General features: G+C 38.7%; 49 protein-coding genes and 1 pseudogene. 30 read left to right on the top strand and 20 right to left on the bottom strand.

The annotated features are described in order from the left end of the window. The first annotated feature begins 622 nt into the window (after window positions 1–622). From GQR56_RS14730 to GQR56_RS14720, 3 genes are read left to right on the top strand one after another with little or no spacing between them, the layout of a single operon-like run. Entirely contained in the window at window positions 623–1,108 is a 486-nt protein-coding gene (locus GQR56_RS14730) for a MarR family transcriptional regulator (protein ID WP_024610974.1), read from the top strand. Next, a complete protein-coding gene (locus GQR56_RS14725; protein WP_024610975.1) occupies window positions 1,098–2,162 on the top strand; it encodes an HlyD family secretion protein in 1,065 nt (354 codons plus the stop codon). Before GQR56_RS14730 ends, GQR56_RS14725 begins: the two co-directional genes overlap by 11 nt. Before the next feature lie 10 nt (window positions 2,163–2,172). Next, a complete protein-coding gene (locus GQR56_RS14720; protein ID WP_024610976.1) occupies window positions 2,173–3,222 on the top strand; it encodes a DUF2955 domain-containing protein in 1,050 nt (349 codons plus the stop codon). Window positions 3,223–3,287: 65 nt separating this feature from the next. Here GQR56_RS14720 and arfB read toward each other — a convergent pair whose 3' ends face one another. Further along, window positions 3,288–3,701, bottom strand: a complete 414-nt coding sequence (gene arfB, locus GQR56_RS14715) for an alternative ribosome rescue aminoacyl-tRNA hydrolase ArfB (RefSeq protein WP_024610977.1) — start codon at window positions 3,699–3,701, stop codon at window positions 3,288–3,290. A gap of 192 nt (window positions 3,702–3,893) precedes the next feature. Here arfB and GQR56_RS14710 point away from each other — a divergent pair, with 192 nt between their 5' ends. Continuing rightward, window positions 3,894–4,463 carry a hypothetical protein gene (locus GQR56_RS14710; RefSeq protein WP_024610978.1) on the top strand — a complete coding sequence of 190 codons (570 nt, stop codon included), beginning with the start codon at window positions 3,894–3,896 and terminating at the stop codon, window positions 4,461–4,463. An 86-nt stretch (window positions 4,464–4,549) separates the two neighbouring features. On the opposite strand, the gene GQR56_RS14705 is transcribed toward GQR56_RS14710, so the two are convergent. After that, the gene (locus GQR56_RS14705) at window positions 4,550–5,161 is read right to left on the bottom strand and encodes a uracil-DNA glycosylase family protein (RefSeq protein WP_166112815.1); all 612 of its coding nucleotides are present in this window, start codon (window positions 5,159–5,161) and stop codon (window positions 4,550–4,552) included. A gap of 150 nt (window positions 5,162–5,311) precedes the next feature. Next, complete coding sequence (locus GQR56_RS14700; RefSeq protein WP_166112812.1) at window positions 5,312–5,668, bottom strand: VOC family protein; 357 nt, start codon at window positions 5,666–5,668, stop codon at window positions 5,312–5,314. A gap of 302 nt (window positions 5,669–5,970) precedes the next feature. On the opposite strand from GQR56_RS14700, the gene GQR56_RS14695 reads away from it, so the two are divergent. Genes GQR56_RS14695 through GQR56_RS14685 form a run of 3 tightly spaced genes read left to right on the top strand, consistent with a single transcriptional unit; the run spans window position 5,971 to window position 8,149 of the window. Further along, window positions 5,971–6,219 carry a hypothetical protein gene (locus GQR56_RS14695; RefSeq protein WP_231613257.1) on the top strand — a complete coding sequence of 83 codons (249 nt, stop codon included), beginning with the start codon at window positions 5,971–5,973 and terminating at the stop codon, window positions 6,217–6,219. Further along, entirely contained in the window at window positions 6,216–7,817 is a 1,602-nt protein-coding gene (locus GQR56_RS14690) for a PepSY-associated TM helix domain-containing protein (protein ID WP_024611059.1), read from the top strand. The genes GQR56_RS14695 and GQR56_RS14690 overlap by 4 nt, the downstream gene beginning before the upstream one ends. After that, window positions 7,814–8,149, top strand: a complete 336-nt coding sequence (locus GQR56_RS14685; protein WP_024611060.1) for a DUF3325 domain-containing protein — start codon at window positions 7,814–7,816, stop codon at window positions 8,147–8,149. The genes GQR56_RS14690 and GQR56_RS14685 overlap by 4 nt, the downstream gene beginning before the upstream one ends. A 207-nt stretch (window positions 8,150–8,356) precedes the next feature. On the opposite strand, the gene GQR56_RS14680 is transcribed toward GQR56_RS14685, so the two are convergent. Further along, a complete protein-coding gene (locus GQR56_RS14680) occupies window positions 8,357–8,878 on the bottom strand; it encodes a lipocalin family protein (RefSeq protein WP_166112809.1) in 522 nt (173 codons plus the stop codon). Between the two features lie 130 nt (window positions 8,879–9,008). Here GQR56_RS14680 and GQR56_RS14675 point away from each other — a divergent pair, with 130 nt between their 5' ends. The 4 genes from GQR56_RS14675 (at window position 9,009) to GQR56_RS14660 (ending at window position 11,287) form a co-directional block, all read left to right on the top strand. Next, window positions 9,009–9,464, top strand: a complete 456-nt coding sequence (locus GQR56_RS14675) for a YaiI/YqxD family protein (protein WP_165727905.1) — start codon at window positions 9,009–9,011, stop codon at window positions 9,462–9,464. Window position 9,465: 1 nt separating this feature from the next. Then, window positions 9,466–10,026 carry a hypothetical protein gene (locus tag GQR56_RS14670; RefSeq protein ID WP_166112806.1) on the top strand — a complete coding sequence of 187 codons (561 nt, stop codon included), beginning with the start codon at window positions 9,466–9,468 and terminating at the stop codon, window positions 10,024–10,026. Between the two features lie 98 nt (window positions 10,027–10,124). After that, window positions 10,125–10,682 carry a sugar O-acetyltransferase gene (locus GQR56_RS14665; RefSeq protein WP_024613121.1) on the top strand — a complete coding sequence of 186 codons (558 nt, stop codon included), beginning with the start codon at window positions 10,125–10,127 and terminating at the stop codon, window positions 10,680–10,682. Between the two features lie 209 nt (window positions 10,683–10,891). Further along, on the top strand, window positions 10,892–11,287 hold the full coding sequence (locus GQR56_RS14660; protein ID WP_166112803.1) for an ACT domain-containing protein: 396 nt from the start codon (window positions 10,892–10,894) through the stop codon (window positions 11,285–11,287). A 147-nt stretch (window positions 11,288–11,434) separates the two neighbouring features. Here the strand turns inward: GQR56_RS14660 and GQR56_RS14655 are convergent, their stop codons facing one another. Continuing rightward, window positions 11,435–12,316, bottom strand: a complete 882-nt coding sequence (locus GQR56_RS14655; RefSeq protein WP_166112800.1) for a LysR family transcriptional regulator — start codon at window positions 12,314–12,316, stop codon at window positions 11,435–11,437. 151 nt (window positions 12,317–12,467) lie between these two features. Between GQR56_RS14655 and GQR56_RS14650 the strand changes: the two genes are divergently transcribed. Continuing rightward, window positions 12,468–13,073 carry a short chain dehydrogenase gene (locus tag GQR56_RS14650; RefSeq protein ID WP_166112795.1) on the top strand — a complete coding sequence of 202 codons (606 nt, stop codon included), beginning with the start codon at window positions 12,468–12,470 and terminating at the stop codon, window positions 13,071–13,073. A gap of 99 nt (window positions 13,074–13,172) precedes the next feature. Further along, entirely contained in the window at window positions 13,173–13,343 is a 171-nt protein-coding gene (locus GQR56_RS14645) for a hypothetical protein (RefSeq protein ID WP_158001083.1), read from the top strand. Between the two features lie 5 nt (window positions 13,344–13,348). On the opposite strand, the gene GQR56_RS14640 is transcribed toward GQR56_RS14645, so the two are convergent. The 5 genes from GQR56_RS14640 to GQR56_RS14620 form a co-directional block, all read right to left on the bottom strand. Continuing rightward, complete coding sequence (locus GQR56_RS14640) at window positions 13,349–14,005, bottom strand: class I SAM-dependent methyltransferase (RefSeq protein WP_166112792.1); 657 nt, start codon at window positions 14,003–14,005, stop codon at window positions 13,349–13,351. A gap of 18 nt (window positions 14,006–14,023) precedes the next feature. Continuing rightward, complete coding sequence (locus GQR56_RS14635) at window positions 14,024–17,674, bottom strand: AAA family ATPase (protein ID WP_166112789.1); 3,651 nt, start codon at window positions 17,672–17,674, stop codon at window positions 14,024–14,026. After that, window positions 17,671–18,918, bottom strand: a complete 1,248-nt coding sequence (locus GQR56_RS14630) for an exonuclease SbcCD subunit D C-terminal domain-containing protein (RefSeq protein ID WP_166112786.1) — start codon at window positions 18,916–18,918, stop codon at window positions 17,671–17,673. The genes GQR56_RS14635 and GQR56_RS14630 overlap by 4 nt, the downstream gene beginning before the upstream one ends. Window positions 18,919–18,997: 79 nt before the next feature. Further along, complete coding sequence (locus tag GQR56_RS14625; RefSeq protein ID WP_166112783.1) at window positions 18,998–19,234, bottom strand: hypothetical protein; 237 nt, start codon at window positions 19,232–19,234, stop codon at window positions 18,998–19,000. 134 nt (window positions 19,235–19,368) lie between these two features. After that, on the bottom strand, window positions 19,369–19,605 hold the full coding sequence (locus GQR56_RS14620) for a hypothetical protein (RefSeq protein WP_166112780.1): 237 nt from the start codon (window positions 19,603–19,605) through the stop codon (window positions 19,369–19,371). A 323-nt stretch (window positions 19,606–19,928) separates the two neighbouring features. On the opposite strand from GQR56_RS14620, the gene GQR56_RS14615 reads away from it, so the two are divergent. The 4 genes from GQR56_RS14615 to GQR56_RS14600 all read left to right on the top strand — a co-directional run bounded on the left by GQR56_RS14615 (window position 19,929) and on the right by GQR56_RS14600 (window position 24,691). Then, complete coding sequence (locus GQR56_RS14615; RefSeq protein WP_166112777.1) at window positions 19,929–22,376, top strand: M1 family metallopeptidase; 2,448 nt, start codon at window positions 19,929–19,931, stop codon at window positions 22,374–22,376. Further along, entirely contained in the window at window positions 22,376–22,864 is a 489-nt protein-coding gene (locus GQR56_RS14610) for a DUF6702 family protein (protein WP_166112774.1), read from the top strand. The genes GQR56_RS14615 and GQR56_RS14610 overlap by 1 nt, the downstream gene beginning before the upstream one ends. A 338-nt stretch (window positions 22,865–23,202) precedes the next feature. Further along, the gene (locus GQR56_RS14605) at window positions 23,203–23,820 is read left to right on the top strand and encodes an HAD-IA family hydrolase (protein ID WP_024613113.1); all 618 of its coding nucleotides are present in this window, start codon (window positions 23,203–23,205) and stop codon (window positions 23,818–23,820) included. A 145-nt stretch (window positions 23,821–23,965) separates the two neighbouring features. Beyond that, a complete protein-coding gene (locus GQR56_RS14600; protein WP_024613112.1) occupies window positions 23,966–24,691 on the top strand; it encodes a YebC/PmpR family DNA-binding transcriptional regulator in 726 nt (241 codons plus the stop codon). A 218-nt stretch (window positions 24,692–24,909) separates the two neighbouring features. On the opposite strand, the gene GQR56_RS14595 is transcribed toward GQR56_RS14600, so the two are convergent. Further along, a complete protein-coding gene (locus GQR56_RS14595; protein WP_166112771.1) occupies window positions 24,910–27,099 on the bottom strand; it encodes a malate synthase G in 2,190 nt (729 codons plus the stop codon). A gap of 241 nt (window positions 27,100–27,340) precedes the next feature. Here GQR56_RS14595 and GQR56_RS14590 point away from each other — a divergent pair, with 241 nt between their 5' ends. Continuing rightward, window positions 27,341–28,942, top strand: a complete 1,602-nt coding sequence (locus tag GQR56_RS14590; protein WP_166112768.1) for an isocitrate lyase — start codon at window positions 27,341–27,343, stop codon at window positions 28,940–28,942. 560 nt (window positions 28,943–29,502) lie between these two features. Here the strand turns inward: GQR56_RS14590 and GQR56_RS14585 are convergent. The 6 genes from GQR56_RS14585 to GQR56_RS14560 form a co-directional block, all read right to left on the bottom strand. Next, window positions 29,503–31,521, bottom strand: a complete 2,019-nt coding sequence (locus GQR56_RS14585; protein ID WP_166112766.1) for a S9 family peptidase — start codon at window positions 31,519–31,521, stop codon at window positions 29,503–29,505. Between the two features lie 152 nt (window positions 31,522–31,673). Continuing rightward, window positions 31,674–32,408 (bottom strand): 5-oxoprolinase subunit PxpA, encoded by a 735-nt coding sequence (locus GQR56_RS14580; RefSeq protein ID WP_166112763.1) that lies wholly within the window; start codon window positions 32,406–32,408, stop codon window positions 31,674–31,676. 1 nt (window position 32,409) lies between these two features. Then, entirely contained in the window at window positions 32,410–34,221 is a 1,812-nt protein-coding gene (locus tag GQR56_RS14575; RefSeq protein ID WP_166112760.1) for a glycoside hydrolase family 3 protein, read from the bottom strand. 171 nt (window positions 34,222–34,392) lie between these two features. After that, window positions 34,393–35,178, bottom strand: coding sequence for a heme ABC transporter ATP-binding protein (locus tag GQR56_RS14570; RefSeq protein ID WP_166112757.1), 786 nt, complete (start codon window positions 35,176–35,178; stop codon window positions 34,393–34,395). Then, window positions 35,178–36,233 (bottom strand): iron ABC transporter permease, encoded by a 1,056-nt coding sequence (locus GQR56_RS14565; protein ID WP_166112754.1) that lies wholly within the window; start codon window positions 36,231–36,233, stop codon window positions 35,178–35,180. The genes GQR56_RS14570 and GQR56_RS14565 overlap by 1 nt, the downstream gene beginning before the upstream one ends. A 5-nt stretch (window positions 36,234–36,238) precedes the next feature. Continuing rightward, window positions 36,239–37,153, bottom strand: a complete 915-nt coding sequence (locus GQR56_RS14560) for an ABC transporter substrate-binding protein (RefSeq protein ID WP_166112751.1) — start codon at window positions 37,151–37,153, stop codon at window positions 36,239–36,241. A 67-nt stretch (window positions 37,154–37,220) separates the two neighbouring features. On the opposite strand from GQR56_RS14560, the gene GQR56_RS14555 reads away from it, so the two are divergent. From GQR56_RS14555 to GQR56_RS14515, 9 genes are all read left to right on the top strand, one after another. Then, on the top strand, window positions 37,221–38,009 hold the full coding sequence (locus GQR56_RS14555; RefSeq protein WP_166112748.1) for an energy transducer TonB: 789 nt from the start codon (window positions 37,221–37,223) through the stop codon (window positions 38,007–38,009). A gap of 14 nt (window positions 38,010–38,023) precedes the next feature. Then, window positions 38,024–38,575: a MotA/TolQ/ExbB proton channel family protein gene (locus tag GQR56_RS14550; protein ID WP_166112745.1), complete on the top strand. Its 552-nt coding sequence runs from the start codon at window positions 38,024–38,026 to the stop codon at window positions 38,573–38,575. Beyond that, the gene (locus GQR56_RS14545) at window positions 38,568–38,981 is read left to right on the top strand and encodes a biopolymer transporter ExbD (RefSeq protein ID WP_166112742.1); all 414 of its coding nucleotides are present in this window, start codon (window positions 38,568–38,570) and stop codon (window positions 38,979–38,981) included. Before GQR56_RS14550 ends, GQR56_RS14545 begins: the two co-directional genes overlap by 8 nt. Window positions 38,982–39,119: 138 nt before the next feature. Beyond that, window positions 39,120–41,213 (top strand): TonB-dependent receptor, encoded by a 2,094-nt coding sequence (locus tag GQR56_RS14540; protein WP_166112739.1) that lies wholly within the window; start codon window positions 39,120–39,122, stop codon window positions 41,211–41,213. A gap of 48 nt (window positions 41,214–41,261) precedes the next feature. Then, window positions 41,262–42,317, top strand: coding sequence for a ChuX/HutX family heme-like substrate-binding protein (locus tag GQR56_RS14535; RefSeq protein WP_166112736.1), 1,056 nt, complete (start codon window positions 41,262–41,264; stop codon window positions 42,315–42,317). Window positions 42,318–43,049: 732 nt separating this feature from the next. Next, window positions 43,050–46,904: a S8 family serine peptidase gene (locus GQR56_RS14530; RefSeq protein ID WP_166112733.1), complete on the top strand. Its 3,855-nt coding sequence runs from the start codon at window positions 43,050–43,052 to the stop codon at window positions 46,902–46,904. 380 nt (window positions 46,905–47,284) lie between these two features. Continuing rightward, on the top strand, window positions 47,285–48,784 hold the full coding sequence (locus tag GQR56_RS14525; protein ID WP_240920940.1) for a sensor domain-containing diguanylate cyclase: 1,500 nt from the start codon (window positions 47,285–47,287) through the stop codon (window positions 48,782–48,784). A gap of 252 nt (window positions 48,785–49,036) precedes the next feature. After that, window positions 49,037–49,246 carry a cold-shock protein gene (locus GQR56_RS14520; RefSeq protein WP_002959120.1) on the top strand — a complete coding sequence of 70 codons (210 nt, stop codon included), beginning with the start codon at window positions 49,037–49,039 and terminating at the stop codon, window positions 49,244–49,246. Between the two features lie 150 nt (window positions 49,247–49,396). Further along, window positions 49,397–50,116: a transporter substrate-binding domain-containing protein gene (locus GQR56_RS14515; protein ID WP_197112145.1), complete on the top strand. Its 720-nt coding sequence runs from the start codon at window positions 49,397–49,399 to the stop codon at window positions 50,114–50,116. 1 nt (window position 50,117) lies between these two features. Here GQR56_RS14515 and GQR56_RS14510 read toward each other — a convergent pair whose 3' ends face one another. Then, complete coding sequence (locus GQR56_RS14510) at window positions 50,118–50,798, bottom strand: transporter substrate-binding domain-containing protein (protein WP_166112730.1); 681 nt, start codon at window positions 50,796–50,798, stop codon at window positions 50,118–50,120. A gap of 55 nt (window positions 50,799–50,853) precedes the next feature. Here GQR56_RS14510 and GQR56_RS14505 point away from each other — a divergent pair. Then, a pseudogene (locus tag GQR56_RS14505) lies at window positions 50,854–52,413 on the top strand (IS3 family transposase). Window positions 52,414–52,846: 433 nt separating this feature from the next. Here the strand turns inward: GQR56_RS14505 and GQR56_RS14500 are convergent. Next, on the bottom strand, window positions 52,847–54,073 hold the full coding sequence (locus GQR56_RS14500) for a NupC/NupG family nucleoside CNT transporter (protein ID WP_024613088.1): 1,227 nt from the start codon (window positions 54,071–54,073) through the stop codon (window positions 52,847–52,849). 17 nt (window positions 54,074–54,090) lie between these two features. Beyond that, window positions 54,091–54,723, bottom strand: coding sequence for a uridine kinase (gene udk / locus GQR56_RS14495; RefSeq protein WP_007583533.1), 633 nt, complete (start codon window positions 54,721–54,723; stop codon window positions 54,091–54,093). A 192-nt stretch (window positions 54,724–54,915) separates the two neighbouring features. Between udk and GQR56_RS14490 the strand changes: the two genes are divergently transcribed. Together GQR56_RS14490 and deoD are read left to right on the top strand one after the other, a co-directional pair. Next, window positions 54,916–56,148: a phosphopentomutase gene (locus GQR56_RS14490; RefSeq protein ID WP_166112728.1), complete on the top strand. Its 1,233-nt coding sequence runs from the start codon at window positions 54,916–54,918 to the stop codon at window positions 56,146–56,148. Further along, window positions 56,148–56,849 carry a purine-nucleoside phosphorylase gene (deoD, locus tag GQR56_RS14485; protein WP_008166941.1) on the top strand — a complete coding sequence of 234 codons (702 nt, stop codon included), beginning with the start codon at window positions 56,148–56,150 and terminating at the stop codon, window positions 56,847–56,849. Before GQR56_RS14490 ends, deoD begins: the two co-directional genes overlap by 1 nt. Window positions 56,850–57,671: the final 822 nt, after the last annotated feature.

Below are 57,671 nucleotides of genomic sequence, written 5' to 3'. Positions count from 1 at the left end.
TTTTGTTGAATGCGGTGTTTGTTTTAATGTAGGTGAGGTTTTATACCTCGCTTTTACTAGATTGTTATCATCACTGAGAAGTGATTAATTGTGTTTAATCTGCGCCTCGGTGTTTAGTGATTGAGGTTAGATGAGCGCGATGTAAAATCGCACCTACGGTTTTGTTAAGAGCGGTGTTTGTTTTGATGTAGGTGAGGTTTTATACCTCGCTTTAAATAGATTGTTATCACCACTGAGAAGTGATTAATTGTGTTAAATCTGCGCCTTGGTGTTTAGTGATTGAGGTTACATGAGCGCGATGTAAAATCGTACCTATGGTTTTGTTGAGTGCGGTTTTTGCATTGATGTAGGTGAGGTTTTATACCTCGCTTTAAATAGATTGTTATCACCACTGAGAAGTGATTAATTGTGTTAAATCTGCGCCTCGGTGCTTAGTGGTTAAGGTTACATGAGCGCGATGTAAAATCGCACCTACGGTTTTGTTGAGTTCGGCTTTTGTCTTGATTCCCTTCGCTTTATTGTACTTTTTACTGCCTACCTTTAATTCATTTTTAACTTATATATTTACGCTGCTTATTAAGTAGTGATATTATAGTTAGCTTGCTAACTAAATGAGAGAGCTATGGTCAAAAATATTCCCTTTCACGAAACACTCGACTTAACCATTATTGGCACTATGGGGCGAGTACATCGTGTATGTCGTGAGGCGATTACTATTGCTGTAGAGCCTTTAGGATTAACACAATCACGTTGGATGGTGTTAGTGCATATAAATATGAATGGCGAGGGACTAACTCAATTAGAGTTGGCCCATAGCTTAGGTATAGAAATGCCTTCGTTAACTCGTACACTCAAACAGTTAGAAGAACAGTCGCTCATTACTCGTCGTATAGACGAGCATGATAAGCGTAGTAAAAAACTCTATTTTACTAAACAAGGCTTCGCCGTTTTACATTCATTAACCGAGACAATTACCCATATTAAAGCTCAGTTATACAGTGGTTTTACTGACGAGCAATTAGACGCGATGGCTTATGGTTTAGTTAAAATGGAAAAGAACGCACAAAATTGTATTAAATCTCAAATTAAGGCTAAAAATGACACCTGATCAAAAGTTTGCGCGCTATGTAAGACTTTCCCTTGTGGGATTTGTTTTAGTATTTATTTACTATTTAATGGCTGATATTTTTTTACCTGTAACGCCACAGGCGCGCGTGTACCATCCTGTTGTACAAATTGCTCCACAAATTAGCGGTCGAGTAACCAGAGTGTTGGTAAGTAATAACCAACCTGTAAAGGCTGGCGATGTGTTGTTTAATATTGACCAAGGACCTTATAAGTTAGCATTTGAACAATCGCAACTTGCGCTGGACGATGCCAAATTACAAAATAAACGCCTTGATACCAATGTTAAAGCACTTGAGGCACAAATAAGTGCGGCTAATGCAAAACAACATGAGCAAAAGCTATTAAAAAGCAGAGGTGAAAAGCTCTACAAGCAAAACTCTATATCGGAGCAAGAGCTTGAAAGCATTCGTGCTAATTATGAGGCAAGTAAAGCAAACGTAGCTGCATTTGAGGCGCAATTAGCTGAAGCCATATTAGCGCGTGGTGAATCAGGTGAGCAAAACTTGGCAATGCGACATGCAGCAAACCAATTAGCCCAAGCTAACCTTAACTTATCGTACACACAGGTACTTGCATTAAGCGATGGCATTGTTACTAACTTACAATTACTTGATGGCGCATACGCTGTAACAGGCCAACCTTTACTCGCTATTGTGGCAAAAAAAGCTGATTTAGTAGCTGATTTTAGAGAAAAGTCGTTACTGCATATGAAGCCTGGCAGCTTAGCTAAGGTTGTATTTGATAGCCGCCCTGGTGAAGTTTACGACGCGCAAATTACAGCTTTTGAAGCCGGTGTAAGTAATGGGCAGTTAAGTGCAAATGGACTACTTAGTACAACCGAAACCAGCAACCGCTGGGTACGTGATGCACAACGCCAGCGTATTCATTTAAAGCTAATAAACGATACAAGTTTAATTGCTAATATGCCAAGTGGTGCCCGCGCAACGGTGCAATTATTGCCAGAGTCGACAGTTGGGCAATGGTTAGGCGCTGCGCAAATTAGGTTTATTAGTTTGTTACACTACATTTATTAATGGAGAGTATATGACTCAAGTTGTTAGCCAAGGGCCGCAATTAGACTCTAATGGCCTTCGCCAAGCACTTCGCATTGCCGGTGGGTGCACAGTAGGCTTTGCTATTAGTAAATTAATGAACTGGCCAAATGGTATATTTTTTACTGTTTACCCTATGTTGTTACTTGGCATGGTGCCTACTTTAAGCCGAGGTGTAATTAATCAATTTATAGCATCAGCGGCGTTTAGCGCATTTATAGTGCTTGTAATGCAGGGGCTTTTTTCGCATTTACCAGTCGTAATGACGTTATTAGTGTTTGGTGTTTTTTGTATTTTATTTCATAAAATGAGCAGTGGCAGTGCCTTTTTATTTGGTGCTTTAGGGGTGGTTAGCCTTTCAATTCAGCTGCACTTTTCGAGCTATGTTGATCAGGGCAGCAGTATTTACCCTCTTATTTTAACAAATGGTTTGGCTATTATTTTAACGGTTATTATTGCTGCGCTAATGCATGGGCTGTTTCCTGAGGTAACAGCAAGACCAGCTCGGGTAATGCCTGCAAAAGCAAAAGAAAGTATTCGTCATGAAGTACTGCTTTGCTCTAGTGTTGCTACGCTTTCGTTTGTGGTTTTTCAGGTTTTAGACTTACAAGATTCTATTTCTGCACAAGCAGCATCGGTGCTTATTTTATTTTCTTTATGTTGGAAAGCTGCCGGAATGGCTGGTTGGCAACGTGCCATTGGAACGCTTATTGGGTGTAATGCCGCACTTTTATCGCAATTGTTTTTGTATAGCCACACTGATTTTTTACTTTTTCCGGTGGTTATTTTATGGATATTATCGTTTGTATTTGCACGATTTCATATTTTAGGCGGCGGAATTCCAGGTATTGGTTTTGGCGTGTTAACTACATTTGGTATTTTATTTGGTAACTCTTTAGGCCCTGGGCAGGATTTAATTTATAGTGCTTTGTACCGTTTTAGTTCGGTATCGGTGGCTATTATTCTAAGCTTATGTGCTGTGTATGTTATGCATCATTTACTTAATCGCTTTAGCGTAACACGGCATCATACCTACGATTAGGTTATATCGTTTAACAATAAAAAGGCTGCAACTGCAGCCTTTTTTACGTTTAAACAATATGTAAGCTACAACTTTACACTACCGCGCAACGCTTTGTTTTGGCCGTGTTTTGTTTTTTTATCCATGCGTTTACGCTGCGAATTACGGCTTGGTTTTGTGGCTCTACGGGCTTTGTTTACCTTTGTGGCGCTTAAAATTAGGTCTTTTAAGCGTTTAAGTGCATCGTCGCGATTAAGCTCTTGTGTACGATGACTTTGCGCTTTAATTATTAAAACACCATCTTTAGTAATTCGCGTGTCGTTTAGCGCAAGTAAACGTTCTTTATAAAAATCAGGAAGCTTAGAGCGGTTAATGTCAAAACGTAAATGAATAGCACTTGCTACTTTGTTAACATTTTGACCACCGGCACCCTGCGAGCGAATTGCTGTAAGCTCTAGCTCCCACTCATCTATAGTGACAGTATTTGAAATTGTTAACATTGTGTTCAGCTCTAGTTGTCAAAAATGCATTATATCATCTGTACATTGACTTGTGGTGAATCAACTTAAATCTTAGGATTTTAACAACGCCCCATAATTTGTACTGTAAAACTGACTAATACATTTTTTTGTATTGGCAAGTGCCGTTAATTAGTTTCTAATTGGCACAACTTTAATATTAGGAAACGCTCAATGAAAAAAATACTTGTATCACTTAGCTTATTAGCAATGAGTTTCTCAAGCCTTGCAGAAGATATTAACGAAGGTCAACTTCAAAGCTACATGAAAGCATTACCAGCGGTATCAAGTTGGGCAAGCAGCCAAGAATCATTAAAAGATTTAGATTTAGCAAGTATGCTAGGTGGCTCTGCAGATCAAACTGTTGGCGAACAAAGCTCTTTAGCTAATAGCGCACTTAGCATGATTAAAGATCAAGATTTATACAAAAGCTTTGAAGGTGTTACTAGCCAATACGGTTTTACACCAGAGCAGCTAGTTACTGTTGGTACTGAAGTATCTATGGCGTACATAGAAAACTTAAAATCAGGTTTATCTACTGAAAATCAAGAAACAGCAACTAAAGTAATGAGTGGTTTAAGCAGCATGAAAAGCGCTAAAGATACAAGTGCTAGCTCGTTGATGGGTTCTTTTGGTAAAGCGTCAAGCGCCGTTGAATCAAGCGAACCAGTTGTTAGTGAAAGTAACCTTGCACTTGTGAGCGAGTATATGCCACAACTACAAAAGTTATTTGCACTACTATAAGCCTAATCGTTATTAGTTAACGCTTAAAGTATTTAAAGGTGGCATATGCCACCTTTTTTAATGCCTAAATTTTAGCTTTACTGTGGCTATAGTTGTTTTACTTCAATGGTACTAGGGCTCTTATTTAAAACATGGGCTACGCGTTGGCTAAGCTCTGGCAGTACGTCTTGTTCAAACCATGAATTTTTTTTAAGCCAAATATTATTACGCGGGCTTGGGTGCGGCAGTACCAAATAGTGTGGCCAATACTCACGCCACGATTTTACTAACTCAGTTAATGGTAACTTTTTTGTTTGTGGTAAGTGGTAGGCTTGTGCGTATTTACCTAAAATTATAGTTAGTTCGATGTTTGGTAATGCAGCTAATAATTGTTCACGCCAAGCGGGTGCGCACTCTTTACGTGGTGGTAAATCGCCTGACTTCCCTTTTCCAGGATAACAAAATCCCATAGGTAAAATGGCGATATTATTGGCGTTGTAAAACTCACTACTTGTAAGCCCTAGCCAATCACGTAAGCGATTACCGCTTGCATCGTTAAACGGTATACCCGTTTCATGTACTTTAGTGCCAGGTGCTTGACCTGCAATTAAAATACGTGCATTTGGGTTAAATTGTATTACAGGGCGAGCGCCTAAAGGTAAGTGAGGTTCGCAGATCACGCATTTACTAACTTGCTCTATTAATTGGCTCGTATTCATTTACTTTTGACCTTAAATGCTTAAAAAACACTCTTTTTGGCTGTTTATGCTTAATGAGTTGGTAAAAAATCGGTTTATTTTATCTAAAACAGCGATTAGTTAGTAAAATCCTGATCTTTAAGCCTCAATTCCCTACAGCCCTTATAGTTCCTAGTGTTCTTTCGCCCATACCGCAAATTCGTTACCACTTGGTTCTGCAAAGTGAAACCGACAACCGCCAGGAAACTCAAAAATAGGTTTTAATATTACTCCGCCAAATGCCTCTACTTTTTTAAAGGTTGCGTGTATGTCGTCGCTATAAAAAATAAGTAATGCTGCCCCGTGCTGAGTTAGTGATTTTAATGGAGCCTGAAAAATCCCACCATCTAACCCCTGCCCGCTAAACGCCGTGTACTCTGGACCATAGTCGGTAAATTGCCAATTAAATACATGGCTAAAAAAAACTTTTGTAGCCACTAAGTCGCATGCCGCAAATTCTACATAATTTAGTTTTTCGTGATCGCTCATCGTTATATTTGCCCTGTATTTTATATATTGAGTAACCTTAAATCTTATAGTTATGTGGATCAATACATTGATTTTATTTGGGATCATTATTTTACTAAGTAGTTATGCACAATGATCGATAAACCTAAATATCACAAATGAGAATAGCTATCTTTTGTATTTATAAACTATATAATAATGCCTCATTTTTACCCTCGGCGTTTATAAGGGATTAATTTATTATGCAGGCACAACCGCTTAGTGCACAGCTTTCGCAATTATTTAAAGAGCCTTCAAAGCTTAAATATCGTTTTTCGGTGTTTATGCGTTTTTTAATTGCCATTGTAGGTGGATATTGTTTTACGGCTATAACAACTGCTTTGCTTAGCCTTGTATTGCCTCTAGCCAAGCAAGATGCAGTGCTACTGTGTGTATCAGTTAGTATTTTAATTTACTCAATTGTGTTTATTTTAGCTTTTACGGTTAGATCATTAAAAACTGTTTGGATCAGTATTTTACTAGCTATAGTAACTCAGCTTTTATTACTTGCCATGTTAAAGGATTGGGTATGAAAGACAGCTTTTTTAGATCGATGACTTGGTTACACACTTGGGTAGGGTTACTCGTTTGTTGGTTATTATATTTAATATTTTTTGCAGGAACTCTTAGCTTTTTTAGAGATGAAATAACGTTATGGAATCAACCTGCCATACATAATATACAAGCCCAAACACAGCGTATAGAAGCGCAAAAACAACAAATAATTACAGGATTTGATTACTTAGCTAGTCACGGAGCTAACTCACCAAGCTGGCGTATTACATTACCTGAGCAGCGTATTCCTTATTTAATCTATGGTTATGCAAAACCAAAAGAGCCAGGTCAGCGCCGCAGTCAGTTTAAAAACACACAGCTAAACCCTAATACTATGCAAGAGCTCGAGCCCTTTGTAGATACTAAAGGCGGTAACTTTTTTTACCGGTTGCATTATGATTTACATTATATGGATGCAATAACGGCGCGCTGGATTGTATGTTTTGCTAGCTTTTTTATGCTGATTGCCATTATTTCGGGCGTGGTTATTCATAAGCGTATTTTTAAAGATATGTTTAGCTTTAGACGCAACAAAGGCAGCCGTACATGGTTAGATGCCCATAACTTAAGCTCTGTGCTTGCCCTTCCTTTTCATTTAATGATTACTTACACGGGCATTATTACGCTTATATTTATGTTGTTCCCTTACCCTGCAGAAATGACCTACGATAAGGGTATGCGTGGCTTTTTTAATGATGTAACGCCTCGCAACACCATGACCGATAAAGCCAAAGGCGAATCGTCAATGGTGCCGATTCAAAATATTTTAGATCAGGTTTATACTAAGTGGCCACATGCAGATATTACCCGCGTACAAGTTAACCAACCAAATATGGCAGCTTCAACAATTACCGTATTGGTAAGCGCAGGTAAAACACTACGTGACCAAGCACCACGCTTAATATTTAGTGGTGCTACAGGACAAATGGTCGCTAAAACTGGTGACGAACTAACTAGCAGCAAAGCGCTTTACGAGTCGCTTAATTCAATGCATACGGGGCGTTTAGCTACGTGGTTGTTGCGCTGGTTATACGTATTAGGCGGTATTGCAGGCTGTGTAATGATTGGCTCTGGTTGTATTATGTGGGCTAAACGAATTCGCGAGCGAACTAAAAATAACGTTAAACCGTCGTTTGGTTTAAAACTAGTTGAAGGGTTAAATCTAGCCACTATTATGGGGCTCCCGCTGGCAACGTGTGCATTTTTTATTGCTAACAGACTACTTAGCCCAACTACCGCAGAGCGCGCAGATAAAGAAATACTCGCCTTCTTTTTAACATGGCTAGCAGTTGCTCTTGTAGCACTTATAAAGCGCGATACACTGCAATGGCGAGTTATGGCAGCTATAAATGCTGTTGCATGTTTAAGCGTACCAGTTATTAATGCGCTTACAACTAACGGTAATATAGTTAGCTATTTGATGCAAAAACAATGGGCTTTATTTACTTTTGATGCACTGTTTTTACTGTTTAGTATATTATTTTTTATACAAACCGAAAAATTACGTACTGCTAAAAGCAACTCAAAAACAATCAGCCCTAGCCAATCTAATAATCTTAAAAGGGAGAAACCATGATTGATTTACTTGGTTTTTCCCTGTGTTTGTTCAGTTTTAACTGTTTTGCGCTGGCTAAGTTTAACCACTTTAAAGGCGTATTTAAAAAACGCCCTACAGAACCCCAATGTAAAAAGCTGTTATTAGCCGCTTGGATCAGTATTTTACTAAGCTTAGTGCTTTTTGTAGCCACTCAAGGAGGGTATGGAGCATTACTGTTTTGTGGTTTTATGAGCCTAAGTGTCTTAATTATAATGATTTTTTATAATTTTTTAATTAGTTATGTAAAAATACTAAGTATTATAAATATAGCGATAATTGCACTAACAGGGCTTTTTGTTGGTTTAAACTAGGCTTAGTTAGTAAAAGCGTGATCCGTTGTTTTTCCATATACTAGGTAAAAAAATGGCAAGCTATATAGCTTGCCAACAATAGGGGATATTTAGTGTTTCTAATACTTACTGTCTACGGCAAGTACACTTAACATAACCATAGTATATTTAAGTTACTTTACAGTGAGGTGATACTTTTATTACAGCTGTAAAGGGGCTTTACACTGTTTATTGCTCAACCCAAATGATTTTATCGGTAGCAAATCCCAGCTCTTTTGCTTTAGCTAAAAAGTGGTTTTTAAGCTCTTTGCTAACCGTTGGTGTACGCGACAAAAACCACAAGTAATCTTTGTTGTAACTAGTTATAAATGCATATTGATAATCGGGTTGGTCAAGCTCAAAAATAACGTATGCGCCATAAAACGGACCAAAAAACGACACTTTAAAATGACCTGTATCAGTGTTTTCAACAAACTTGGCTAAGCCTTCTGCGTCATCCCATTTTTTATCATCAGTTAGGTAACCTTTATTGAGCACCTTTACTGTGCCGTCGTCGTTAATAGAGTACGTTGCAGTAACTTGCTCCATCCCTTCTTCAAATGAGTGGTTAAGGCGAGCTATTTCGTACCACTTGCCTTTGTACTTTTGTATATCAAAGTTTTTAACGGGTGTTATTCCCTCTGGAGGGCTGGTACACGCACTAAGAAAAAATAACCCTGTAATAAGTAAACCGTATTTAATAGCCTTCATGTAAGCTCCTTTTTTAATTACATAAATCGTACGTATTATCTAAATATAGATGGATATAAAGTTTGCTAGCCGATTAAAAAAAATTGCTATAGGATCGTCTTAATTCTAAAGCAATAAAAATGACCATAGCATGAAAATTTGGGTAGATGCAGACGCGTGTCCTGTCGTTATAAAAGAAATACTTTTTAGAGCGGCAGAGCGTATGAAAATCGACACTATTTTAGTGGCTAATCACGCAATGCGTATTCCGCCGTCAAAATACATAAGCCGCGTTCAAGTATCGTCAGGCTTTGATGTAGCCGACGACGAAATAGTGAAACGTATTGAAAAAGGCGATTTAGTTATTACTGGCGATATACCGCTGGCGAGTGAAGTAATTGATAACGGTGGGCAGGCGCTCAACCCGCGTGGCGAGCTTTACACCACGGAGAATATTCGCTCAATACTTAACGTACGCGACTTTATGGATACCATGCGCTCAAGTGGTGTAGAAATGAGTGGCGGGCCGCCTCCACTTAGTCAAACCGACCGTCAAAATTTTGCTAATAATCTCGATCGTATTTTAGCGCAAAACAAGGCTAACTAACTTGAATACCCAATTAGTTGGCTTAGGCGATACGCAATTTAGCGTGGCAGTGTATGTAGCAAAAGCGCCGCCAATGCCGTTTTTTGAAACACTTCAATGCCTTGAACCGGTTATAAATGAACAAATAAATACCATAAACCAGCACTGCGGTAATGGTTGGCGCAAAGTATTTAACGTGTACGCCAAAGTATTGTTTGCTCTACCAAGTGAGTATTACTCATTTGCTAAACAAGCGCCTACTTGGCAGCAATATCGCGATGAGTTTTTACTGCAAAAAAGTAGTAAAACCGCCCTGCTATTTAGCGCGCCTAATATTACTGTTACTTGTACAGATAAAGCTTCAAATAATAAAAACCAGCTACACATAATTGCTGGGCGTACGCACGCTAAAAGCTTACTCCAACAAGGTAAGCTTAATGCGAAATTTGAGTGGCTCGACGACGAATTTGCAATAGATATAGCCAACAATATTATAGTATGCCCGTATTTTGATTACAGGCAGCTAAGTAATATAAAAATAGCTAGGCTTAGCGAGCTAGTTGCACAACTAAAAAATAGTTAAAAGTAACTAAATGCACACGTACTAAACAAAGGTAGTGGTGCTTAGCTTAAAAGCTGAATCTGCCACTTATAAAAAATATATTATTTGGATTTTAAATTATGACAGAAAAAGAAAAAATGCTATCTGGTCAGTATTATGACCCAAGTGACCCTGAGCTTATTGAATTACGATTAAAAGCTAGCTTAAAAACGGAAGCGCTAAACCAAACAAGTGTTATTCATTTGGATGAAAGAGCTCAAATTATACATGCGTTATTTGGCTCAACAGGAAAACAAGTTCATGTAGAGTCATCATTTAATTGTGATTATGGGTCAAATATTCATGTAGGTGAAAATTTTTATGCTAATTTTGGCTGCGTTATTTTAGACGCTGCGGAAGTTAATATTGGTAACAATTGCTTTATTGCACCACAGGTTGGAATTTATACCGCTACACACCCTATAAACCCAATTGATAGAAGAAGTGGGCTCGAATATGCAAAAACAATAACAATAGGAAATGATTGTTGGATTGGTGGTCATGCAGTCATAAATCCAGGCGTTACTTTAGGTAATAATGTAGTTGTTGCATCGGGTGCTGTTGTTACAAAATCGTTTGGCGATAACGTTGTTATAGGTGGGAATCCTGCAAAAATAATAAAAATGATTGAAAGTTAATTTGCTCAACTTAAAAACTAAGCGACTCTTTAAACTTACTCCTTTTATAATATTTAAGCTTAAACCAATCGCCAATAGAGCCTTACAAATTGGTCGGTGTTTGGAATATTGTCGAAAATATAATAGCTATACGAGATAGTAGTTTAATTAAAAAACAGTTAGAAAATAGACTTACCTACGTGAATTAAATAGGGTTAATAGGAGCGACCATGGCCGGAATTTTAGATCTAAACCAATTATTAAAATCAATGCAGCCAGAGCTTAAGCAAGGCGAGTATATTTTTTGTTGCTTGGCAGGAAAGCTCGCTGATTATGTTCATTTAGAGCCACTTGCTACTTTTGTAGAAGAAGAAGGTCTAACTCTTATATTAAAAGCTGAAACCGCCGATAAAGCAGGTATTACCTTTGAGAGTAAATATAATTTAATTACTCTTAACGTGCATTCAAGCCTTGAAGCGGTAGGAGGGTTAACCGCTGCGGTATCTGCAAAGCTCACTGAGCATGGTATTAGTGCTAATGTGGTAGCTGCGTTTTATCACGACCACATTTTCGTACAAACAAACAAAGCACAAGCCGCGATGAAAGCACTTGGAGAGATTGGTTAGGATTGCTGGCACAGCAACATGCTGAGTGATGTTGATATTAGAGCGACGGGTGGCGCTTCACTTAATCGATCTACGTTTCATAATGCTCTTGTCTTAAAAGCTTTATTAAAACCGCTTTATTTTTTATTACAAATAATAACTCTCAAATCACTCAACCACCAACTTTGATACTACCCATTTATGAAGCGGGTTTTTATTGTAGCGCGGATGCCATGCGGCTATTACGTCAAACGGCGCAGGTAACTGTAGCAGCTCTATTTTTACTAGCTCTGAGCTTACTGCGCGTGAGGGTAAAAATGCGATAGAGTCGGTTGTTTCTAGGTACATCGGCACAATAGAAAAACACGGTGCCGACACCACTACGTTACGCGTTAAATCAAAGCTTTTAAACCAATCGTCAATAGACCCTTTAAAATTTGGACGCGAAGGCGAGGCAATAATACTTGGATAACTGGCGATTTCAGCAAGGCTTGGCTTAGTTCCTGCTATTGATGAATTCGGCGAGGTAACACAAATATGTTGCTCTTCAAACAATTTAATAATGGGATAAGTACTTGGGATATAGTCAGGAAATGCAATAGCAAGGTTTACTTTGCCGCTTTCCATTAAATCGTGCAGGCTGTCTAGTTCGAAGTCTCTTATTATAAGCTTTAAATTTGGCGCTTGTGCCCGGAGTACTTTAACTAATGCTGGTAAAACGACTTGCTGTGCGTAGTCGGTAGCGGCTATTACAAACTCATCATTAACTGTTTTTGGGTCAAATATTTTAGGTGCTAATAATGCCTGAAAGTCGTTTAATAGTTTGTCTATATCTACCGACAATTCTTCAGCGTAGGGCGTGGGCACAAAACCAGTGGTTTTTCTCAAAAACAAATGATCGTCAAATACATCGCGTAACTTTTTTAGTTGCTCACTCACTGCTTGTTGGGTTAAGCCCAATTTACTCGCTGCTTTTGAGGCGTTCTTCTCGCGAATGAGCGCTTGGAAAATACGCAATTGTTTTATATCTAATCGGTCTAACTTGCTCATGCTGCTGCCAGTGTTATTTAGTAATAATATTTAACCTATCACATAACCAAATTATCTTGTATCTCTTACATAAAAGGGTTGTTTCTAATTGTTAAAATACTCCCTTACTATGCTCCTACACACTAAAGTGAACAAATGATTGGAGCAAACAATGAAAACAGTAATTTTAATAGGCGCACTAGGTAAAATGGGTCAAGCGGCATTAACCGGTTTATCTAAGCATAAAGTAATTACAGCGGGTCGTTCGGGCGATGTGGATCATATTGTTGATATTACCAGCGAGCAATCAATTACTGAACTGTACGAAAAAGTAGGCCATTTTGATGCAGTAGTTAATACCGTAGGTTTATGTGAGTACGAAACGTTTGCAGATATGAGCGAAGCCCAGTGGATGAGCACTATTATGAGCAAAATGATGGGGCAAATTAACCTTGTACGCATTGGTCAAAAGTACATTGCCGATAGCGGTTCATTTACGCTAATTAGCGGTATTTTAAACGTTAAACCTATTCCGTTTGCTATTGCCGATGCAACAACCAGTGGTGCAATAGATACGTTTGTTAAATGTGTATCGCTTGAAATGCCACGTGGCACACGTATTAATGTGGTTAACCCTACCGTACTTGAAGAAGCATGGGACGTATACGGCGAGATGATGCCAGGTTTTCAGCCAGTACCAGGCAAGCTTGTAGGTAAAGCGTTTGAGCGTTCGGTTGATGGCTTTATTACTGGCGAAGTTATTTTTGTAGATGCATAACTACCCACCATAGTGGTGAGAGATGCTAGCAAACTAATAAGCGCTTTGTATTTACAGTAACTGCAAAGCGCTTTAAAACATATTTTAATAGGTGATGAGATGAAAAAATTAATACCCGTATTTGCTATATTATTGGCTGCAGGTTGCGCCAATGTAGCGCCAAGCTCGCAATATGCTAGCGAGCCAGGTGCCGACTCTAATAAAGAATGTAAAACTATACCGCGCCATAAGCACACAGTTCAGTGGTGTAAGCCACATTCTTCTAGATAGATAAACTAAACAACGTATCCGCTAAAGCCTAGCGCTTTAAAATACAGTTTCGGAATGCCAAATTTGCACTCGTTTAGCAGTTCGCTAAAGCGCATTCTATCAAGTGGGTAAAACTCATTTTCTAGATCGTGATCCATTTGTGTTTTACCTGTATCGGTTAAACCTAGCTGTGCACACGTTGTTAGCTGTGCTTCGCGTTCAAATGGTGTTTCAACTCGCATTAAGTCTGCAATGTATAAATGAGCGTCTTTTTTAAGACTGCCTTTAATTGCTTTTAATAACTGTTTTTTATCGCCATTATCTTGTTCAAAATGCATGACTAATAAACATAAAACGGCATCGGCTTTAACTGATAATTTATCAACAGAGCCATTATGAATAGTAACGCGGCTTGCTATGCCCTGCTCATCAAATTGCTGCTTTGCAATTGCTAGCATATCGGCTGATGTATCTTGCGCGGTAAATTGCCATGTTGGATTTAATGCAGCCAGTGCGAGCACTTCTTTACCTGTGCCTGCCCCAACTACCAAAATATGTGCATTGTCGCTTAGCGTTGCTTGTAGCTGTGCGTTAGTTAGTTGATGTAATAGCTCATAACCTGGGACTAAACGGGTTATGCGGCTATCGTATTGTGTTGCTTGTTCGCCTGTAAATGTTGGCATTTTTAAACTCCCTAATAGCTATATAACTTCAACTGTGGAATATCCACCTGGCTTTTTGGCTACATGTACTTGAGTCGCTACACGTTCGCTCATTTCTCTTACATGCGATATAACGCCTACTTTTCTACCTTGTGCTTGTAATGAATCAAGTGCGTCCATTGCAATGCTGAGGGTTTCGCTATCTAACGTACCAAACCCTTCGTCAATAAACAAAGAATTGATTTGCACTTTATTAGATGAAAGTGATGCTAAACCAAGTGCAAGCGCTAGCGATACTAAAAACGACTCACCGCCCGAGAGTGTATTAACAGAGCGTTGCTCGTCTGCCATATCACGGTCGATAATCGCAATGTCGAGTGTTTGCGCTATTGCCGTTAATTCGTAGCGTTTATTGAGCGTTTTTAAATGGCTATTCGCATAATGCAGTAATATTTTTAAGGTTTGTGTTTGCGCTAAATTACGCATGGTTTTACCTGTTGCATCGCCCAATACTTTATTAAGTAAGTGCCACTGTTCAACCAGCGTTTTAAGCTTAGTTAACTCAGCTTGCTTACCTTCAAGCGCTTTAGCGTTTTGAAAATGTTGCTCAATAGCGGTATTGGTTGCCAGTAATGAACTTTGCAGCTGCGTTTGTTGCTCGTTTAAGCTACTTAGTTGCGTACTTAAAGCCTCTGCGCTTTGTGTTGGTTTATCGCTACTGTTGTGTTTTTCAAGCGTAAGCTGCTGCTGTTTTAATGCGGCGTTTGCATCGGTTAGCGCTTGAGTTAACTGCTCGTGTTGATTTAAATGCGTTTTAATAACATCGCTACTAAGCGTTAGTAAAATTTTGACCTGTTCGTGCGTTGCATTGCTAAATTGCGCTTTAAAGTCGCTAAACCACTCGTTATAACGTGCCTCAAGCGTTGCTAGCTCTTGGCTGTTTTCAAGTAAGCGTTGCTCTGCGTTTTTAAGCGTTATAGCGTGCTCGTCTCGCTGCTTAATAGCATCGTCATGTGCTTTTTGGCTAGCTTGAACCAGCAATTGCTTTTGCTCTTGCTCACTTGTGAGCTTTGCTTGGTAGTCGTCTGCGCTTATTTGCTCGTTATTAAATAATGCTAAGCGCTCACTTTGCACAGTGCTTAATAGCGCTTTAGCTTTAATGAGCTCCTCATTAAGTGCTTTTAACGATTGCTCGTTGTTACTTATAAGCGGTGTGATCTGCTTTATTTGCTCATTAGCTGTGTCTTGACGTTTTTGGCTCTGCTCAAGTTGCGTTTGAGTTTGCTGGTACTGCGTAACTTGCTCATGCAGCTGGGCAAGTTCAAGCGTATTGGCTTGCAGTTGTTGCCAAAAATCACTGTTTTCAAATTGACTATTAAGCGTTGTACCCAGCTCGTTAATTTGCGCACTTAGTTCGCTATGCTTACTCGTTATTTGGTTTTGCTGATGTGTAAGCTCAAGCTGTTTATTACTCAATTGCTGCTGTACTTGCTGCTCTGCTTTGAGTGCTGCTTGTAGCTCATTTACTTTGGTTTGCAGTGTACGCTGGCGTTTTTGTTGCTCAAAGTATTGCGCTTTTTGCTCCGTTAACTGCTTATAAGTGACTTCAAGCTGGTCGGCCGTTAAGTCGTTAAGCTCGGTACGTGCGCCTTGCATGGTATTTTTAATATCAAGCTGTTTAGCTTTTGCTGTTTGTATTACTTGCTCAAGTTGTCCATGTTCAGCAGTTAATACAGCATGTTGAGTTTGATGCTTATGCAGCTCGCTTTGTGCATGATCAAATTGCTTTTTAGCGGTATTAAAAGCATTTTCAAAATCAGTAATTAAGTTATTTAATTGCTGATTTTGATTTACCGCATACGGGTGCTCAGTAGCACCGCATACCAAGCAAGGTTCATTAGGGCGAAGTTCAGTACGTAAATGCTCTACGTTTTCGCTGGCTCTTAAACGCGCTTGGTTAAGTGCGTACTCGCTGCCTTTTAGCGCTTGCTCACTGGTTATTAAATTTTGGTTAAGTAAAGCGTGAGCTTGCTGGCTTTCATTTAGCTGCTGGTTGAGCACTTGTTGGCGTTGCGTGCTTTGTTTTAGCTCTGCGTTAAATTGCCCATAACGCTCGCGTTGCTCTTTTAAGTAATCAATACTCTTTAGCTGTACGTCGCAGTGCTCTGCATTAAATGCATTGAGCTGATTATTTAATACCTGTAATGCCGATTGCTCATTATTAACTAACGCCTCGCACTGCTGCACTTTATTATTTTGTGTATTTAAAAGATCGCTCTGATTTGCAAACTCGTTATTAAGAGTTTGGCTTTGTGCAAGGTTTGCAGTTAATTGCTGTTGTGCATTTAAGTAGGTATTAAAGCTTTGCTGATAGTAGCTCCAATCTTTTGCTAAAACATGCAGCTGTTCATGCTCATTAAGCCATTGCTGGCTTTTTGTAGAGTCGGTATTAGCAAGCTCTAACTCGTTACTGCTTTGCTTTAACTGCTGATTGAGTTCATCAAGTTGCGTTTGCTCTTTAGCTATTTGTGACTCAGTACCTTTTATACTTTGGCTTTGCAAAGCAATGTTGCTGTCGAGCTCGCGCGCTTTAGCAATAACGGGCGCTGCATTTTGTTTTTGCTCATTTGCGTTATTAAGCTGCTCGGTGTGTTTAGTAAGCGCGGTATTACACTCGTTAATTACCGCTAAATGATCAACACTTTTAAGCGTTGTAATTTGCTCATTTTGCGCTGTGTTTTGATCAGTTAACAAAGTAAAGCGACTGCGGTTATCTTTTATTTCAAGCGCTTGTTTAGCTTGTTTTGCTTGCTCGCTTTGCTCAGCGATACTTTCAAGCGCTGAGCTTGCGTGTTGCTGGGTTTGCTGCGCTTGGAGTAAGTTTTGCTCAAGCACTGCTGCTTGTTGATACCAGCTAAGTGCTTTTTCAGTTTTGGTCAGCTCTTTTTTAGCGTGTTCGGTTTGCGCTTTTAAATCGGCTAACTTGGTTTGTTGTAGCTCAAGTTCTTCTGGTGTTAATAGAGTATAGCTTTCAAGGCCTGCTTTAAGCGCTTCAAGCTTTGCTACTTGCTCTTTATGGCGTTCAAAAATACGCACGCCAATACGGCTAAACTTATCGGTGCCTGTTAAGCACTCTAAAAGTTGCGCTCGCTCATCGCCAGTGGCTTTTAAAAATGCAGCAAACTCGTGTTGCGCTAATAACACCGCACGCGAGAACTGCTCAAAGTTAAGCCCTATTTTGCTCTCAACTTCTTTTATTGTGTGGCTTTTATCAGCTATTAGGGTTTCGTCTGGCAGGGTTACTAAAGTGTGCTCTGCAACTTTAAGCTTGCCTGTTACTTTTTTATGGGTGCGTGAAATTGTATAGCGCGCACGATAAAGCTGTTTATCTTGCCCTAAAAAGTCAACCTCAGCGTAGCCTTCCCAGGTGCCTCTACGTAGTAAGTTTCGCGCATCATTTAGCTTAATGCTGTCGCCGTTAAACTCAATTAAATTACCTTTATCGCCACGTAGCCGTGCTGTTTTTGTATAAAGCGCTAAGCATATCGCATCTAAAAAGGTACTTTTACCTGCGCCGGTATCGCCTGTAATGGCAAATAAACCCGCGTCTTTTAATGGGGCTTTAGTAAAGTCTATTTCAGCGTCAACAATTGAGGCTAAGTTATGAATACGAACTGCGGTTATTTTCATAGTTGTTCTTGCTCCGTTAGCTCGTTTATCACGTCACTTAAAAGTGCTTTTAGCTCATCGGGTACGCTTTGCCCTGCCATGTCTTTATCGTTTGCAAATGCTTGTTCTAATAAATTAAGTGGGTTGAGCATTTCAACCTCGCTTAAATCTTCAAATACGGTGTTGTCGTCATTGTTAGCTAATTGCTCGCGTACGCGTTCAATACCACAAAATTTAATATGCTTACCTTCAAGCGCTTGTTCTATTTTCTCTCTGAAGGTGGTGTCAGTATCGCTCGATTTAAGCTTCACACGTAAATAAGGCGCTACTGTATTTTGTGATGTGTCGAGTGCTTTAATTTGCTCGCACAGTTCACTTAATGGCACGCACTCCCCTTTTGGTAAAACAATTACATCGGCAGAGCGTGGAATGTAAAGGGGGTTTACAGTTGTACTAATCTGTTGTTTTTCATCAGTAATAAACTCAACAACATTTATTTGGTGCGTGTAATTACGCTCTGCAAACGACATTGGAATGGGTGTGCCGCTGTAGCGAATAACATCGCTTTTAGCAACTTGTTGCGCTTTGTGTAAATGCCCAAGGGCAACATAGTTGGCATGTTTACCAAATACATTAGCTGAAATAGACTCTTCACCGCCTATTACTAAGTTACGCTCAGAATCACTTGATATATCTCCGCCTTTAGCGTGTAAATGCCCCATAACTATTAATGGTGAGTTTTGCTCATTTATATTAACAGCTTGCTCTAAGGCAAGTTCGTAAGCTTTTGCAACGCCTTGTGCATAGCTAGGGCCGCTTTCACTTTGGCTAAGTGAACTTACATCGCTTGCACGTAAAAATGGCATAGCAACGATTACAGCGCGTTTACCATTAGTATTTATGGTAATAACAGTTTCATCGGGTGTTGTAGCATCAAAGCGGCCTACTACGTGCGTATCAAACTGTGCTAGTAATGGTTTGGCTGCCAGAATACGATTTGCAGAGTCGTGGTTACCCGCAATAATTACCACGTGTAATAGTGGGCATGCTTTTTTGGCGTCTTTAATAAATTGATAAAGCTGATTTTCGGCGCTAGCACTTGGAGTCGCTGTATGATAAATGTCGCCAGCAACTAAAAGTAAATCTATTTGTTGTTCAACAAGAGTGGTTAATAACCAGGTAAAAAAGGCTTGGTGTTCAACACGGCGATCGTGTTCGTAAAATTGTTGGCCAAGGTGCCAATCTGAGGTGTGGAGGACTTTCATGTCGCGCTCTTAATAAAACCGTAAGAGCGCCAATATACCCAAGACATTTAAAGATGCAAGCCCAGAGCCTGCATTAGTGCTAGGTTAAACTATACCAACTAACAAAAACCACAGGTAATGCTAAAAGTGCCATCATTAAAGGGTATTTTAAGGTTTTAGTTTGCTTTGTTTGTAAAACTTTTAACGCATTAGTTTCGTTACAAGCTGCTACTTTATCAATGTAAAAATAACCAGAATCGAGATACTGTTTACAGTTGTTCTCATTTGCCGGGATAGCAATTAGTTCTTGTTGTTTTTTTAGGATATAAAAATCCATAAGCCCACCGCATTTCTTGCTAGTAATCGATATTAATTTGAGGATAAACGTGACGAGTTTATTTGCCTCAAATAAAAAGGTGGGCGATTTTAAATACAAATGGCACCAAAGATCAACCAATAAATTAACTATTTTTAATTTATGGTAGAAATAGTTAAAAATATTGATACTACGGCAATATTTACGCCAATAATAACCCATTTCTTATTACTTTTTTGCATAGATGGGAGTCGTTTTAGCGCATCCTGTTTGTTACATGCCGACACTATATTTACGTATTTGTAATTATTACTTTGGTAACTTTCAAGCAATTCTTCTTCAGCTGGAATAGCTTCGAGCTGCTGATCTTTTTTAACAATATAAAATTTCATAGCAGTCTCTCTTTTTTACTAATGTAATTTGAAGTTAATGTAAGTTAATAAACATACCTACACTGTAGTTTGTTGTAATGAATTAGGGATGAACCCTATAAATCGAGTTGTTTGTTCCTATTTTGATACTGAATGATTGTGTTTTTTGTAAACCCCCTTTACAGTTTTGCTCCCGTTTATTTTAGTCATAGTTTTATACATAATAAAAAGCTGTAAAACGTTAGTGAATACCACCTTATAAAAGCTGCACTTTGTCGTTAATTTATTGAACAATAGCCATTATTTTGTCAAAGTACGCCTACTAAAATCTATCAGGACTAACAATGAAAAAAACAGTTCTTACGCTGAGCGCTTTTGTATTGCCATTGGCAATGTCGAGTGCAGTTATGGCGTCTTCAGTTGAGCAAACAAAAGGTTCTTATGTTGATAAGTTTCGTCAACTTGACGAAGCTTTGCCAACACCAAATGTTTACCGTAGTGCGGCTGGCGAACCAGGTGAAAAATACTGGCAGCAACGTGTTAATTACGATATTGATGTAAAGCTAGATGAAAAAAAGCATCGTATTACCGGTAGCCAAAACATTGAATATAAAAATAACTCACCGCATACGCTTAAATATTTATGGTTACAGTTAGATCAAAATATTTTTAAAAGTGATTCAATTGCCGAAACAACAAAAACATTTAAAAGCACTTTAGAAAGCTTACCAGCTCAAAAACCAGCTAAATTAAGTTTAGGTGAGTTACGTCGTCAGCAATTTATGAGCGACAACGAACTTGGTTACACTATTAGTGGTGTTAAAGACGAAGACGGCAAAGAGCTGCGTGTAACTGTTGTTGATACTTTAATGCGCGTTGATTTAAACGAGCCATTAAAACCAGGTAAAGAAGTAGAATTTAGCATGAACTTCGCCTTCAACATTGTTGAAGAAGATGCTGTAGGTGCACGTTCTGGTTACGAGCATTTTGAAGAAGACGGCAACGACATATTCTTAATTGCTCAGTGGTTTCCTCGCTTAGCCGCTTATACCGATTATGAAGCATGGACAAACAAACCATTTTTGGGTTCTGGTGAATTTACGCTTGAGTTTGGTGATTACGATGTAGAAATTACCGTTCCTGCAGATCACATTGTATCGGCTACTGGTAAGCTTGATAACGCGAGCAAAGTACTTACAAGTACTCAGCGCAAACGTTTAAAAGAAGCTGAAAAATCTAAGCGCCCTGTATTTATTGTTAACGCAGAAGAAGCGCTAGAAAACGAAAAAGAAGGCACTGACAAAACTAAAACGTGGCACTTTAAAGCGCAAAACGTACGCGACTTTGCTTGGGCGTCTTCTCGTAAGTTTATGTGGGATGCAAAAGGCTATCAACAAGGTGGTGACGTTCAGCCTTTAGTTATGGCTATGTCGTTTTTCCCTAAAGAAGGTGGCGACTTATGGGAGAAGTACTCAACTGAAGCGGTAGTACACACAATGGAAGTGTACTCTAAGTATTCTTTTGATTATCCATACCCAACAGCTCAATCTGTTAATGGCCCTGTTGGCGGTATGGAATACCCAATGATTACCTTTAATGGTCCGCGCACTAAGCTACAAGATGATGGTACACGTACTTATTCTCAAGCTGAAAAACGCTTTTTACTTGGCGTAGTTATTCATGAAGTGGGTCATATTTATTTTCCAATGATTGTTAACTCAGATGAACGCCAATGGACGTGGATGGATGAAGGCTTAAATAGCTTTTTAGATGGCGTTGCTGGTCGTGAATGGGATCCTACTATTCCTTGGGGCGTTGAGCCTCGCGATATAGTGAGCTACATGAAGTCACAAAACCAAGTGCCAATTATGACTCAGTCAGACAGCGTACTACGTTTAGGCCCTAATGCTTATACTAAACCTGCTGCAGCACTTAATATTTTACGTGAAGTTATTTTAGGCCGTGATTTATTCGACTTTGCTTTTAAAGAGTATGCTCAGCGTTGGAAATACAAGCGCCCTACCCCAGCAGATTTTTTCCGTACTATGGAAGAAGCATCGGGTGTTGATTTAGATTGGTTTTGGCGTGGCTGGTTTTACACCACAGACCATGTAGATATCTCTGTAGATAAAGTGTATCAATTGCGCTTAGATACTAAAAACCCTGATATTGATTACAACCGTCTACGTGATATTGAAGCAGACAAGCCTACATCGTTATTTGTTGAGCGTAACCGCGCACAAGGCAAAAAAACATGGGTTGAGCAAAATCCTGATGTTACCGATTTTTATGACGAAAATGATCGCTTTACTGTAACCAATAAAGAACGTAACTCGTACAACAAGTTTTTAAAAGGGCTTGAGCCGTGGGAGCGCAAAACGCTTGAACGTGCTTTAGAAGAAGATAAAAACTATTATGTAATGGAATTCTCAAACCTTGGTGGTTTGGTAATGCCTATTTTGCTTGAGTTAACATATGAAGATGGCAGCAAAGAAGATCGTTACATTCCAGCTGAAATTTGGCGTCGTAATTACAAAAACGTTCAAAAGCTAATTATTACTGATAAAAACAAACCGCTTGTATCGGTTACTGTCGATTCAGGTTGGGAAACAGCTGACGTAGATGTTGAAAACAATAACTACCCACGCCGCATTATTCCTTCACGTATCGAAGTGTTTAAAAAGGAAAAGAGTAAAGCTAAAGTGAGTCGCGATATCATGCAAGATATTAAAACTGAGCTTAAAAGCGATGAGAAAGAAGACGAAAAGGATGACGGTGAGGAGCAGCAATAATGCGCTTTTTGCTTATTGTTGTTTGTTTTTTAGTTGCTGCGCCGAGCATGGCGCATCAGCTAAAATCGTCAGTTACAACGGTGCTTTTTAATAAACGTACGCACAACATTGAGTTAATGCATCGTTTTTATTTACACGATACCGAACATGCCGTAGGAACATTGTTTAAAGGCAAAATCGATATCATTAATAATAAAGACGATCAGCAACGCTTTGCTAAGTATGTTGAATCACATGTGGCATTACAAACGTTAAATGGTAAACCTTTACCGCTTAACTTTGTAGGAGCACAAGTTGATGGTAAGTTTTTTTGGGTTTACCAAGAAGCGCCGATCCCTAAAGATATTGAAGGGATTAGAATGAGTAATGGTGCACTGCGTGATTTGTGGCCGTCTCAAGTAAATATGGTTAATGTTGAGGGCAAAGGTAAAATTAAAACTTTAAACTTTGCTCAAGATGATACTTGGCTTGAAGCTCGCTTTGAGTAAAGTTAATAATTAGTTAACTAATACCTTCCTCATAATGCGCGTATATTAAATATACGCGCATTTTTTTTCTTCCATTTAAGTCATGTTCATAATTGATCTGTTATATGTAAATTTACGTAAATTTTAAGTGTTTAGTATTGTATATTTCCCTTGTTTTGCGCAATCTATAAATATGGACTAAACTTTTTATTTTTAGTTTATTATCAATAGATTGATGTGTTTATCGCATTATTAAAAATATAATTGGTGTCATTTATTCCCATTAGTTGGGTATAAGCAGTAGAGCATTTTATGTTTAAAGTATATTTAATTGATTACTATAAAATTCAAGGATTGATATGACCACTCAGATAGAAGCTATTTATGGTGTTATTTTTGATTTAGATGGGACCTTAGTATCTTCTGAATTAGATTTTTCACTAATAAAGGCACAAATTGGTTGCCCAAGTGAACAAGATTTACTTGATTACATTGCACAGCTTCCTTCCCCTTATATGCGCGAAGAGGCAATGAATATAGTTCATCAGCACGAGTTAGTTGATGCGCAGCATGCTCGTATTTTACCTGGCGTAAGCGAAGCGGTAGAAGCATTAAAAGCCAGAGGAATTCCTATGGCTATTGTCACTCGTAATTTTGATAAGGCAGCTGCAATTAAGCTGCAAAATAATCCACTGCCTATTAATACTGTTTTAACAAGAAGTGATGCACCGGCAAAACCAGATCCAAGTGCTTTAAATGCAATTGCCACACTTTGGAATATTAGTGTTGAAAATTTATTATATGTGGGCGATTACCTTTACGATATTCAAGCTGCACATAATGCAAATATGCGCGCGTGTTTATATGCTCCAGAAATAACGCCAACATATGCAGCTCAAGCCGATTACGTTTTACATGACTTTTTTGAATTAGTGGGATTAGTCGATAGTTATTCAGAAAAAATAGAGTTATGTTAAATAGCGTGCTATTTCATTTATTCTGAAATAAGTATGTAGTTATAAAAGTTTTTATTAATCAAGTTTTGCCCATTGCAGAGCTAGCCCTATACGTTTTGAGTTGGTAAAATACCGCAAAACGTAACGTATTCATTAGAGGCACAAAATGGGCAGAGCATTTGTAGTTCGTCAAAGTTCTATGATCAAAACGGCTAATGCAAAAACAAAAGTAAACTCAAGATATGGTAAAGAGATTTACGTTGCTGCAAAAAATGGCGAACCCGATCCAGAAGTAAATCAAACACTGCGCCGCCTAATCGAAAAAGCAAAAAAAGATCAAGTTCCCGCGCACGTTATCGAAAAAGCAATTGAGAAAGCAGCCGGTGGAGCAGGGGAAGATTACTCTGTTGCACGATACGAAGGTTATGGCCCTGGTAATTGTATGGTTATTGTTGATTGTTTAACCGACAATCCAAATCGTACTATTAAAGACGTACGTTTACCCTTTACTAAAACAGACTCAAAAATTGGCACACCTGGTTGTGTAGCACATATGTTTGATCATTATGCGGTACTTGGCTTTGCGGGCGATGACGACGAAGTTGTATTAGAAGCCTTAATGATGGCAGATGTTGATGTAAGCGATGTTGAAGCCGAGGACGGTAAAGTGTCGGTATTTGCACCACCAACAGAATACTTTAAAGCTAAAACAGCTCTTGAAGGCGCATTTGAAGGCATTAACTTTGAAGTAGACGAAATTACGTTTATTCCTCAAGTTAATATTGAAATTGAAGATGAAGACGTTATTGCTAATTTTGATAAGTTTATAAATATGCTTGAAGATTGTGACGATGTACAAAATATTTATCACAATGCGATTATAAAAAACTAAACCTAAGCTGTTAAAACTATAAAAAAGCGTGTTTTGTGTATGCAAAACGCGCTTTTTTGCGTTTGAATAAATGTTAAATATTCATGCTCGTTATGTTTATTTGAATATATATTTTAAAAATGTCATAAAAGTGCTGTTATTTTAATTTTAGGCGATAAAAAACCAGCTTAAAAGCTGGTTTAGTACTTAACTTGAACTTTAGTTACTTGGTTAAGCAGTTAAAGCGTATTCGTTTTTTGTGCTTTATATTTTATACGGTAACTATGTAGTAATGGCTCGGTGTAACCACTCGGTTGTGTTACGCCTTCTAAAACCAGTGCCGTAGCTGCTTGAAACGCAATGCTATTAGCAAGTGTTTTTTCGTTTGTTGCCATTGGAGTATAGGCATTGTCGTACTCGTTTTGGCCATCTACCACTTTTGCCATTTTAGCCATTGTTGATTTTATTTGTGCCTCAGTGCAAACGCCATGAAGCAGCCAATTAGCCATGTGCTGGCTCGAAATTCGCAGTGTTGCTCTATCTTCCATTAGCCCAATATGATTGATGTCAGGTACTTTTGAGCAGCCTACGCCTTGATCAATCCAACGAACAACATAACCCAAAATGCCTTGTGCGTTGTTTTCAAGCTCACTTTGAATATCTTCTTTTGAAAGCGTTTTAGCATCTGCTATTAACGGCGGTGTAAGCAGGTGATTAAGGCTAGCAATAGTACGTTTAGCTATACTTTGCTGCTCAGTAAATACATTTACATCGTGATAATGCATTGCATGAAGCGTAGCCGCAGTAGGGGAGGGCACCCATGCTGTATTAGCCCCCGATTTAGGATGTGCTAATTTTTGCTCCATCATTAATGCCATTTTATCTGGCATTGGCCACATACCTTTACCAATTTGTGCTTTATGGCTTAAGCCACAGGCAAGACCTATATCAACATTACGATCCTCATATGCTTGTATCCATGGTTGCTGTTTAATCTGTGCTTTTGGAAGCACAACGCCCGCTTGCATAGAGGTATGAATTTCGTCGCCTGTTCTATCCAAAAATCCGGTATTTATAAATACAACACGCTCTTTTGCTGCATAAATACAGGCTTTTAGGTTTACAGATGTACGGCGTTCTTCATCCATAATGCCCATTTTAAGCGTGTTTTTAGGCAGGCTTAGCGCTTCTTCTACATGGCTAAATAAAGTGTTAGTAAACGCAACTTCTTCAGGACCATGCATTTTGGGTTTTACTATATTAATACTTTGCGCGCTTGAGTTTTTTATACCTGTTTTTTTATTTAGGTCATGCAATGCCGCAGTTGCAGTAAACATGGCGTCCATAATACCTTCAAATACCGGTTTGCCGTGTAGGTCGGTAATCGCAGGGTTAGTCATTAAATGCCCAACGTTTCTTACAAACATCATGCTGCGACCTTTTAAAGTAACCGTTCCACCATCGAGCGCGGTGTATATTCGGTCATTTTGAAGTGTGCGCTCTATTGTTTTATCACCTTTTTTAAACGATTCAACTAAGTTACCTTGCATTAAACCAAGCCAGTTTTTATAAACTTGTACTTTATCTTCTGCGTCGACCGCTGCTACCGAATCTTCACAATCCATAATAGTTGTCAGTGCTGCTTCTAGTACTACATCTTTTAAACCGGCTTTATCTGCTTGACCAATAAGATGGTGATGATCAATGTGTAGCTCTATGTGTAAATCATTGTTTTTTAGTAGTACTACAGTGGGGTTTTGCGCTTCACCTTGATAACCAATAAGTTGCGATGGGTTAGCTAATGTAGTTTGAGAGCTATCTCGTAAAGTGATTGATAGTGCGCCATCAACTACTGAGTAGTTAGTACTTTCTATATGCGACCCATTTTTAAGTGGCAGTGCTTTATCTAAAAACTGGCGAGAGTAAGCCATTACTTTAAAGCCACGCACTGGATTGTAGGTATTGCCTTTTTCTGCACCATCATCTTCGCTTAGTACATCGGTACCGTATAAGGCATCGTATAACGAACCCCAACGCGCGTTAGCGGCATTAAGTGCAAAGCGTGCGTTGCTTACAGGCACAACCAACTGAGGACCTGCTGTAAGAGCTACTTCGGGCTCTACATTTTGGGTTTCAATCTCAAAGTTGGCAGGCTCTTTTACTATGTAGCCAATATCTTGCAAAAAGGCATGGTACTTAACGCTATCCCACGTTTTATTCGCTAAATGATAGTTATCTATTTGTTGTTGTAGTAACTCGCGCTTTTCAAGGAGCTCATTGTTTATAGGGGTAAGTGTTTGCACAATGCTGGCAAAGCTTTGCCAAAACTGCTGCTCATTTAAATGGGTGCCAGGTAATAATTGGTTTTTAACAAAGTCAGCGAGTTGTGTGTCTACGCTTAAACCTGAGTGTGTGAGAGTGTGGGTCATAATTGCCTTCCTTAAACGGTCGCTGTGTTGTTGTGCGCTTGTGCGTTAAGTCAACAATAACTCAAAAAGGCAATGTTGAGTGCTTTTTAGCCATTCACAAAATGTATAGCCACAATAACAACTATAAATTTACTAAATCTAGAAAAGGAGCCTAATGTTGAATTAAGCGCTACGGAGCACACACTCCTAGCCACTCTCACAACATTAAAATAATTTACACACTCGTTCGAAGGATTTTATTATGACAACATATCAACGCGAAACAGACACACTTTCTACTCTTTGCCAATCACAAGGCAGCGCATGGAAAGCCATTAACCCTGAATACGCAAGCCGTATGCGTTTACAAAACCGTTTTCGAACTGGGATTGATATTGCGCAATACACAGCAGATGTAATGCGTGAAGATATGGCTGCATACGACGCCGATACAAGCCTATACACACAGTCTTTAGGGTGTTGGCACGGTTTTACTGCACAGCAGATGATGATGGCTATTAAGCGCCATCAAAAAACAACTAAACGCAGCTATGTATACTTAAGTGGTTGGATGGTTGCAGCGCTTCGCTCTGCATTTGGTCCACTACCTGATCAAAGCATGCACGAAAAAACATCGGTACCTGCGCTAATTGAAGAAATTTACACATTTTTAAAGCAAGCCGATGCACGTGAATTAGACCACTTGTTTAACGATCTAGATGCGGCAAAAGCAAGTGGCGGTGATGTTAAAGCTGTTATTGATAAAATAGATAACTTTGAAACCCATGTTGTGCCAATCATTGCTGATATTGATGCCGGTTTTGGTAACGAAGAAGCAACTTACTTACTGGCTAAAAAAATGATTGAAGCCGGTGCATGTGCAATTCAAATAGAAAACCAAGTATCTGACGCTAAACAATGTGGTCACCAAGCAGGTAAAGTTACTGTGCCGCATGAGGATTTTTTAGCAAAAATTAACGCAGTACGTTACGCCTTTTTAGAACTCGGTATTGATAACGGTATTATTGTGGCGCGTACTGATTCATTAGGTGCCAGCCTTACTCAAAAAGTACCGGTGTCGCAAACACCAGGTGACTTAGCAAGCCAGTACAATGCATTTTTAGAAACCACACCAATTAACGGTGTTGATGATTTAAATGAAGGCGACACAGCAATGAAAATTAATGGTCAGCTATGTAAACCAACTCGCCTAGATAACGGCTTATTTCAGTTCCGCGAGGGCACAGAAAAAGACCGCGTAGTACTAGATTGTATTACGAGCTTGCAGTCGGGCGCCGATTTACTGTGGATTGAAACAGAAAAACCGCATGTTAAACAAATAGCAGAGCTGGTAAATCGGGTTAAAGAGCACGTACCAAATGCAAAACTGGTATACAACAACTCACCTTCGTTTAACTGGACGCTTAAGTTTCGTGAGCAAGTTTACCAAGAATGGGCTGATGAAGGTCGTGATCTTAGCGCTTACCCAAGTATTACTGATAATAAAGGGCTTATGGCACCAGAAATGGATGCAACAGAGCTTGCGCAAGCAGCCGATTTATTAGTGCAAAACTTCCAGCGTGATGGTGCACGTGAAGCCGGTATTTTCCATCACTTAATAACCTTACCTACATATCATACAGCAGCATTAAGCACTGATATTTTATCTGAGGGTTACTTTGGCGATATGGGAATGCTGGCTTATGTACGCGATGTACAGCGCCAAGAGATCCGTCGTGAACAAGCATCGGTTAAACACCAAGATTTAGCGGGATCTAATATGGGCGATACGCACAAAGAGTACTTTTCTGGTGATAACGCGCTAAAAGCCGGTGGTGAAGATAACACCATGAATCAATTTTAACTTCCTAACTAGATAGTGTTACTCAAGGGCCTTTAGGCCCTTTTTTATTGTTTTAATCATTATGAGATCAGATTTTAACTAACATGACTTTTTTTGGATCACGATTTAACTAACGTAGGCAATTTTTAGATCAGAGTTTAACTAACCTTACTGTAAACCCCGTTTTCGGCTTATATAGGAAGTAAAATAGTGCTAAATAGCTTAAAAAATATCGATAAGTTACTGATTTTTAGTTTATGGCGTTAAAATACTAAATTTATAAACCGATTTTTTACTAACTTAGCTACGTCACAAAACAACATTTTACTAACTGAGAGGCTATAAACAGTAGCTCAAACCGATTTTTTACCAACTCAAAGTTGTTAAAACGCTATAAACCGAAATTTTACCAACTCAACTACATGTTGAATCTTGTATTTGAGGTTATACTTATTTAAATTAATTAATATGATAAAACTGTAAACCCCCTTTACAGTTTTATGACCATAAAAAAGCCACTTAAAATAAAGTGGCTTTCCTGTTTTTACTATTTAATTAAAGAATAAAAAATGTAATTTTAATTATTTAGTGTGTTTATCAAACCACCATTGAATATAGGCAACTTTGGTCATTAAGTTTGATGGGCGGGTTGTAATACCATGCGATGCATTAGGAATACGCACCATTGCAGTATCAACACCTTGTAGTTTTAATGCTTGATAAAACTGCTCAGTTTCTGAAATTGGTGTACGGTAGTCAGATTCTCCAGTGAGCAACATAGTAGGGGTTTTAACGTTACCAACATAGCTAATAGGTGAGCGCTTCATGTAATGCTCAATGTGATCCCATGGTTTTCCTGGAAACCAGTAATCAGCAAAAAACGGGTAAAAATCGGCAGTTAGTACAAAGCTGATCCAATTAATAACAGGCTTAGCAACTACAGCTGCAGCAAAGCGATCGGTATGACCTACAATCCAAGCTGTTAATACACCGCCGCCAGAGCCACCGGTTACAAATAATTTAGACTCATCAATAAAACCTTTCGCTATTAGCGCATCAACGCCTGTCATTAAGTCATCAAAATCGTTACTTGGGTAATTGTGATGAATAGTTTGTGCAAACTCTTTACCGTATGAATCGCTGCCACGTGGATTCATGTATAAAACGACATTTCCTTTGGCTGCAAACAGTTGAATTTCGGCGCTAAAGTGTGGACCGTAATTAGCTACTGGACCACCATGTATTTCTAGTATTAGCGGGTATTTTTTACTGCTATCAAATTTTGGCGGGTAGGCAATCCAACCTTGAATAGGTAGCTCATCATGGCTTGATTTAATCCATATTTCTTCCACTTTGGCGAGTTGCTTACTACCTAGTGCATCTTTATTAAGCGTAGTTAAGCGCTGTGCTTTACCGCGTTTAATAGTTGCTATATCTGCAGGGCGCTGAGTATCGGCAAGGGTAAAGGCTACTTCGCCATCTTCGCTTACATCAAAGTCGCCACCAGAATAAGGACGACCAAATGCAACACTGCCAATTTGCTCCGTTATTATTTTATGTTTACCACTGCGTGGTTGATACGCAAGGGCGGTTTGCCCTTTATCTGCATAGCTAAAGTACACGCCTTTTGAGTTTGCACTCCATTTTATTTGTCCTACGCTACGGTCAAAATTAGGCGTTAAACTTGTTGTGTTACCTGTTTTTAAATCACGAATATAAAGCTGAGTGTTTTCGTAGTTAGTGTGTTTATCATCGTAACCTGTGTACGCTAAGTAGCGACCATCGGGAGATACTTTAGGTTGTTCGTCAGGTCCGTTTCGGTCTGTAACTTTAGTTATATTTTGTGTGGCTAACTCGAGCTGATAGATTTCACTGTTTGTGGGTTTTAGCTGGTTGTTTATGTGCCTGTTTGCAGAAAAATAAAGCGATTTACCATCGTTGCTAAAACTTACATCGCCTGCGTTATCAAATTCATCATTAGTTAGTTGTGTGGCATTACCACCATTAGCATCAATCGAAAATAATTGGCTAAAGCCCTTTTGTGTGTAACCGCCACCATCTGAACGGTAGTAAACATCATCAATAAATTTAGCAGGCTCTGCCCATGTGGCACCTTTTGGTTTACCCGGTAAGCTCACTGGCGCTGAAGTAGCGCTTGGAACAAACATGCTAAATATTAATTGGTTAGAATCAGGGCTCCATGTAATCGCTCGTGGGCTAGCGGTTAAGTTACTAATTTTTGCCATAGCACCTGTTTTAAGCCATTTTATATATATTTGGCTGCTACCATCGCGAGTTGATATAAACGCAAGGCGTTGACCATCAGGAGAGAGTACTGGCGAATAATCCATATGCACGCCAGAGGTTAGCGGCTGCATTTGTTTAGTTTTGTAATCAACAGACCAAATGTTACCTACTTTGCGATCTGTTTTTATATCCATACGATTACGCACAAAGTAAACGGTTTTACCGTCTTCGGTTATATCTATCTGATTCGCATATTCTAAATTAAACACATCTTGCAGCTGTAGAGTATTTGTTTCAGCGTAGGCTAAATTGCTACAACCTAAAACGAGGCTAAGTGTTAAAAGCTTTTTCATTTTTATCCCTGTTGTTATTTTTTAATTTGCTAAGTAGTTATATGTTAGGGATTATTAAATTAACAGTAGGATGCGATGAAGCTCTTATTTAACTCTATGAGTTAAAGCTGTAAAGGGGGTTTACAGCTTATATTAAGGATTGTGATAAAAGCCTAATTTACTGATTCACAAAGTGCTTTTATATCTTTTATAAGCGCTATGCCATCGGCGTTGTCGCCATGTACACATAAGCTATGTGCGTTGAGTGTTAGTTTTTTTCCTGTTTGCGTTGTCACGCTACCATCAGATAAAAGCTGAGTAACTTGCTCTAGTAATGCCGCTTTGTTATGAACGCTGCCCTCAATTTTTCGTGAAACTAAATGCCCGTCGTCGGTGTACTGTCTGTCGGCAAATGCCTCGAGTATTAGCTCAACTCCTGAATCTTTAGCTATTTTAATGTGCTTATTGGCATTTTTAGTCGCTAAAACCATTAGTTTTAAATCTGTTGGGTAGCTGGCAATTGCATTTATAACGGTTTGTAATATTTGCTCATCAGCCATCATGTCGTTATAAAGTGCGCCGTGCGGTTTAACATAGCTAAGTGTTAAACCTTGCACTTTTGCCATCCCTTCAATAGCGGCTATTTGATAATGCAGGCAATTTGTAAGCTCTTTTTCGCTAAGTACCATTGAGCGCCTACCAAAGCCCTGCTTATCTGGATAACTTGGATGAGCGCCAATTTGTACGTTATGCTGCTTGGCAAGTACAAGAGTGTTTGCCATTACGTCGGCATCACCTGCATGGAACCCACACGCAATATTAGCCATATCAATATGTGGCATTACGTCATCGTCTAGCCCCATTTTCCACGCGCCAAAGCTTTCGCCTAAATCACAATTGAGTTTCATATTAGTGCGCCTTTTGCGGTTTTATTGTGACAGGTAATACGCCGTTAGCCGGTGCTTCTCCTAGTAACACTTTTGCAAGTGCGGTAAAAGCAGGACCAGATACAATATCATTTTTATCTACATCAATATTATATGCATACGATGCAAGTACAGCATTTGCATAATCGCCAAATTTAGCAATGTCGTAAGGGGCTCTTAGGCTTATAAAAACAGTGCTTTTGTTTTCCTCTTTTGCCACTTTTAATAATGACTCAAGTGCTTTTGGCTGCTCTGCATTATTAAGCGCAAAATTAGGATCGTCTTTTAAATCATCCATACCGCCAATTTCTACTGCACTTTGATTCGGCGTTGCATTGCCGGCTATAACTACATCAGCAGCGTGTATTTGTGCTTTTGCGAGTTCAGGGTTAAACCCTTGTAGGCTGCTACAGGTATAGTTTAGTTTTTGCTGGCTGATAGCTTCAATCGCTTGCTGCATTGCCATACATTTACGCGTGTCGGGCATAATAATATGAACATTACTTCCTGCTTTTAAATTGAGCGGCAAAGTACTGTTATTATTTTTAACTTGCGTTATTGCCTCTACAGCAAGCTGCGCTTCTATTTCACGATGTGCTGCACTGCCAATTGTTTGCTTAGCATTTATGAGCGCGGTAATAGGGTCAAAATTAGTGCTTAATCTAAATTTATTTTTAAGTGTAATTATACGCTGTGCAGATTGTGCTATTTCTTGCTCATCAAGTTGGCTTGATTTAACCGCTGCAACAAGCTCTTTAATAAGGGCATCGAGCTTGTTTAAATCATCCGGTGTTCTTATTTCAAAGGGCATTAGGGCAATGTCAGCCCCAGCCGCAAACGTATTTATTACCGCTTGAGTTGGTGTGAAAAAGTTACTAATGCCAGCCATATCAAGTGCATCGGTTACTACAACACCTTGGTAATTAAGCTCACCACGTAAAATGTCAGTAATGATTGCGCGCGACATTGTTGCCGGTTTTATCATAGTTTTGCCATTAACACTTACAAACGTTGTGCTATCGAGCGCGGGATATTGAATATGCGCCGTCATTATCATGCCTGGATTTTGCTTGGCGATAATATGTTTAAACGGTGCTAAATCTTGCTCGTAAATAACCTCTTTTGCATGGTTTACTTTAGGCAAACCTGTATGGCTATCTACGTTTGTATCGCCGTGGCCTGGAAAGTGCTTTAACGAGGTAATAACGCCGTTGTTCTCAAATCCTGCAACCTGTGCGGCGCCTAATTTACTCACTAATGCTGGGTTTTCACCAAACGAACGTACGTTAATAACAGGGTTGTCGGGGTTCATGTTTACATCAACCGTGGGTGCGTAGTTTACATTGATACCCAGCGAATTTAGCTCTTTAGCTATAACAGTTGCTGTTTTTGTCGCAAAGCTTGTTCCGTGTTTTTTGTATGTTGCGCCAATCGACATATTACCGGTAAATGAGGTAGCAACATCGCGGGGTAAACGTGCTACACGTCCGCCTTCTTGATCTATAGATATAAATAGCGGCAGCTTACTACTGGACTTACTTGCAGCTGTTTGCAATTGGCTATTAAGCGTAATGGTTTGTTCTATCGATTGGGTGTTTTCAGAAAATAAAATAACCCCACCAATATCGTATTTTGCAATAGCGACGGCAAGCTCATTAGGTAACTCGGTCATTGGAGTTCGGCATTTATTACTTACTCCTTGCTGGCAAAAGTAGCGAAAGTCGAGTATTAGCTTTTGTCCAAGTTGTTGTTCAAGAGAAAGCACGGGTTTAGCAAACGAGGATTGTAATGGCATTAAGCACCCAGATAAAAAAACGATAGACGATACAATACACTTATTTAGCAAAACACACTCCAAGGCTAAAAAGTAGATAAGTGTATGCAGCTTATCTACTTTTTGGTGTAACTGCAAAGCCATACGCCAAGTGTTTTTACAAGCTTAATAGGTGCTTAAGGTGTGTATTTATTAGTAGCTTATTTGTATGTGGGGGAGCATATTTGGCGAGCTGGTATTTAGCTTAGCATTAATATTATAAACGTGTTTAAGGCGCTTTGTTGTTAGTACGTCCTTTGGTGAGCCTGCTGCTTCAATAACTCCGTTATTGATCATATAAATTCTATCTGCAAAACTCGCCGCTAATGACAGGTCGTGTATAACGGCTATAACACCAGCCCCTTGCAGTGCAATACTTTTAGCTTGAGCCATTACATCGTACTGATGAAAAATATCTAAGCTTGATGTTGGCTCGTCTATTAATAAATAAGCTGGTTTGTTTGCTTTTAAACAAGGTTGAATTTGGCAAAGTACGCGGGCTAATTGCACGCGTTGCTTTTCTCCCCCAGATAACTGCGTAAAAGTATGATTTTTTAAATGAGTAATGCCTAGCGCTTGCATTGTTTGGTTTGAAAATGCCTTTAAAGCGTGTTGGCTAAACTGTGTTTGGTGTGCAAAATGTGCCATATCAACAACTTCATTTACGGTAAAAGGGAAGTCGAGTTCATAACTTTGAGTGAGCACTGCGCGGCACATAGCTAAGCTTTCTACAGAATATGTATGCAGCGGTTGATCGTTAAGTGTAATGCTACCTTGTGCTAATTTTATATCGCCGCATAGTGCCTTTAATAATGACGATTTACCCGCGCCATTTGGCCCAATAATAACGACAACTTCTTTTGGTTTTACATAAAAATCTACATTACTTAATAAGCATTTAGAGCCAACGCTTGCTGATATATTGTTAGCGCACAACATTAGTGGCTCCTTTGTTTGTAGGTTTTTAATAGCATAAGTAAAAAGAATGGACCGCCAATTGCGCTAGTAATTAAACCAATAGGAAGTTCTGCTGGAAGCATTACTGTGCGCGCGAATAAATCGGCAAGGCTAAGCAGTAATGCACCGCCTAAAATACTTGCTGGCATTAAATACCGATGATCGGGTCCTAATATTAATCTCACTATGTGCGGCACAATAAAGCCAACAAACCCAATTATGCCTGTTATTGAAACAGCCGCTCCAGTGCACAAAGCTGTGCAGATAAAAACTTGTTTTTTAAGGCGCGTAACGTTTATGCCTAAATGCTTGGCCTGCATTTCGCCTAATAAATATAAGTTAAGTGGTTTAGCGAGGCGTATTAATAGTGCAATGCTAATTATAATTGCACAAAGCGAGGGGATCATAATTGCAAAATGATTACCAGCAAGTGATCCCATACTCCAAAATGTTAGATCGCGAAGTTGTTGCTCGTTACTAATTAAAGTTAGCCCACCAATAAATGATCCAACAATTGCATTTACGGCTATTCCTGCAAGTAATAAGCTAATAATGGTAAATTGCCCACTGTGAGCGCTTAATCTATAAATAAATGCGCATACGGCAATGCATCCAAAAAACGCACCAACAGGTACAGCGTAAACGCCAAGTGTATTACTAAAGTCAGCAAATAAAGTGGTGCCTAATACAATGGTTGCTACCGCGCCGAGTGCCGCGCCGCTCGATACACCAATTAATCCAGGATCGGCTAATGGGTTTCTAAAAATAGCTTGCATAGCCGCGCCACAGGCAGCTAATCCGGCTCCTACTACCATTGCTAATATAATGCGAGGTAAACGGATTTGCCAAATAATTGCATTTTTTAAACTGTCGCTTTCAAGGTTATTAACAATAGCGATAATTTCGCTAAAACTTAAGTTAACGCCTCCTTTGCTAAGTGCTATAAAAAACATTAAAACACAGGCTAAAAATAAACACGGAATAGCCATTTTTCGCTGTTTATTTTGAGTTAGTACAGTGCTACCTAGTGCCAACATATTATTTACTCACTTAGCTCTGGCGTAGTTTCAGATGTTTTAGCAAACCTGAATTTATAACCTGCAGGCAATTTAGCCTTTGGATGCAATACGCTTGCAAGCTCTACTACTGCTTGTGGGGTACGTGGTCCCATTCCTAGCAAGTAGCTCCCATCAAAGCTATAAACTTGCTTATTTTTAGCCGCATTAGAAAATTTAAAATGATCTAACTTAGTAATGTTGGTCAGCGGATCATCACCATGGCGGCCCATAGTAATAATAACATCGGGATTAAATGCTAATGCTGCTTCGGTTGAAAGTGGTTTCCAGTTATCTAACTGCTTGGCGACTATATTAATACCGCCAGCGGCGTTAATTAATTCATTTGCAGAAGTATGTGCACCGGCAACAATGGGTTGTCCGCTGCGTACACTTAAAATAAATAATACACGAGGCTTATAATCTGATTGCGATAAAACATAGTGCAGTGCGTCTCTATCGGCTTTTAAGCTATTTGCTAAGGCTTGACCTTTAGCAGGTACATTTAGTAATTCTGCAACATGGTTTATTTTATTTTCGATACCTAAAAAATTATCTTCGTCTGAAAGAATAACCATATTAACGCCCGTACTTTGCAGTTGCGTAACTACTTTTTTAGGGCCTGTATCGGCTTCTCCTAAAACAAGATCTGGGGTTAAAGAAAGTATGCCCTCGGTACTTATTTTTCGTACGTAACCTATTTGTGGTTTTTGTTTTGCGGCGACGGGAAATACACTTGTACTATCTACACCTACAATTCTGCTTTGTTCGTCAAGCGCATAGATTATTTCGGTTATTGATCCCCCTGATACAACGATCCTTTGTGGGTTTGGCTCAGCAGCTTTTGCTAAACCTGTTGTTAACAAGCTTATGACGACTAAATATACAAATAGGGGTTTCATAACAAATCCGATGTTGGTACTATAAGTTAATGCAAATACTAACAGTTATCATTTATATTTAATAGTTATGAAGTTTATTATTTTTGTTTTTTGCTCCGCACTTATTCACTTTATTGGTTTATTTATACAAACCGAAACGGATACACCTATTACATTTTTAGAAGGTCAAAAAGCCGATAGGGTATCTATAAATTTGATTAATTCGCAACCAGTTATAAGCCAAAGTCCAGCTCCAAAGGCAAGTGTGCAACCTGTATCAGCAGTTAAACCTACGCTAAACACTGAATTTTCGGGAGAAAAGCAGCACGTAAGTAAAGTAGTGAAGCCAGATGATAAACCCGTAACTAAGCCTGTTATTAAAAAAGAACTTTCTAAAGTAAAACCGCAATTAAAGCCGATGGTTAATCAGGAAGTAGTACTTAAAAATGAGCTTGTAGTAAATAACTCAGCACAAAGTGAAAAACCGCCAGAACCTAAAATACCAGATACCAAAGCTGACTCGGTTAAAGCTCCTGCACCAATGTCCTCTGCTGCTAAATTAAGTGAGCAAAACTCTGCAACGAGTCAGTTAGTAAAAATAGCCACATTACCTTTATTTAAAGCGCCAAAACCGGCTTTATCTTACCCATTACGCGCAAAAAAAAGAGGTTACGAAGGTATTGCTATGCTGCAAATAGAGCTCAATAAAAATGGCGAAATTGCCAAGCTTACACTGTTAAAAAGCAGCGGTTTTGCTGAGCTTGATAAAGCTGCACTCAATAATGTAGCGCAATGGCAGTTTTATCCAGTGTTAAAAAACAACCATCCAATAAAAGCATTGTTTAGCGTACCAATTAAGTTTTCGTTAAACGCATAATTAAGAGTATTCAAATGGAATCTGTATTTAATGCCATTGGCGTAATGGCTTGGCCATTATTGTGTTTATCAATAATTGCATTGGCTATTGTACTAGAGCGCAGTTACGTACTTGTATTTGCTAAGTGGCAGTTACAACAGCACAAGGCAGGGAGTAGCCAATTTGCAAGCGCACTTAAAAGCAGGCAACAACAACCCAGTGAGCAGCGCTTACAGTGGTGCCAATTATATTTGCAAGATTGTGTAGTTAATTGGCGTAAGCGATTAAATATGCTTAGTTTACTCGCCTCTTTAAGCCCATTAATGGGATTGTTAGGAACCGTATGGGGGTTGGTGGTGATGTTTAAAAATATTGCACAAACAAATCAAGCCGTTACTCCTGCATTATTAGCAGATGGATTGTGGGAAGCTATGTATTCAACTATGGCCGGGTTGGTTATCGCTATTCCGTGTTTATTAGCCAGTGGATTATTAAACGGTTTACTTGATGGGCTGCAAAATGAATTTACGCGAATTATTAATCACTTAAATTATAAATTTACATTTAACGAACTTCCTCATGCTTGAGCTACCAACAACCAATTCAAAAACAGTTTTATTACCCGATTTAACTGCTTTATTAGATGTACTGTTTATTTTATTGGTGTTTCTATTGCTCACCGCAGCAGTAAAATTAAATATGCTTGATGTCACGTTGCCTGACACCGGCAAAAACACGAGCACACCGGTCCAACAGGCTGATGTACAGGTATTAAGTGTACGTATACATAATGGCAAAGCACAATATGGACTCGAACAACAATTATATGACTCGCTAAGTAGCGCCATAGCAGGATTAAAAGTAGTAAAGCAAGATATTCCTCTTTATTTAGCGGTTGATGAGCAAGTACCAAGTGGAGATCTTGTTGCATTGTTAGCGGCACTTTCAGCAGAAAAATATCAAATTGCAAATATTTTAGTTAAAAGCGAGTGATAATTATTATCATTTAAGTGTTATTTTGTTATAGTGCATCCGCTTTAGGTTACTAGGGGCTACGGCTAAAGCGTTATGTAACTAAACACTGGCCAAGTGCGGTGTTTAAACTAAATAAAACTATAAATGGAGTTAATTATGCGCCTTTCAAAACTGGCTTTATGTATTGCCAGCGTTTCAATGCCTCTTATGGCTGCTGAGCCTGAAATAACAAACAGTTCAGACACACAAACCCCAGTAACAGCATTAGATGCCGTAACAGTAACAGCTACGCGTACCGAAAAATCAGCTTTAAATTCAGCCCAAGCAGTTAACGTTATTACCGAACAACAAATAGAGCGAGTACTTGCCAGTACTTTATTTGACAGCCTAACTAATGTTCCTAATGTTACATCAACGGGTGGACCTAGAAGTGGGGGTCAAAAATTTAGCGTACGAGGCTTTAGTGATGCTGAAGATGTATTAATAAGTGTAGACGGCGCTATTCAAACTTTTGAAAAGTATAGAATGGGTAGCTTTTTTTCAGACCCTGAACTTTATCGCTCTGTGAGCATAAAGCGCGGACCAAGTACGGTGTTACATGGCGGTGGCGCACTTGGTGGCGTGGTAGAAATGGAGCTTAAAGATGCGAGCGACTTTTTAGCCCCTAACGAAAAAGCGGGCGCCAAGGTTAAGCTTGGGCACCATGGTAATAATAATGAAAATAACGGTACAGTTTACGCCTATGCCAGACCAACTGAGTCACTTGATTTAGTTGCCGCTTATGTAAAAAGAAGCAGTGACGATTTTGAATTATCAAATGGTGAAACACTTGATAACTCTGGTATTGAAGCCGAATCGTTATTACTTAAAGGTGAATATTACTTAAATGAAGACTCCCTTATAGGGATTTCTTATACAAAAAGTGAAGACAGCCAACGAACTGAGTTTAACACTACCGATCCTGGTGCGTGGGGAACCGTTTATAGAACCATAGAGCAATCAGTTACTAATTTAAGTTACGAGCTTAACCCTGCAAATAACCCTTATGTAAATCTAAATGCGCGTTTTGGTTATAGCCAAAGCCATGTTACTGAGAGCGATGGGTCGGGTACGTTAAAAGATTTTATTGGCATAGCCTCTAATTACGAATACAACATAGCTACATTAGATATAGCAAACACTTCGGTACTTAATAAACATACTTTAACGTATGGGGTTCAATATTCAGATAAAGAACGTGTTGGCTCAAAGCTAAGTTACCCTTGCCTTAATTTAGACTTTCAAACATATGAGTGTATTGAATACGCAAACGATGCTGTACAAGATGAAATAACGTCTCAACCAGGCGGCACGCAAAAGCGCTTAGGTGTTTACATTCAAGATGAATTTACATGGCAAGCACTTACACTAACGGGTGGGCTACGTTTTGAAAAATACAAGACAACAGCAACCTCAAACTTTAATGCGTTATTTAGCGAGTTAGATACCGAAACAGAGCACTCTCAAGTTGTACCCGCTATTACAGCTAATTATCAATTAAATAAACAATTCGCTATTTTTGCAAGTTATCAAGAAGGGTTTAGAGCACCATTAATAGATGAATTGTACGACCAATACAGTGGTCGCGATCCGGCTTTAGACCTGCAAGTAGAAAAAAGCAGTAATAAAGAAGTTGGCGTAAGTTATCAAACGCTCAATGTGTTTACTAATAGAGATGCGCTAACAGCTCGTTTTATTTACTTTGATATAGATGTGGATGATGAAATTCAATCAGACACAAGCAACACAACTAACCCTTCACCGTCTCCACGTTATAGCAATATTGGCGACAATCAGCGCGATGGTATTGAGTTTGAGGTTAATTATGCTCACACCATTGGTTATGCCAACCTCTCTTACAGCACTATTTCAGGAGAGGACGAAAATAATGAATCTTTGTGGTATTTACCTGCTGATAAATTAGCGCTTGATGCTGATTTAAACTTTTTTGACGATACCGTTAAAACAGGCCTTAGTATTCAAAATATTGATAAGCGTACTGTGTTTGTTAGTGGTAACGAGGAGCAACAAAAAGGTTATACATTAATAGGAATGAATGCTAGTTGGGATATAAACAAGAGCTGGAACGCACGGGTCGCTATTGATAATTTATTTGATAAAGAATACCAGGTAATAGCAGGCACCGGCGGTGGAATTGGTGATTACGGTGTAGGTCGTAATATTAAAACCCAAGTTAGCTTTAGATTTTAAATTGCTGCTGCAGCATTTGGTGTGTTGCAGCTTTTTTAGGAGCATATAATGAACACGTTACTCAATCAATACCAAGCCTTAAAAGTAGAACAACCGACTATTAAAGCGGTTGATGCCGCTTTAAAACTAGCTACTTCCGAAGCACAATTAGTTGCTGCACAAGTAGGCATTAGCGCAATTAAACTCGATATAAACCATATCGAAAGCATACTTAAAGGTTTAAAAAAACTTGAACATGTGATGGCAATGACTCGAAACGAGCTTGTTGTAAACGAAATTAAAGGTTGTTACGAGAAGCTTTATACATCTGAGCGTAACAATCAGAAAATGGCGATAGCTATAAACCCAGGTGGAATAGACCTAAGACTATTTTTATATAAATGGGCGAGTGTATTCGCCGTTAAGCTAAATAACATGGTAAGTATTCAGTGTTTTGACAAGCACGGCCGAGCTGTTCATAAAATATTTAGTACAGAGCAAACCAATTTAACTGCATACGATGCATTAATTAATAAGTACAGCGACAACGAGCAAAGCACTACTTTAACTGTCGAGCCAAAAGTTATAGATGAATTAAAATTTAAGCCTCTAGAGGCTATTAATGTAACGGGCTTTTTAAAAGCGTGGGAAAACCTTCAAGATGTGCATCATTTTCCTGCATTGTTAACCGAATTTGAAATAGGTAGAACACAAGCTCTTGAGCTAGCACAGCCTAGGTGGGCACAAGAGATCTCTCCTATAAGTTTGCCATTTATATTTGAAACATTAAAAACACAGCAAAATGAAGTGATGATTTTTGTAAATAACGATGCCGCAGTACAAATATATTCAGGTACATTAACTAACTTAAAACAAGCAGGACCTTGGTATAACGTACTGGATGAGGACTTTAATTTACATATTAAAAGTGATGATTTTGCGCGTGCGTTTGTTGTAATAAAACCAACTGATAATGGCGAAACACTTGTTCATTCTATTGAGTTTTTTGATGAGCGAGGAAACACAGTAATGACTTTATTTGGTCGAAGGGTTGAAGGTAAAAAGCAATCAACTGATTGGGTTGAGTTATGCGAGCAACTTAAACAAAAGAATTTAGCTGCTTAGTTTTAACGTAATAATTATGACTTAAATATAGCGATAAATGAGTGCTGAAATTAAGCTCGGTGCACCTTAAATTAAAGGTTGTGATGTTTATTGCTATATTTTTACTTATTTTTATAAAATATTAGCTTACGAGAGATTGAGCTTACTAAGTTAAAGCCTCCCTTGTATGAAAAACATTTCCCTTAAAAGATCTACACCTTTAAAATATATGGCTAAGCTTAAGTTGTGTGTAAAACCTTAAGCTTAACTATTTTTAAAGGAGTAACAATGTTGTTCTTATAGATGAAATTTAAAGCAAAATATATTTACATAGTATACATATCTAATTAAATCGAATATGGAAACCAGCTGTGTGTAAACGAATGTAAATCCCCATTCCTGCAATAAAAAAGTATTGTGAGTAATTCACTTAGTTTTATAGAATATTGATAATGTTGTTTTGTTTTCATTAAAGTTGTTTTAAATCAATTTCTAACATGTTTTTTCTTGTGTTTTATTTTTATTCTATTTTGCTTTTTTACTAATATATCTCTTGTTTTTTTTCATACTAAAAATTAGAACTCTCATGATTCCCTATAAAAGCCTATGCACACTGGATTTACATTTTAATGACATGTGTTATCTTTCGAAAATAACCTCATTTATTTATTTTAATTTAAATCCACTTGAATTTTTTAAATAAATTATCAAAAAATAATAATTAAATGCGTATAAAAGCGCAAGGAGTGTTCAGTGAAGACCCAAGTAGCATTAGCTGTTTCAGCAGCATTATTAACAGTATCATTAAGTTCTGTAGCCGGCGGAAGCAGTGTTCATCAACAAATAGCACTCGCAAAATCAGCAGTTGATAAAACTAAAGCATCATCTAGCTCAATTACTAGCGTAGTTAAAACAGCAAAAAAAATTGTTGTTGAATCAGACCTAGCATCAGGCGAATACACTTATATTGTTCGTTTAGCCGATCTTCCTTTAGCAACCTACGATGGTAGTGTTGTTGGTTTTGCCGCTACAAGCCCTAAAATAGCTAAAAAAGAACTTTTTTCAAAATTAGCTAATAGCAAAATGAGTTCGCAACAAGTACGTAATGAATTACGTTTAGATGTTAAATCTACAGATGCAGTTCAATACACTAACTACCTTGAAGATAAACAGCAAAACTTCCTTTCTAAAGCTCGCCTTTCATTGGGTAAACAAGCAAACGTTGTATATAAATATAAAAATGCATTCAACGGTGTTGCTATGCGCTTAACTCAAGAGCAAGCTGTAAAATTAGCTGCTTTAGATGGCGTAGAATATGTTGAACGTGAACGTATGGAAACAATGGACACTGATACAGGTCCTATCCATATTGGCGCTACTCAAGTATGGCAAGGCGAAGGCAATTCAGCTACTAACATGGGTGAAGGCGTTATTATTGGTGTAATTGATAGTGGTGTAAATACAGACCATGATTCATTTGCCGATATTGGTGGTGATGGCTACAACCATACTAACCCATGGGGCGAAGGTAATTATGTAGGTGATTGTGCCGCTGATTTTGTTGAACTATGTAACGATAAATTAATTGGTGTTCGTTCATACGCAAGTGTTACTGATAACTATGACGATGTAGAAGTGTTTGGTACTACACCGCCAGCTAAAAATGGTGAAGATTACGGCGGTCACGGTTCACATACTGCAAGTACAGCAGGCGGTAATATTTTAAAAAATGTACCGTTAATTGCACTAGAAACTGGTGTATTAGAAAGTGACGGTATTGTTAATGATACATTTTCGTTTGAACAAATATCTGGTGTAGCACCGCATGCTAATATTGTTGCTTACCAAATTTGTAGCCCTGGTAATGCTGATGATAAATATACGGGTTGTCCTGGGGCAGCTATTGTTGCAGCTCTAGACGATGCAGTTGCTGATGGTGTTGATGTATTAAACTACTCTATTAGTGGTGGCGGTAACCCTTGGGCAAGTGCTACTGAACTTGGTTTTTTAGCAGCACAAGAAGCGGGTATTTTTGCCGCAGTATCTGCGGGTAACGATGGTCCAGAAGCGTACACAACATCAAAAAATGCACCTTGGTATACTGTTGTTGGTGCTTCAACGCATGGTAGATCATTAGATAGCTTTGTTACATTTAACGATGAAGCGTTTGCATATTCAAACGGCACAGGTCCTGTGTTTACTGAAATTGTAACTGCTTCTCCTATTACCTCTTTATCTATTGATGCAAATAACTTTGAAGGCTGTAGTGCTTTTGCTGCTGATTCATTTAAAGATGCTGTTGCTGTAATTAGTCGTGGTGCATGTGCATTCTCAGATAAAGTTGCTAATGCAACTGCTGCAGGTGCTGCTGCCGTTATTGTTTACAATAATACTGATGGTGATACACGTCTTACTATGTCAGGCTTAGAAGGCACAACTATTCCTTCTGTAGCTATATCTGAAAACTCAGGTAAAGATTTATTAGATGCATTAGCTTCTACTTCAGGCATGACAATTTCTATCGACCCTGCAATCACTTTGGTTGTTGGTCAAGCTGACGATATGGCTGACTTCTCATCTCGTGGTCCTAACAGCACTACTGCTGATATTATGACTCCTTCTGTTACAGCGCCAGGCGTATCAATTTATGCAGCTTACAATGACCAAGATTTTGGTAATGATGTAACGGCTCCTTCTCCAGGTGACTTTGCCTTTTTACAAGGTACATCAATGTCAGCACCTCATACTTCAGGCGCTGGTGCGGTATTAAAATCTGCACATCCTACATGGACACCAGATAACATTCGTTCAGCATTAATGATGACGGCTACAACCGATGTACGTAAAGAAGACGGTTCAACACCAGCTGACGTATTTGATATGGGCTCAGGTAGTATTCGCGTTAATTTAGCGACTAATACGGGTCTAATCATGGATGAAACGTTTGGTAACTACATGAAGGCAAACCCAGCAACGGGCGGCGTTCCTTTATCACTAAACATTCCTTCAATGACAAATACACAATGTATTGATACGTGTACTTGGACTCGTACATTTACAGCAACTAAAGATGCTAACTGGATTGCAACGCCAGTATCAACATCTAATAATATGTCATTAACTGTTTCACCAACTAGCTTTGATATTAAAGCAGGCGAAACACAAACAGTAACGGTAACTGCTGATGTAAGCGCATCTGCTGCAGATGTATGGAACTTTGGTAGCCTTGAACTAACTTCAGCCGGTTTACCAGATGCTCATTTACCGATTTTAGTGCAAGTAGCTGAAAGCAACTTACCAGCAGCATTATCGGTAGCGGCATCACGCTCAAGCGGTACTTACACATTTACAGATTTAATGTCTAAGAGTTTAAGTAATATTGAAGTTGGTGTGTTTGATAAAAGCTCTGACTTAGTTGAGCCACAAACAGTATTTGTTGAAGATGGTGATTTAGACTTTATAGTACTTACTTTTGATGAAGTTGTACCAAATGTTGTATTTAGTACTTCATCAGCAACTGCGCCTGATATAGATTTACGAGTTTTAGATGGCGAGTTTAATAACATTGGTAGCAGTGCTGGTCCTAACTCAAACGAGTCAGTTACTTTCCTTAACTTACCAGCAGATACTTACTACATTGTTGCAGACAGCTTTACTGCATCAGCACCAGATGCTATTGATGAAGTTGTAATTAGTGCAGCGTCAATCTTAACAAATGAAGATTCTAAGAGTGATACTGTTAGCGCTAGTGTTGAAGAAAGTAATGGTTCATTTGACTTAACGGTTACATGGTCTGATAACGTAAGTAGCAGCTCATTACTATCATTAAAATCAGGTGATGGCTCTACAGAAGTACAAATTCCATTAACAGTATCGTTTGCAGATGATGAAGTAATTGAAACTGTATCTGACGAGATAAAAGCTGAAAGCCAAGTAATAATGCCTGGTGATGCTCAATCTGTTAGCTTTGATATTGAGCCAAACTTTACCAATGCTGATAAGGTTTACACATTAAAAGCAATGGTTACAGAGGGACAAGAAATAGCTAACGTTGATAACGATGGCGTTGTAACTGAAAACACCGTTGAGTGGACTGTTACACGTGTAGCGGGTGAGTCAACAGAGACTATGACAGTGGGCTTTGATTTAATTCCTAGACAAGGAGGAACTAACAAAGAACTAGTGTTAACTAATACAATTGATGGCAGTACAGTTGAATCTACTTATAGCTTTGGCGTTGTAGAAGTAGCACCAGTAGCTGCAGCTAACGATGTATCAAGTGCACGAGAAGGCACTAGCGTAACTATGGATGGCTCTATCTCTAGCGATGCTAACAACGATGCATTAACTTACGCTTGGAAACAGTTATCAGGAACCCCAGTTAGCTTAAGTGGTAGTGATTCATCAATTAGCTTTGAAGCACCACAAGTTTCTGGTGATGAAGTAATTGCTTTCCAACTAGAAGTTAGTGATGGAAACGGTAACTCAGATACAACAGTAGCAACTGCAACTATTACAGAAAACAAAGGTAGTAGTGGTTCATTCGGTTGGTTAATAGCATTATTAACTCCTGTGTTATTTGCTCGTCGCAGAAAAAATAACTTATAATTTTTATTAATAAATAAAACTTTATAAACAAAAGCCATTAACATTGCGTTAATGGCTTTTTTAGTTTGCTTATCTTTAAATTTATTTATAGGTTTAAAAACTAAATGCAAAAATTTTACTCTATCTACTTATACAGCACTCAGCGTGATCATTTACAAAGCTTCAAATTATTAATCAAATACATGTGTAACTTTAATGTTAATATTTGATGTGTAAATGTTCGCATAATATTATTTTAACCGTTATAATTGAATGTTTTATACACATTTATTAGCGTCAGTAACTTTAACTTCGCTTTGGAAGATAACACTTTGCGGTATAGACTATTACCTGCTTTAAACCTCCGACTTCTTATTTTACTTTTAGCGTTAACGGCTTCTTTGAGCACTCTTGTAAGTGGTTTTTATTCGACTTACCAAGTACAAAAAGAGCAATTAATAAATTATACGCTCAAAAGTAATTACGCTTACGCCAGAAAATTAGCCTCTGCAACTGACAGCTTTTTAGAAGCCGCAATGCAACAAGTCGCTTATTCTGCAAAAATAGTAGAACAACAAATTGAAGACGATAATTTGTTAAAACAAGAAGTCATTCGGTTAAATCTCCAAACAAATAGTTTTAACTCTGTTGTTATTAATAAGGGCGGAATTGTTGTTGCTACTTCCCCTGAGCTTCCTGAACTAATCAATCAGCCTATTTCATCTACCGGTGCACTCCAGGCTGCAAAAGAAAAACGACCTTTAATTAGTAATCCTTATATGTCGGTTGCAGGAAATTTAATCATCTTTATTTCGCATCCATTATTTAATACCCAAGGTGATTATTTAGGTTATATAGGCGGGACTTTATATTTGAATGAGCCAAATACTTTAAATAACTTACTTGAGCAGCATTACTATCGACAGGGAACATACATCTATGTAATAGATGCGAATAAACGCATTCTTTATCACCCTGACCCTAAATATGTTGGTTTATATGCAGGGGATAACTCTATTATTAATAGCGTTATAGCAGGTAAGGCTGGTACTTCTGAGACGACAAACAGACAAGGTGAAGGGATGCTAGCGGGTTTTGCACCTGTTACGCGTGCAAAGTGGAGAATTGTAGCGCAGCGCTCTGTTAGAGCCACACTCACTTCGCTTGATTTACTTATAGTTGAAGTAATTAAACGTACCTTACCTCAAGCTATTATTACTTTTATTTTAATAGGCTTTTTTGCTCACTTTATTTCAAGACCGCTTAAACAACTTGCTGATAGAGTAAATACCCTTGATGATCCGGTAAGTTTTGAAAAGCTCAAAAATGTTAAATCGTGGTATTTTGAAAGCCAAAGATTAAAGCTTGCGATGCTTAAAGGTGTCAATATTTTACAAATGCAAATAGGGCAATTACGCCACGATGCAGAAACAGATCCTTTAACCAATACCCATAACCGTAGAAGCTTAAATGGTTTGCTTAACCAACTTATGGTTAAACAAACACCGTTTGCGCTTTTAGAAATTGATATTGATTTTTTTAAACGTGTAAACGATACCTTTGGGCATGGCGTTGGCGACGAAGCACTTAAATCACTCACTAACATAATTAAAAACTTGTCACGAAAAGACGATATTGTTGCTCGAATTGGTGGCGAAGAGTTTGTGCTTGTTTTACCTAATGAAAGCAGTGAAAGTGCTTTAAAAATAGCTGAACGACTGCGCATGACCGTTGAATCAACAAATATGAAAACCATTGGCTTTATTACTATTTCTATTGGGATTGCAACATGGCCTAAGCATAGTAATGATATAGACCAAGTATATAAATGTGCAGATAAAGCGCTTTATCACGCAAAAGAGCATGGTCGAAACCGTTGTATAGTGGCACAAGGAGATTAAAGTTAGCCTTTTAAAGGTTTAATATTTTAATTAGCCCTGAGCTTAAATATTACTCTATAAGTACTTGACATACATTTTTAATTCTATATAGTAAGCCGCAGCTAGAAAGAAAGCATGTAAGCTATAAATCTCCATTTCGATGTTGTATAAGTAATACTTGTAGTACCGTCCTGAAGTTTTTAAAGTACCATCTCATTTTTTGCTACACCCGCTCATATGAGCATATTTTTTATTTTATATCAGGATATTACAATGTCTAACATCGTATCAGGTACAGTTAAGTGGTTTAATGAGTCTAAAGGTTTTGGTTTCATCGAGCAAGAAAATGGTCCAGACGTTTTCGCACATTTCTCAGCAATCAAAAGCGAAGGTTTCAAAACTTTAGCTGAAGGCCAACGTGTAGAGTTTACTCTTTCACAAGGTCAAAAAGGTCCACAAGCTGATAACATCACAGCTGTATAATTTTACTTTTTAAGTAAAATGAAAAAAAAGCGCTTAAGGCGCTTTTTTTGTGTCTAAAATTTGACTGTTAGCTACCGGAGCCTATTATTTAAGGATATAAATTAACTCGGTAAAACTCCCATTCTCAAATGTATTCTTTTCCTCGTTGTTTTGTTTACGGCTCATACCTTAAAGGCTGAGAGTTTTAAACTTATTATCTACACAGAACACTTTGCACCTTATAACTTTAAAAATGACAGTGGTCAGCTCGTTGGTATTAATCTTGATATTATAAAAAGCGTGTGTGTATCAGCTCAAATAATATGCGAGTTCCAATTGTTTCCTTGGAAGCGGGCTTATAGCTCTGCTCAAAAAAATCCCCATTCTGCAATAATCTCAATAGCTAAAACCAATATTCGTGAGCCTTTATTTAATTGGGTTGGACCACTTGCATCTAGCCAAACTTTTTTCTATAAGCTAAAAACTAATCAACAACTCACAATGAGTAATTTAAAAGATGCAAAGCAATATTCTTTAGGAATCGTTAGAGGCGATATATATGAATCGTTAGTAGATAAAATAGGTTTTAAAGTGGGTGAGAATTTACTAACATTTGGAGAAGAAAACCAATATATGAATTTGTTTTTAAAAAAGAAAATAGATCTTATTTTAGGTTCTGAATTTACTATTAAGTATCAACTCGAACCCTTTGGTTATAAAGTAAGTGATGTAGTGAGGCTTCAAGAATTACCTATTCCTGAAGTAACAGGAAATTACATCGCATTTAATAAGTCAGTTCCTGATCATATTATAAAACGCTTTAACAAAGAGTATAAAAAGTTAAAAATGAAAGATAGTTTTGCAGTGTATAAGCACCGCTATATTTACTAACCTATTTTTTGTAAGGCAACTCTTTGGCTTGTTTTACTGACATAAATGCAGCTTGTAATGCTTTAATTAAATGAGGATCTGTTTGTTTATTTGCCGCCAGGTAGGCGTCTACAGTTAACTCATCTATTTTATAAATAAAGTTTAAATGCCCTTTTTTTAGTCCTAAGTAGTCGCTCATTTGCTGCATATAAAGGGGATCGTCCACAATTAAATCTACTTTTTTAGCGAGTAGTAAATCATATGATTTTTGAATGTCACTTGTTAGCACCACTTCAAAACCATACTTTAAAAGGGTTTGCGTAGAAAAGTCATTTCGTTGCATGGCGATTTTATAGCGCTTAGCTTGTTCTAGTGTCTCAACACTAATATCTAAACGCTCAGAAAGAGTAATAAAGCCCATATAAAACTTACCTACAGGTGCTATCCAATAAAACTCGTCTTCTCTTTCCGTAGTGCGTGCTAGGCTATATATAAAGGTGTTTTTTATCTCACTAGCAACCTTATAGGCACGTGCCCAAGGATACATACGAATGTCAGGTGTTAACTTTGCCGCGTCAAATAAACCTCTAACAGACTCTGTAACTATGCCGTTTACTTTACCATTAACCAAGGTTTGGTTAGGTGGAGATAATTCAGTAACAACAAGAAAAGTCTCTTTTGCCTGACTAAATACAGCGCTCACTAACCCCCTGTGTCAGGATAGTTGTCGCCTCTAACTTTTAATAGAGGCAGATAAAATGAGACGTCGATTTACACAAGAATTTAAAGTTCAAGCTGTTGAAAAAGCATTATCTCAATGTGATGATATTCGCCTAGAAGATATTGCGCTTGATTTAGGCATCGGTTATTCAACCTTGCAACGATGGATCGCGCTTGCTAAAAACCATGAACTTGAAACTAAAAATAATGGTAGTCACATGACAACAGAAAAACGCCCTCATGACTGGAGCTTAGAAGAAAGGCTTAACGCCATTATTGAATGTGCGAGTTTAGATGAAGCAGCTCTTAATGAATATTGCCGTGCTAAGGGGCTTTACCCGCATCATATTAAACAATGGAAGCAAGATTTTGCTAAAGGGCCTTCAACGAAGCCCGTAAAATCAGACAGTAAACAGCTCAAACAAGAAATTAAGCAGCTTCAAAAAGAGCTTAATCGTAAAGACAAAGCGTTAGCAGAAACAGCCGCCTTACTTGTACTCAAAAAAAAAGCAGATGCGCTTTGGGGTTTCAACGAGGACGATTAACCAGCTCAACTGAGCGTCATGAATTGATAAAGCTCATTACCGACGCGCAGAAATCAGGGGCAAGGCAAGAAAAAGCATGTGAGTTACTTGGTCTAACGGCAAGAACAATTCAACGCTGGATTGAAGCTGATGATATGACAGATAAGCGAACAAGTACGATAAAGCGACCACCTAACAGGCTAACTGAATTAGAGCAGCAGCGTATAATTAAGACGGTTAATTCAATAGAATATGGGCATTTACCACCCAGCAAGATAGTCCCTAAACTATTGGATAAAGATGTGTGGATAGCATCAGAAAGCTCGTTTTATCGCGTTATGAAATCGCGTTATGAAATCGCATAAATTATTAACACACAGAGAAAAAGTTAAACCAAATAAAAAGATAAAAAAGCCAAAAGCACTCAGGGCAACACGTGTAAACGAAATTTATACATGGGATATCACGTATTTGCCAACAGCTGTTAAAGGTCAGTTTTTATACTTATATTTAGTGATGGATATTTATAGTCGAAAAATAGTTGGTTGGCAGGTTCATGACACACAACTAAGCACACTGGCGGCTGATTTAATGGTAGATATTTGCAGGCGAGAGCAGGTAAAGCCTGAGCAAGTCACGTTGCACTCGGATAATGGCAGTCCAATGAAAGGGGCAACGTTATTAGCGACATTGCAGGAGTTAGGTATTGTTCCTTCATTTAGCCGACCGTCTGTGAGTAATGATAATCCTTATTCTGAATCGCTATTTAAGACGTTAAAGTATCGCCCGGAATACCCTGAGACAGCCTTTGAAAGCATGGGTAGCGCAAGAAAGTGGGTTAGCGGATTTGTTGATTGGTACAACGATGAGCACTTGCACAGCGGTATTAAATTTGTCACGCCAAACCAGCGTCATTTAGGATTAGATGAAGCGATACTAGCGAAACGTCATCAGGTAAATGAGATGGCGAAATTACAGAATCCAAGTCGTTGGTCAGGAAAGTCTCGAGATTGGACGATGATCAATGAAGTAAATTTAAATCCAGAGAAAAAAGAAGCAATGCGGGCGGCATAAAATTTAATTTGATGCGACAACTAACTTGAAAAACTCCGCTAAACACATAAGATAAAAAAGATATTTCAAAATAGAGAGCCATTTTTAGTTAATATAACAAGTAATAAGTGTGGCTTAAAATATTAAAAACACAAAACAGAGAGAGTAATAAAATGAGTTCTATACGTTGATTTATAAAATATTGATACAGAGCAGTGCAGAGAGGATTGCTGAGAATAACCAAATAACGAAGTTTTTATCTTATTACATATACGATTTACTTACCTTAAAAAAGCACACTTAATTAAGCTAACTGGCATTAAAATATAAAGCCCTAAAACGATAAAAGGGCCTTGCGGCCCTTGGTGAAGTATCGTTCAAATCAGATAGTGCTTTAACCCCTTAAAGCGCTATCCTATTGTTTTGCAACACCGGTGTTCGTCTCAATAAGTTTCTAAGCTAGCGAGAGGAAAAACCCAGCAATTGCTGCGCTCATAAGGTTAGCCATAGATCCTGCTAACACTGCTCTGAGCCCTAAGCGTGCGATATCCTTTCGCCGACTAGGCGCCATACCGCCTAACCCACCTAGTAAAATGGCTATCGATGATAAGTTAGCAAACCCACATAAAGCAAAAGTAACGATTGCCTGTGTGTGCGCGCTTAACGTATCGCGATAATTTATAAAGTCTAAGTAAGCAACAAACTCATTTACTACTATCTTTTGACCAATAAAGCTGCCGGCTATAATCGCTTCATCCCATGGCACACCTAGTAACCATGCAACTGGAGCAAATACATAACCTAATATTTCTTGAAGCGTTAATGTTGGGTAATCAAACCACCCGCCAATACCGCCTAATAAACCGTTTAATAGTGCAATTAGCGCTACAAAAGCAAGTAACATTGCACCTACATTAAGTGCTAAATGCATACCGTTTGCAGCACCTGATGCAGCTGCATCAATTACATTTACAGGCTTATCTTCGTCATCTAAATCTAAATCAGCTAAGTTATCTCTAGGCGTTTCAGTTTCTGGCACAATCATTTTTGCCATTAAGAAACCACCTGGTGCAGCCATAAAGCTCGCTGCTATTAAATACTTAAGATCTACGCCAATAATTACGTAACCGGCCATTACAGAGCCTGCTACAGTGGCTAAGCCACCTACCATTACTGCAAACAATTCCGATTTTGTCATCGTTGCTATAAATGGCTTAACTATTAACGGTGCTTCAGTTTGGCCAACAAAAATATTTGCCGTTGCTGAAAGCGATTCTGTGCGAGAGGTCTTCAATAATTTTTGTAAACCACCGCCTAAAATCCTAATTATCCAATCCATAATGCCAAGGTGATATAACACAGCAACAAGCGCTGAGAAAAACACGATAACGGGCAAAACTTGAATTGCAAAAATAAAACCTAATGTGTCTTGTGAGGCGAGTGGACCAAATAAAAACCCAATACCATCATTAGCATAACCAATTACGGATGAAACGCCTTTCGATACACTTGTTAATACATCTTTGCCTGCTTCAAAAAACAGTACAAAACCGCCAATGATAACTTGCAGAGCAAACGCTATACCAACGGTTCTTAAATTAATTGCCTTGCGATTAGTTGACGCAGCAAAGGCAATGCTTAGTAGCACACACATGCCTACTAAGCTCATAAATGTTGTCATACAAATGTTTCCCGTTGTTATTCTTGTAGTAAATATTTAATTTTACTTTTTATTATATCAATCGCAACGCGGTTCATGCCGCCTCGAGTCACAACTAAATCAGCGTTATGCTTAGAAGGCTCAATGAATTGATAAAACATCGGTCTAACAGTTGCTTGATACTGCTCAACAACAGATTGTAATGTTCTGCCTCGTTGTTCCATATCACGTTGCATACGACGCATTAAACAAATATCTAAAGGTGTGTCTATAAACACCTTAATATCAAATTCTTTATTAAGCGCTTTATCACTCAATAGTAAAATACCTTCAACAATGAGTATTTTAGCAGCAGGCACTCGACGTGTAGTTGCGCTACGTGTGTGCTGTGCATAATCATACGTTGGTACTTCAACTGAGTTACCACAACGAAGTTGCGTTAAATGCTCAAGCATTAACGCGTGTTCAAATGCATCTGGATGGTCGTAATTTGTTTGCGTACGATGAGCCATCGGCAAATGCGACTGATCCTTGTAATAAGCATCTTCTTCAATAATGGCGATAGCGCCTGGTTCAAGCTCATTAACCAGTTCATTGTAAATTGTTTGGCTAAAAAGAGATTTGCCCGACGCCGATGCGCCCGCAATGGCTATAATAGTAGTTCGTGTCACTAAAGTTCTCATCCACACAGAAAGATATATTGTTGGTAGATCACAATAGCAAAAAAGACACGATTAATCTCTTTTGCTTCGCTCAAGAGTGCAAATTTATAATGTTTAGGTTTTATGAAACAGGACTTTTGTCCTGTACGGAAAATTCCAAGAGCGGATAAAGTAACCACCTAGAAACAAAGTGAGGTCAAAATGGCAAGAGCAATTATTTTAATGGCAGATAGCCTAGGAATCGGTGCAGCACCAGATGCAGATAAATTCGGCGATCTTGGGGCTAATACATTCGCTCACTTATTAAAAGCATATTACGACGAAACAGGCAGTGCACTGTCGCTTCCTAATTTATCTAAACTAGGATTAGTGGATGCATGTGAAGCTGCCGGTGGAGAAACCTGTTTAGTATCTGACCGCCAAGCACCAGAAGGTGCATGGGGTTACGCTAAAGAAATTTCTAGCGGAAAAGACACACCATCAGGTCACTGGGAAATGGCAGGCGTGCCTGTATTGTTTGAGTGGGGATATTTCCCAAAAACACAGCCAAGTTTCCCACAAGAATTTATAGACGAGTTTATTGCTCGTACAGGTATTCCTGGCATTTTAGGCAATTGCCATGCATCAGGAACAACCATTTTAGAACAGCTAGGTGAAGAACACGTAAAAACAGGTAAACCAATCTGTTACACCTCAGCTGATAGCGTGTTTCAAATAGCCGCGCATGAAGAGTCATTCGGTCTAGAAAAGCTTTATCAAGTCTGCGAAATCGCACGGGCGCTACTTGATGAAATGAATATAGGACGAGTGATTGCGCGGCCATTTTTGGGTTCAAATAGTCAAGACTTTGCCCGTACGGGTAATCGTCGTGATTATTCAGTACTTCCGCCAGCACCAACATTGCTAGATGTACTAGCAAAAGACGGCGGCGAAGTAATTAGTATTGGTAAAATTTCAGATATTTACGCGCATCAGGGCATAACCCAAAAGCACAAAGCACCAGGGCTTATGAACTTGCTAGAAAAAACCAGCGAAGTAATGAAAAGCGCGCCAGATCACAGCTTAATTTTTACTAATTTAGTTGATTTTGATGAAAAATTTGGCCATCGACGTAATCCAGTAGGATACGCAAAAGCATTAAAAGAATTTGATGACTATTTACCAACTATACTAAGCCAGTTAAACGCAGATGATGTATTGTTGATCACTGCAGATCACGGCTGTGACCCAACCTTTCCAGGTTCTGAGCACACCCGTGAATACGTACCCGTTATTGCATACCAACCAGGTATGAGTAACACACCATTAGGTGAACGCAACAGCTTTGCAGATATAGGTCAAACACTGGCTCAGTGGTTTAACTTATCTGCGCTTGATTACGGCGATAGCTTTTTAAATAAGCTAACAACGCCAACTAAAAAGGAAAACAATTAATGAGTACTCCGCATATCAGTGCAAACGTTGGTGATTTCGCCGAAACAGTATTAATGCCAGGCGATCCGCTACGTGCGCAATATATTGCTGAAAACTTTTTAGATGATGCAGTACAAGTTACAGGCGTTCGTAACATGTACGGTTTTACTGGTACTTATAAAGGTAAACCAGTAAGCATTATGGGTTCAGGCATGGGCATTCCATCAATGTCTATTTATGCACGTGAGCTAATTGTAAGCTTTGGCGTTAAAAATATTATACGTATTGGTACGTGTGGCGGTATTGGTACCGACATTAAAATTCGTGACGTGATTTTTGCACAAGGTGCAAGCACCGATTCAAACGTAAACCGTGCACGTGTGCGTGGTTGTGATTTTGCAGCAATTGCAGACTTTGACCTACTTTTAAACGGCGTAAACGCAGCTAAAGAGCTTGGTATTAAAGCTAAAGTTGGTAACGTATTTACTACCGACACATTCTACCAAGCAGACGACTCGTTCTATAAAGATTTAGACAAGTTAGGTATGTTAGCAGTAGATATGGAAACAGCTGGTTTATACGGCGTTGCAGCTGAGTACGGCGCAAAAGCAATGGCATTATTCACAGTAAGTGACCATGTGATCACTGGCGAAGCAACACCAGCTGACGAACGTCAAAGCACGTTTAACGAAATGGTTAAAATTGCATTAGAGTCTATCTAATCTTAGCAATTGAATTAGCAAACAGTTCCTTGGTAACGTATTCACTAAGTTTTGGAGACACGCCCAAAGTGAAGTGAGACTAAACCTCCAAAGCCGCATTTATTGCGGCTTTTTTTATGCCTGAAGAAAATTAAGTTATCACAAGCTATGTTCTAGATATAAAACCTCACCTACCAAAGCGTAAACACCCAACCCGTAGGTGCGATTTTACATCGCGCTCATGCAACATGGCTTCAATGCTTTAATATATTAAAAGCGAGGTATAAAATCTCACCTACAAAAATGCAAACACCGACCCTGTAGGTGCGATTTTACATCGCGCTCATGTAACGTGGCTTCAATGCTTCAATATATTAAAAGCGAGGTATAAAACCTCACCTACCAAAGCGTAAACACCGAACCCGTAGGTGCGATTTTACATCGCGCTCATGTAACGTGGCTTCACGCTTTAACGCTTTAACGTCTTAAAGTAAAAGCGAGGTATAAAACCTCACCTACTAAAACATAAACACCGAACCCGTAGGTGCGATTTTACATCGCGCTCATGTAACGTGGCTTCAATGCACCAATGCATTAAAAGCGAGGTATAAAACCTCACCTACCAAAACATAAACACCGAACCTGTAGGTGCGATTTTACATCGCGCTCATGTAACGTGGCTTCAATGCACCAATGCATTAAAAGCGAGGTATAAAACCTCACCTACCAAAACATAAACACCGAACCTGTAGGTGCGATTTTACATCGCGCTCATGTAACGTGGCTTCAATGCACCAATGCATTAAAAGCGAGGTATAAAACCTCACCTACCAAAACATAAAC

Origin of the sequence: Pseudoalteromonas sp. Z9A5, assembly GCF_011378875.1 — a bacterium.
In the GTDB taxonomy this organism is placed as follows: Bacteria; Pseudomonadota; Gammaproteobacteria; order Enterobacterales; family Alteromonadaceae; genus Pseudoalteromonas.
This window is presented reverse-complemented; position numbering and strand designations above follow the sequence as displayed.

What these genes read in the sequence shown, in the direction of transcription:
- GQR56_RS14730 (WP_024610974.1), top strand. Translation starts at nt 623, where the DNA reads ATGGTCAAAAATATTCCCTTTCACGAAACACTCGACTTAACCATTATT.
- GQR56_RS14725 (WP_024610975.1), top strand. Translation starts at nt 1,098, where the DNA reads ATGACACCTGATCAAAAGTTTGCGCGCTATGTAAGACTTTCCCTTGTG.
- GQR56_RS14720 (WP_024610976.1), top strand. Translation starts at nt 2,173, where the DNA reads ATGACTCAAGTTGTTAGCCAAGGGCCGCAATTAGACTCTAATGGCCTT.
- arfB (WP_024610977.1), bottom strand. Translation starts at nt 3,701, where the DNA reads ATGTTAACAATTTCAAATACTGTCACTATAGATGAGTGGGAGCTAGAG.
- GQR56_RS14710 (WP_024610978.1), top strand. Translation starts at nt 3,894, where the DNA reads ATGAAAAAAATACTTGTATCACTTAGCTTATTAGCAATGAGTTTCTCA.
- GQR56_RS14705 (WP_166112815.1), bottom strand. Translation starts at nt 5,161, where the DNA reads ATGAATACGAGCCAATTAATAGAGCAAGTTAGTAAATGCGTGATCTGC.
- GQR56_RS14700 (WP_166112812.1), bottom strand. Translation starts at nt 5,668, where the DNA reads ATGAGCGATCACGAAAAACTAAATTATGTAGAATTTGCGGCATGCGAC.
- GQR56_RS14695 (WP_231613257.1), top strand. Translation starts at nt 5,971, where the DNA reads ATGCGTTTTTTAATTGCCATTGTAGGTGGATATTGTTTTACGGCTATA.
- GQR56_RS14690 (WP_024611059.1), top strand. Translation starts at nt 6,216, where the DNA reads ATGAAAGACAGCTTTTTTAGATCGATGACTTGGTTACACACTTGGGTA.
- GQR56_RS14685 (WP_024611060.1), top strand. Translation starts at nt 7,814, where the DNA reads ATGATTGATTTACTTGGTTTTTCCCTGTGTTTGTTCAGTTTTAACTGT.
- GQR56_RS14680 (WP_166112809.1), bottom strand. Translation starts at nt 8,878, where the DNA reads ATGAAGGCTATTAAATACGGTTTACTTATTACAGGGTTATTTTTTCTT.
- GQR56_RS14675 (WP_165727905.1), top strand. Translation starts at nt 9,009, where the DNA reads ATGAAAATTTGGGTAGATGCAGACGCGTGTCCTGTCGTTATAAAAGAA.
- GQR56_RS14665 (WP_024613121.1), top strand. Translation starts at nt 10,125, where the DNA reads ATGACAGAAAAAGAAAAAATGCTATCTGGTCAGTATTATGACCCAAGT.
- GQR56_RS14660 (WP_166112803.1), top strand. Translation starts at nt 10,892, where the DNA reads ATGGCCGGAATTTTAGATCTAAACCAATTATTAAAATCAATGCAGCCA.
- GQR56_RS14655 (WP_166112800.1), bottom strand. Translation starts at nt 12,316, where the DNA reads ATGAGCAAGTTAGACCGATTAGATATAAAACAATTGCGTATTTTCCAA.
- GQR56_RS14650 (WP_166112795.1), top strand. Translation starts at nt 12,468, where the DNA reads ATGAAAACAGTAATTTTAATAGGCGCACTAGGTAAAATGGGTCAAGCG.
- GQR56_RS14645 (WP_158001083.1), top strand. Translation starts at nt 13,173, where the DNA reads ATGAAAAAATTAATACCCGTATTTGCTATATTATTGGCTGCAGGTTGC.
- GQR56_RS14640 (WP_166112792.1), bottom strand. Translation starts at nt 14,005, where the DNA reads ATGCCAACATTTACAGGCGAACAAGCAACACAATACGATAGCCGCATA.
- GQR56_RS14635 (WP_166112789.1), bottom strand. Translation starts at nt 17,674, where the DNA reads ATGAAAATAACCGCAGTTCGTATTCATAACTTAGCCTCAATTGTTGAC.
- GQR56_RS14630 (WP_166112786.1), bottom strand. Translation starts at nt 18,918, where the DNA reads ATGAAAGTCCTCCACACCTCAGATTGGCACCTTGGCCAACAATTTTAC.
- GQR56_RS14625 (WP_166112783.1), bottom strand. Translation starts at nt 19,234, where the DNA reads ATGGATTTTTATATCCTAAAAAAACAACAAGAACTAATTGCTATCCCG.
- GQR56_RS14620 (WP_166112780.1), bottom strand. Translation starts at nt 19,605, where the DNA reads ATGAAATTTTATATTGTTAAAAAAGATCAGCAGCTCGAAGCTATTCCA.
- GQR56_RS14615 (WP_166112777.1), top strand. Translation starts at nt 19,929, where the DNA reads ATGAAAAAAACAGTTCTTACGCTGAGCGCTTTTGTATTGCCATTGGCA.
- GQR56_RS14610 (WP_166112774.1), top strand. Translation starts at nt 22,376, where the DNA reads ATGCGCTTTTTGCTTATTGTTGTTTGTTTTTTAGTTGCTGCGCCGAGC.
- GQR56_RS14605 (WP_024613113.1), top strand. Translation starts at nt 23,203, where the DNA reads ATGACCACTCAGATAGAAGCTATTTATGGTGTTATTTTTGATTTAGAT.
- GQR56_RS14600 (WP_024613112.1), top strand. Translation starts at nt 23,966, where the DNA reads ATGGGCAGAGCATTTGTAGTTCGTCAAAGTTCTATGATCAAAACGGCT.
- GQR56_RS14595 (WP_166112771.1), bottom strand. Translation starts at nt 27,099, where the DNA reads ATGACCCACACTCTCACACACTCAGGTTTAAGCGTAGACACACAACTC.
- GQR56_RS14590 (WP_166112768.1), top strand. Translation starts at nt 27,341, where the DNA reads ATGACAACATATCAACGCGAAACAGACACACTTTCTACTCTTTGCCAA.
- GQR56_RS14585 (WP_166112766.1), bottom strand. Translation starts at nt 31,521, where the DNA reads ATGAAAAAGCTTTTAACACTTAGCCTCGTTTTAGGTTGTAGCAATTTA.
- GQR56_RS14580 (WP_166112763.1), bottom strand. Translation starts at nt 32,408, where the DNA reads ATGAAACTCAATTGTGATTTAGGCGAAAGCTTTGGCGCGTGGAAAATG.
- GQR56_RS14575 (WP_166112760.1), bottom strand. Translation starts at nt 34,221, where the DNA reads ATGCCATTACAATCCTCGTTTGCTAAACCCGTGCTTTCTCTTGAACAA.
- GQR56_RS14570 (WP_166112757.1), bottom strand. Translation starts at nt 35,178, where the DNA reads ATGTTGTGCGCTAACAATATATCAGCAAGCGTTGGCTCTAAATGCTTA.
- GQR56_RS14565 (WP_166112754.1), bottom strand. Translation starts at nt 36,233, where the DNA reads ATGTTGGCACTAGGTAGCACTGTACTAACTCAAAATAAACAGCGAAAA.
- GQR56_RS14560 (WP_166112751.1), bottom strand. Translation starts at nt 37,153, where the DNA reads ATGAAACCCCTATTTGTATATTTAGTCGTCATAAGCTTGTTAACAACA.
- GQR56_RS14555 (WP_166112748.1), top strand. Translation starts at nt 37,221, where the DNA reads ATGAAGTTTATTATTTTTGTTTTTTGCTCCGCACTTATTCACTTTATT.
- GQR56_RS14550 (WP_166112745.1), top strand. Translation starts at nt 38,024, where the DNA reads ATGGAATCTGTATTTAATGCCATTGGCGTAATGGCTTGGCCATTATTG.
- GQR56_RS14545 (WP_166112742.1), top strand. Translation starts at nt 38,568, where the DNA reads ATGCTTGAGCTACCAACAACCAATTCAAAAACAGTTTTATTACCCGAT.
- GQR56_RS14540 (WP_166112739.1), top strand. Translation starts at nt 39,120, where the DNA reads ATGCGCCTTTCAAAACTGGCTTTATGTATTGCCAGCGTTTCAATGCCT.
- GQR56_RS14535 (WP_166112736.1), top strand. Translation starts at nt 41,262, where the DNA reads ATGAACACGTTACTCAATCAATACCAAGCCTTAAAAGTAGAACAACCG.
- GQR56_RS14520 (WP_002959120.1), top strand. Translation starts at nt 49,037, where the DNA reads ATGTCTAACATCGTATCAGGTACAGTTAAGTGGTTTAATGAGTCTAAA.
- GQR56_RS14500 (WP_024613088.1), bottom strand. Translation starts at nt 54,073, where the DNA reads ATGACAACATTTATGAGCTTAGTAGGCATGTGTGTGCTACTAAGCATT.
- GQR56_RS14490 (WP_166112728.1), top strand. Translation starts at nt 54,916, where the DNA reads ATGGCAAGAGCAATTATTTTAATGGCAGATAGCCTAGGAATCGGTGCA.
- deoD (WP_008166941.1), top strand. Translation starts at nt 56,148, where the DNA reads ATGAGTACTCCGCATATCAGTGCAAACGTTGGTGATTTCGCCGAAACA.